Raw genomic sequence first — 55,991 nt, forward strand, 5'->3', positions numbered from 1 at the left:
CGTGGACACAAGCATCCAGGTCCGGCTACCGGGCATCAAGGTGACTTGGGCGGACGCATACCGCCATACCACGTCGGGACTGCAAGATCGGCCAGATGACGCTGGAGGAGTGCGCCAAGGTCAGCCAAGTGGTGTGGGCCCGATTTGGAAACTTTTCCTAGGCAGCCCAGCCAAGTCACTCGGACATCAATCGCGCCGCGACTCCCCTGCCGTGTGCCGCCTCAAGTGCCGGCCGACGCCGACAGCCTGCGCCACCGAGAATGGAACTAGATACCGAACAACCGCTCGGTCTTCAGTCCCAGTTCGAAGGCGAGTCGCACAGCGGCTTTTGTGTTGATGTCCGCACGAGTCGCCGCCACATAGCCGTTTGCCACCTTCAGCGCGCGGTGGACCGACGACACCGCCTCAGCAATCTCCTGGGCATCTCGTCGAAGGGCAATCGTCATCCGCAGGACCTGCAGGCCCCGATCTGCTTCACGCAAGTGCACCTGCAGCTGCCTCTGCCATGGCTTGGAGCCCGGTACGGACTTGAGTACCGCCCGCACCAGATCGTCCAGGTCGCTGATCGCCTTCATCGCATCCGCCGTTGGCACAAGCGGCTTGTCAGCCAAGGCTTTCATCGCATCCATGATGGGGCGGCATTATCGCTACCGCGCCGTTTCCGACCTTGAACGGCGGTCACGGTCGGACAATGTGGCTGCTGCGCTCAACGACACGGCAACCTCATGCCGACTACAAGCTCGTTGCGAAGCTCGCTACGAACTAGCCCCGACCTGTTGAACGAGTGTGCGGAATACGCCCGTACCCGGGTCAGCCTCGTTCGCCGGCATGGCGGCATCCACTACCGACTCTTCATGCCACCGGACCCATTCAGTCGGATCGCAGCGGTGGTCGCGACGCCCAGTCCGCTTTTAGCCGGCTTGGTTGGCCGGCAACCAGGCGCACCGCACAGGACGGCACGATGTGTCGTGCTTGAGGAAGCCAGCCGGCTTTGCAACCGCGCGTAGGAACGCCGCACGGGTCTTGAGTTCCAGCTTGCGCATGCGCACGTCCTCAGCCATGCGTTGACGCAACGGTGAGATGGCCTCCTGGTCCTGCTCCTGTTGAAATGCGAGGCGAGTTGCCTCGCTGCTCAACTGTGGTAGGAGCGCTGGATCAATCGACTCTCACTGCCGCCGGAGCTGCTACCGCGCGAGCGGCTTAGTCCGCAGGCTGGTTGTCGCCATTGGCGTCGCATCCGGCTGCGGACAGCTTTGTGCCCAAAGCCGAAATTCACCGAGCTACAGCAACAGGCTGAGCTAATCATTCGCCGTATGTGTCCTACTCACACCCCTACTATGGCTGCAAGCTGCTAAGAACAATTCGGCTGGAGCGCTGCACGCCACGGTGTGCCCCGGTCGAGTCCAACGCTTCATAGCCTAATAGCTTCCATCCCTCTGTCTCCGTAATGTTCGCATTAAGACAGCCCATGAGAGCACCCAGGGCCTCCGCTTCTCGCAAGGTAATGTGCATCGTTGCAACTCGCTCCGCGGCGTCGTAAGTGAAGCGATGCAGCGTTGCAGAATCCCTGACGCATAGCTCAGCTTCATGCAAACGATCATCCAGTACGGCGGTGGCATTGCGTACCGCGGCCGAGGCCGAAGATGTAGCGAGCTGTGGTCCTACCGCTGGCTCGTTCGCTGCTAAGTCTTGGCTACGCCGGTAGGCCTCGACCTGCGGGATCAGCCACTTCGCGAACAGCCAGGCCGCAACGGCCAACACAATCAGCAGTGCCGCGAGCAATGCGCGCGACGGCCTCCTTGGCCGAAGTTCAAACCGAAGTTCAGCCGGCAACGGCATGGTCGCCCTCCTGAATCGGGATCGCTGAGAATCCGACCGTCCCTGTGGCTACCGATGCATTGAGATCCAGTCGGTACGCTTGCAGCTGCTCGGACACCCGCATGCGCTGTAGGGCCTGCGCCTGCCGTCCCTCGTCCACCAGCAATGTTGAGCACTTGACCACTTGCGCCCGCTTGTCGGTGTGCCAGGACGAAATCGACTCGTCATCAAAGCAAGCCACGCCATTCATTGAGCCAGCAGGCACGGAGGACCACCACGGACGAATGCTCACCAGGTCGATCCGATGCTTGTCTGCCACGGACATGAGACTCTCGGCAAAGCCCACCGGACTGCAGCACGCTATCCACGGCCGATGCGGAGACCACAGCGCCAAGCGAGCTTCCAACGATTGCCCGTTCTCGCTCGCCAATCGCGCAACGACGGCCTCCGCTTCCTCGATGGTTCGGACGCCAGGTACAGGTTCAACCCTGAGGAGACGGCACAAACTTCCGCCGAGCCAAATGCGCCAGGAAGTGCGTGCAGCGGTGCCCGCCCATTCATCCAAGAGGTCGCCCCATGCGCGATTAGCGAGTGACTGCACCACTGTTTCGGCACTACGACGGCGAATGGCAGCCACGCCCCCAGACAAATAGACGTCTATTCGGTCAGATCTGGCCAACCACACGAAAGATTTCCTCCAAAGTGGTTTGGCCGCGCCCAACATGGCTTACGGCCTGCGTTAAAAGGGGACGCGTGATCCCGGTCGAATCGACAGCGTCAAAAGCCATGCGCTTGAGTTCGCTCACCTCCGCGCCGGCAAGGATGCGGTCTCGCAACAGGTCGCCGATCTGATGAACCTCCGCCACCACAAAGCGCCCTCGATAACCCGTCCCATGGCAAGTCTCGCAGCCTTTCCCGCACGGCACTTCAGTCGGCAGGGATCCGAACTCCTGCTCATGTCGCTGCCACCAGCGCTCCTCCGCGACCGTTGGCCGCCGTCGGCTGCCGCAGTTGGCGCAGAGCCGGCGCATCAGGCGCTGCACAACCACGCCGTTCAGCGAGGACACGAAGCCGAACATGTCCAGCCTGAAGTGCCGGAAGCGACCGATGACGTCGAAGAGCGAGTTGGCATGCACGGTCGTGAAGACCAGATGCCCCGTCAGCGCCGATTGCACTGCGATCTCCGCGGTCTCGGCATCTCGAATCTCTCCAACCAAGATGCGGTCCGGGTCATGGCGCAGGATGCTGCGCAAGCCGCGGGCGAACGTCAGGCCCTTTTTTTCGTTGACCGGAATCTGCAACACGCCAGGCAATTCGTATTCCACCGGATCTTCGATGGTGATGATCTTTTCCTTGCCGGTGTTGATTTCGGACAGCGCCGCGTACACCGACGTTGTCTTTCCACTTCCTGTTGGCCCGGTCACCAACACCATGCCGTGCGGCAAGCTGGACAAGTGCCGAAGCCTGTCTCTGCTGTCGGGTTCGAAACCAAGCGCATCCAACGTGACCTCACGCCCGCTGGAACGCAGCGTCGATTTGTCCAGTAAGCGCAAAACAGCGTCTTCGCCGAAAACGCTGGGCATGATGGAAACACGCAAGTCCACTTCGTGGCCGTCAAATCCGAATCGGAACCTACCGTCTTGGGGAAGTCGGCGCTCCGTAATATCGAGTTGTGCAAGCACCTTGAGTCGCGAGATCACCTCTTCTGCTCGCGCCGCGCCGTCAAGCCGCTCGAACGCCGCCATGACGCCATCGAGGCGGTGCTTCACCCAGAGGCCTTGTCGGTCGCATTCAAAGTGGACATCACTCGCCCCAAGCTTCCAGGCTCCGACCAGTGCGCGGTCGACCAGTTGGACCACCGCAGGCACCACCTTGTCGGCCGAGGCTGCGCCCGTCGGTGCCTTTGAAGGCGGCGGATCCGGGCGACGCTGTCCCGCAGCAGCAACGCGCCACTCCGAAAGTTCTGCTCCGGTGGCAGCCACCGGCTCCAACTGCTGTCCTATCAAGCGCCCCACAGAATCGAAGAGCTCCGTGTCCCACGGATCAGCCATCGCCAGGAGCGGCACATCGCCCTGCAATAGCGCTGCGCCCACCGGGATCTCCGTCTCAACAACCAGCAGCGTTACCGGCCCCACGTCGGCCAGACAGCGCACGCCCGCATCGCGGGCGAGCAAGGAGCGCCAGGGCCAGTCCGGACGTCGCGAAAACAAGGCGTCGAGCACGGTGCCGGCAACATCCGAGCTCCTTACCGCGGCCAGTTCAGCCAGCACTTGAGACGGCGACACAGCAGTTGATAGCGTCTCGCGGTTCATCGGATGGATGCCGCGATATCAAAAACGGGCATGTATAGCAGGACCACCATGCCGCCCACCATCAGCGCCACACCCGTGAGAAGCACCGGTTCGACGAGGCGGGTGGCACGCTCCACAAAGGTCTCGAAAGTTTGCCGATGGCGCTCGGCAATGGCACGAAGTACGCGATCAAAATCACCGCCGCGCTCGCCAGCGCGCATCAACCGCTCGGCAACTGGATCCGCGAGCCCAGCAGACATGAAAGCTGTCGAGGCCAGCGACCCGTGCTCGATCCTTTGACGCGCCACATGAAGCCGCTCTTCGGTCAATGGGCTCTGAGCGATGCCAACACAAACATTCAGCGCTTCATGCAAGCTGTAGCCCCCTTGCACCAACAAGGCCAACGCCTCGAAAAGACGTGCCTTCTCAAAGTTGCCAACTTGACGACCGAGCCATGGCCACGCCTGCAGGAGCCATGTGCCGAACAGTCTCGGCCGGGGACCGGTTGAAACCCATGCAACGATCAGCGCCAAGGACACTGCGGCGCCAAGCACCTTTTCGGAGTGCGCGGTCAAGAGCCCGCTGAAGGAGATCAAGAGCCGCGTCGCAGTGCTAACGCCGGCACTTGCCTCCGCGTACAACGACGCCAAGCGCGGCACGACGACAAACAGCAGGAAGACGCCGATCAAGAGCCCCAGCCCGATGACCAACGCCGGATAGATAGCAGCACTGACCACCTTCCTGCGCAACGTCCCGACCAACTCGTCGAACCGCAGGAAAGCGTCAAGTGCGTGGGCCAGGTCGCTGGTTCTCTCGCTGGCTCGCACGGAGGCAATCAGAAGCGCCGGGAACCGACCAGAGTCGGCTAGCGCCGAGGAAAACGCCTTTCCTTCGCGGAGCCGGGCCAAGAGCTCTTCATAAACAGAGCTGGCCCCTGTTGCTGCCCCCAGCGCTTCCAGCGCTTCAACTACCGACAAGCCCGCCTGCAACAACGCCCGCAGTTCCCGGCACCAAAGCGCGACGTCCAAGCGCTGGCCGCCTCCAATGCGCTTGCGCCAGCCCCGCGCCGGGCGCAATGCCAGCACCGTCAGCCCTTCGCTCGCCAAATGCGTCCGCGCCTCGGCGTCGTCTTTGGCGCGAACGTGCGCTTCCCTGATCCCAGTTACTGCCGGGTCAAAGATGCGTGCAACGAAATCCATTGATGCCGTTTCAGTTAGTGATGTCGGCATCGTCGCCCGAGCCGCCCGACGTCTTGTCACGTCCCAGGCTCACGATGTCGAAATCCCGTCCACCACCGCCCGGCATCCGGTACTGGTATGGCGAACCCCAAGGATCGAGCGGGACGGCCCCTTTGAGGTAAGGCCCCCGCCAGCGCTCGGGCGTCGTTGAGGGCGAGACGAGCGCACGCAATCCTTGTTCTTTGCTCGGGTATTGCCCCATGTCCAATCGATAAGCCTCGACGGCCTTGTCCAGCGCAGCGATCTGCGCCCGGGCAGTGGTCACTTCCGAACGGCCAATCTGCCCCATCAGCCGCGGGCCGATGATGCCCGTCAGCAGGCCAATGATGAGAATGACGACCAACAACTCCAGTAGGGTGAAGCCGGAGCTGGGACGAGCGGGGTTAATGGGGCGGCTCATGGCAGCATCCTTGGCGTGAACATCCACTGCGACACATGGGTCGCCGCAGGTAAATCTACAAAATTCAAACGTTGCGGCACTCGGCGCCACGTCGGCCTCTCCGACCTGCTGTGCACGCCGACGATGCCGCCCTGGGCGTCCCGTATCACCTGCCAATCCGCCTGGCCCGTCATGGGGTCGGGGTACAGTTGCCGCAGGTGGTGCCGCGGGTTTCCAAACCTCGGGTCCAGCACCAGATCTTCCAACCTTGCCGGAAAACGCTTGTCCAGGCTGGGCGTGCTTGCTCGGTAGTCGGCCAGGGCCTTGGCCATCGCATCGCCAACACGCAGCAGCTGCTGTTCCTTCGCGCGTCCGACCTGCTCGGCCCACCGCTGGGCGACGACAGCGCCTGCACCTGCCAGCACAGTCAACATCATCAGCACGTACAGCAGCGCGAAGCCGGCGGTACTGGCAGGCATTGGCCGCGGCTGGCGTAGGTGCATATCACCAGTTCGCATAGAGCGTTCCGTCACTGGCCTGCCCCGCCGCCCCACTGTGGACGTCGTAGACACTGCCTCGCTCAGGCGCCCGCGGTGCCTGCACCTGCCAGGTGTCGCGCCGGTTCGTCACCGGATCGATCGGCACCTCGCGGAGATAGCGTTCACGAGCGAGTTCGTCCAGCTCGGCGGGATAACGTCCGCGGTCACCGTAGAACTTGTCGATGGCGTCTCTCAACGCAGTCAGGTTTTGCCGGAGCACGGTCTCACGGGAACGGTCCACATGTTGGGCATATCGAGGAGCAATGATGCCGAGCAGCAGCGCGACGACCGCCAAAACGACGATCAGCTCGATCACGGTGAAGCCACGCGCAGAAATCCGAAGAGTGCTCACCAGCCCATCACCATTTCTTGAGAAGCTCGCCATTCAGCCCCCTGCCGTCTGAACTGGACTGCACGTCGTAGACGTCTGCACCTGGCCGAGGTGCATCGGCGGGGCTCTCGTAGCTGCGCAAGCGCCAACTGGCCTCAGCCGCCACCTCGGCCGGCGCGAAAGGATCACGCGGTAGCCGCCGCAGAAAGTACTGCCGGGGCCCGCCGATCCCCGGCACACCGTCGACCAATGCCAGTAGGTTGGGTGGGTAACCCGACGCTCCAGGTGGGCGCGGAATGGCGCCCATGTCCACCGCTCGCTTGTAAGCGTCGATGGCCGCGCGGATCTGCCATAGGGCATCCCGCAATGCATCCTCGCGGCGGCGTTGCACTGTCACTTCCGCCATCGGCGCTACGCCCAGCGCCAATACAGAGAGGATGGCTAACACCACCATCAGCTCCACCAACGTGTAGCCGCGCCCGACGCCCTTGTGGCAGCTATCGCCATTACGGCGCTGCATCGCGATCATGGCAACACCTCGATGGCCACCGGCTCAGGCGGGAGCACCGTCGGCTGGTTGGTGTCGGCGCCAATCACGTTGAGCCGCGGCGCGCTCAAGTCAAGCCGCCCAGCTTTGGTGGCCACCAACGTCAGCTCCACGAGACCGCCGCGCCCTGTCATCAGCTTGCCCTCTGATCTCAGCAACCCGATGTCGATCTGGCCCGATCTCTCGTCCACGGCCGAACTGATGTTGACCGGTGCACCCTGCGCCTGCCAGAACCCGCCCGCCTTGGGCTGCATCAACCTCAGACGGCCGGGCCCTGAAATCAAACCGAAGTTCAGACCCTTGAGCGCTGCGGACACCTCGCCCATCAGCACTAGGTTGAACGGCTGGCCCACCCTCACCTGTTCCGGCGCCTGCCAGCGCAGCGAGACTTGGTTGGGTGGCAACTCGTCGGCCGCCGACCCCGTCGGCCCTTGGGCAGGCAAGTCAGCAGGCGGGGCCCCAGATGCCGTTTGCATGGCCGCGCCCGCCGCAGAAGCCGTCTTTCCAGGCCGAGGGTCCGGCACGCTTTCCGGTGCTACCCGTCCCCCCACCTGGCGCAGCCGCGTGTAAGCCTCAGTGCCCACCCACAACTCCGTCTCGCTCGGGTCCATCTGACGCAGGTTGCGCACGATGCGCGGCGTGATTGACAGCACTAATTCCGTCCGGCTGCCGTCATCCAACTGGCTGCCGAACAGCCGGCCCAGCAGCGGTATGTCACCCAAGCCAGGGAAGCGCGTGCCACTGCTCCGCTCTTCCTTGCTCAGCAGGCCAGCCAGTAGTTGAGTCTCGCCGTCTTTCAGCCGCAGGGCTGTGCTGGCATTGCGGGTGCTGATCTGGTAAGCCGTCGTGCCCGAGGCTGTTTTCAACTGGCTGGCCAGTGAGCTGACTTCCAAAGCCAGGCGGATCATGACCTCGTCGTTGGCATAGATCGTTGGTTCCAGGTCCAGCTTCAGACCGACATCGATGTAGCTCACGCTGTCACCGACGAAGCCCAACTGCCCCGTCGTCGTCGTCACGATGGGCACCTTGTCCCCGATCAGCACCTTGGCCTTTTCGCGGTTCTTCGCCCTCACCCGCGGGTTGGCCAGCACTTGTGAGTCATTCACCTCGCGACGCAGGTTCAACGTTGCACCGCCCAGCGAGACGCCCACGCGATTGCTGCCCACATCGCGCAGTTGGTCCAACGTCAACGACGCCCCCGAACCTGCGGGGAGGAGCGTCAGGCCGACGCTGGTCGGCAGCTTCAGCCCCAGTTCCGTCAGCCGGCTGGAGCGCACTTCGAGCACTTCCAGCTCCAGGAGCACCTCGGGTTCCTGCGTGTCGTAGAGCCCGATCAGGCGTTCAGCGAGAGCCATGGTTTCAGGTGACTCGCGCAAGGACAGCATGTTGCTGCGGTCGTCCACGAACGGGTCTTTCACCTTCAGCATCGACTTCAAGAAGGCTGCCGCCCCTTTGGCTTCGGCATTTGCAAGGTAGTACACCCGAATCACCTGCTCCTGGTATTCGTGCTGCTTCTCCGGCGTGTTCGGATAGATCAACACGGTGCGCTCGTCCAGCACCTTGCGCGCAAGTTGATGCGTGCTCACCAGCAGGTCCAGCGCGTCTTCCACCCGCACGTTCTTCAGGTAGACCGTTACGCGCAGGTCAGAACGGATATCCTTGTCCAACACGAAGTTCAGACCACTGTAGCGGCTCACCACGTCCAGCACCTGGCGAAGACCCGCGTCGCGGAAGTCAAGCGACACCGGCCGCTGCTCAGCCAGGCCCAGTTGGGCGGCCTTGAGCTGTACGTCGCGCTGTGCCATCAAGATCTGTCGGCGCAGCGCCAGGAGTCCATCGTGGCGCGGGTTGGTCTTGAGCGCCTCTTCCACTGTGCTCAAGGCCGCCGCCGTCTGGCTGCGCGCCAGCAGCGCCTCAGCGTCACCTTGGACCGCACGCAAACGGCGCTCGTTGCGCACGGCCAGCAACTGCTCAGCCACCCGTCCCGAACTGGGCTCCACCGCCAGCGCACGGTCCAGCAGGCGTTGCGCCTCGTCCAGTTGTCCTTGTACCCGCAGGCGCAAGGCCTCGGACAGCCACGAGTTCAGCGTGTCCGTGCGCAAGCGCAGGTAGTGGCTGCGTAACTGGGCATTCTCCGGCTCGCGCCGGAGACCTTGCTCTAGCGCGATGAGCGCCTCTTCGGACCGGCCCGCGGCCTGTAGGCGCTCGGCCTCCATCTGCACAGGGTGGGCGCAGCCAACCATCGCGAGAATCAGCGCCATCGCCAGCAAACACAACACAACAGCGCGTCCCGAAGCCCCGCTCCGCGCCTGGGCGACGGCATGCATCCCGCTCACATCAACCTTTCGTCTTGGTTCAGGCCAGATCGCGCATGCCTGCCGTCTAGGGCAGTGTGCCCGCCGCTGCGGCAGTTGGCATCGGCAACACCACGGGTTCAGAAGCCGCCGGGTGGCGCAAACGCAGCTCGCGCGGACCTATGGCCTCCACTTCGTAGCCGCTGCTCAGCACCAGCCCGGGCTTGGCTGCCAGCAACTGTCCCCCGTCGCTGAGGAACACACTCTTTTCATCTTCCGGGCTCGTGAAGCTGCCGGCGATGCGGGGTGATGCTGGGGGCAGCAATGCGGCAGCCATTGCCGCTGTAGCATTGGCCATCGCCGGGCCGTTGGGCAGCCTAATGCTCGGCTCACCGGCCGAGGCGGCGCGGGGGAAAAATGGATCGGCAAGGGCCGCCTCGCGCAACGTGGACGATTTGCCGGCGCGAACGCCCAAGGCTGGCACGCGAGGCACGGGCGGCGCAACCAGGGTTTCAGAAGCAGGTGATACCTCCACTGGTTCGGGCCACCACAGCGCCCAAGCGGTGGCAAACACGCTGGCGAACAAGGCCCAACCCAGCGGCGAGCGGAATCGGGGCGTGGAGGCCTGCGACCTGCTCACTTGGGATTGGCTCCAGGCGTGAATAAGAACTCGACACGCGCCAACACGCCTTGCACTGCGGGCGCATCACTCTCGATGCGAGTCAGGTCTAGAGACTTGAAGGCTAGGGCCTGCGGCCAAGTGGTCAGCATGCCCGCCATCCAGGCCTTCACTCCTGGGTAAGGGCCTTGGAGCTCGAATGACACGACGGTCGTGAAGCCGGCGCCGTCCGCCGCCTGGTGACTCGGAGCCATCATCAGCCGGCGTGTATTGACGCCCAGGCGAAGTTCGGCTTCCAGGGCGGTTTGGGCTAGGCGGTCGAATGGTCGCACGGCCGCCTCGCGCGCCTCTGGCGCCGTGATAAGGGCGGTACGTACATCAGGCTGCACCACTGAAGAGGAGCGAAAAGCTGAAGACGCAAGGCTGTCTGCTTTTCCGTCTTGAACCCGATTGACACGCCCCTGCGCGATGCCAATCTCAAGCCAGAAACATACCATACCTACAGCAAGAACAAGCGCGACCCCGATCAATGGTCTATCTATTCGGCAGAGTTGCCACCAAAACATTTGCGCCCCATTTCTGTCAATAGAAGCTCAAGCCTGAATTGCGCAATTCAGTTCATCATCCCCAGCCCTTCAATCGAGAAGGGCGCTGATTGTGACGAAAAATTCGCAAACAACAAGGCCCTAACCACATCCTCCGCCATATGGCCCATCAAGCCGATGAATTAAATATCTAAACACGATTAATAAGATTATCCAGATTGGTAGCCCCCTGTCAACAGCAAGTTGGCGCCGAATGCTGGTGCTTGAAGGTGGAAAATGTGACGCACGCGGTGGCGTTGGCAGCAATAGCAACTGCGTGAAAGCGACTGCAACGCCGTACAACCATTCAATGAAAAGCCAAATTGTTATGCCTGTTAGCCGCAACTCACGCTTCAAGCGGCGAAATTGCGAGCGGCATCTATCGTACCGTGTTTATGCAAAAAGTCCCGTCAACCGAAGCGACCACCAATGCGATAATAAAAAACGCCCTCATTCACAAACCGCACGAATACCAGAACGGAACTTTGTAGAATCCCCGCCAACTTTGAACACGGAGCATCGTTTTGCCTCGGGCATTATCCGATGGGCCAGTCGCGCATTGCCGCCACCGTATGAGCAAATCATCCATGCCTCGGCTTTTCCGATTGATTTTGGGAAATTCCAGTAATATTCATTTGCGCCTTTTGAAATTGGCGCCAGTATGACATTATCACTCCTTTCCTTATGAATCTTGCCTTCAATAATCTCAAGTCCCTTCAAAAACAGCACTGTTGAGTCATTGATAAGAGTCCATCCATCTACCATATCGGCAGCCTCATCAACTTGGCGGAACTGCGGACACTCCTGGCATAGCGCCATCTTTGGTAAGAATGCGATGCCAAGCATGGAAATGACAAAGGGAAGCCGACCGAGGCTGCGAGCCAGAGATAATTTGGTCATTTCTTCTTCTCCTCTTGTTTAGGAAACAGAATTACCCTGAAGTCTTTCGCATTGTTACTTTGCGTTGGATTTGTGAGGCTCACCTCACGAACGGTACGCTCTTGAACCTTCTCGCCTCGGTCCTTCATTGATTTCCACTGATCCACCATTTTTATACTTCCATTGGCTCGCGTAGGAACACTTAGCAGGCCAGCGTGCTGGCCGGTATCTTTGGACTCAAACTTCCCTTGCTCATTAAAATTCCCGATCGCAGTGCCCGGGGGGGTGTCTTTATCAACCTTCGACCCCGCCCTCCACTCACTGGTAGGAACATTTCCAACCGTCTTCTGTACTAGCACCACACATTGGGCTTCGCCAGCCCTGTTAAGAAAAAGATCATGGCCGACCAAGGAAGCAGGATTCTGAAATGCACGCGACTCATATACCTTTCCGTCAATCGTCTTCTCCTCCTCACCATCGGGATCGGTTCTGTTTAACGGATCATCGCTAACGTAGGTATACAAATTCATATCTACTTTGTACCCTACCGGATCCACTTGCAGAAACCGTCCAATTGTTGGACTATATATCCGCGCCTTGTAGTAGTACACCCCGAGTTCAGCTAAGTAGGTCTGCCCTGTGTACGCAAAGCGCCCCTGATTAACTGCGCTGGGCACACCGTAGGCGTCATAGGCGTTGACATAGAGCGTAGCGCCTGCGCTGTTCGTCGCGGAAATCACCGACCCCTGACGATCCCCATGCAGAAACTGTCGATTGCCGACACCTACGGCACTGCCGGCGTAACTGACCAGGGGCTGGTCAACCCCGTTGCCGGCGACGTACCGCTTGGCGATCGCCCCGTTCTGGTACTCTGCGATAAGCGTGCTGCCGCTGTAGACGAACTGCGTGGATTGACTGCCCGAAGTAAGCTTGTAAAGTCGACCCAGTGGATCATAGGCCAACGTGGCGTTATGGCCGCCGACGGCAGAAACCAAGCGGTTCTCGGCGTCATAACCGTAGGTGGTGTTGGCATCAGCAGTGAGGTTGCCGTTGGCGTCGTAGCTGAAGGCCCTGCCGCTGACAGAGGTATACTGGTTGAGGCCATTGGCGACATAGTTTCCCGTCGCGCTGCCTTTCTCGCGATACTGAAAATTGTCGTTGCTGTATGCCATCTGCTTGATTTGGCCAGCCGGGTTATACGATGCAGTTTCGTTGAAGGCATAATTGGCATCCGTCGGCGCAAGCCCGTTGAAGTAATTACGCGACCAGCTGTCATACTGAAACGTCGTCGTCGCAGATGCTGTGCCGCCCGTGTAAAGCGCGCTGACTCGGTCCTGGCTGTCAAATCCGATCTGAATCAACACCGGGCTGTCGGCAGTGGAGCCCTCCTTGATGAAATTCAGTTGGTCCAACCCATCATATTCATATCTGAATGGCGTCCCGTCTGCATGCGTGATGAGGACGCGATTGCCATTGAGGTCGTATTTGTGGGAAGCGGTATAGGTCGTTCCCCCGACGCTGGTGGCTTCACTGGCCAGTTGGCCAAAACCGTCGTAAACCGTTGCAATGCCAGAGCCGCTCGGGCCGCCAAAGTTGGTGTAGCGGGGATGGTCCTGCAGGTCATAGCCCATATAGACGTCGGTATCAACGGCGCTGTCCGGGACGTCCTTCAGTGTATTGCGATTGAGGGCGTCATAGGCGTAGTTGATGACCCGCATGTCTCGCTTGGTCAGCTTAGTTCGGTTACTGTTGTTGTCGTAGCTATATTGCTCGACATCGGTAGTACTAAACTGGCCCGGCGTGGTTTTGCTCGGGAAGTACATCTTGCTCACCCGACGCAAGCCGTCATAGTCCAGATGGGTGACGTTGCCGTTCGCGTCTTTCTGGTCTGTAAGCAACGAGAAGGTATTGGTGGCCGTGGCAGTGCCGCCATAAGTATTGGTGACGTAGTCCATTTGAAGACCCGGGACGTTATAAGCCCGAGTCTCGACGGTCATCTGGAAATACGTGTTATACGAAAAACGAGTGATCCGATCCGGCCCATCGCTGCCTTCGGCGCCTAAGGTGCAGGCGTCGGCCGGGAGGCCGCCGTAGATCGCAGGATTCATGCGCACCGTTTTGCAGATAACTTGATTCCAATCGTCGTAGCTGTACTGCACCAGCCCCACGGTTTGCCCGTCGGTTCCGACTTGGGATTCAGTGGCTTTGCGCCCAAGACTGTCGTAAGCGTAGACGGTTTTGCGGTTCGGCGTGAAGTTCGAACCCCAGTTCACGGGCGCAACGGTATCGTTTTGCCAAGTCGTCAGCACGCCTTCTTCGACCGACAACAGCACGCCGCGCGTGGGGTCGTAGGTATTACGAACGGCCGGCCAGGGGGCCAAGCCATTTGCTGAAGGCTTGATCACACCGATGACTTGCCGGTTGCTGTTATAGCGCGTGGCAGTCAAATAAGCCTGATATGTCTGGGCGGCCTGTGCCACTTCGTGCAGCAGAAGCGCCGGCAGTGCCAAACAAACAGCAGCAACGAGTTTGGAGAGGATCATGGACGATTTCATTGTGTAATCTCAATGCCTCAGTAGCAGCTGGCCAAGCCTGCCTTGGGTTTGATTTCACCGATTCGGTTGCCAAAGCTGTCGTATTGATAGCAGGTACGACGAACCTGGAGGGCACCTTCGGCATAGGCCGAGACCGTCACGCCGCGAAGCTCCAGGTTATTGGCCGCGTTGGCTGGACCGTAGTCGTAGTCGGTAATGATTTCGTCTGCTGCCCCCCCCGTGCAACCGCTGCCATCGGCAATGGTTGCGGTGGCCAAGCAGGTGCGCTCGCGCGTCAACAGATAGACCGGCGCGCTAGCTTGCGCATACCCTGTCGCACTGGTTTTGAAATAAGCATAAAGCGGCGTGTAGGTGTAGCGAATCTCAGGCCTCACACTGACGCCACCGGAAATCACGGCAGGCTTGCGCACGCGTGAAACTTGACCAGAATTTGGTTCGTATTCGAAATCAGTTTGATTGCCGTTCCCGTCCCTAATCCAAATCGCTTGATTGCAGGTTTTGCGGTTAGTGCAAGTCGCGGGATAAGAAGCCGTCTGAACGGTGACGCCGTTTTTCGTGATGGAATTGATGTTGAGGCGGGCGTCGTAGCCATAAACGGTCGACACACCAGTCAATGTGTCAGTAATACTTTGCAGCAGGTTGCGTCGGTCTTTTGAGAGCCTAATGACCTGATCCCAGCTCTGTATCAGCCAAGCTCCAAATTCAACATGCGAGTCGACCGAGGTGACGCACCTTCCGCCGCAACCGGAACGCGACTCGCCCGGATATTGCCCAGCAACTGCGGGATAATATGTCATCTGTGCAGAACCCGCTGTCGACGTTTTCAAGGTCGCGGTTCCCTTGGAGGTATACCAAGCATACAAATCTGTGTTTCCTGCTACGACCAGTTCCGTATCGTAGGCATACGTTACTTCGGGTACGTTTGCGCGAGTGCTCTTGATGCCGATTAAGCGCGTCGCACGGAAGTTTGGATCACCCATCGACGCCGGCTTTTTAAAGGGCGCATGCTTATACTCAGTGGTGCCACCTTCTGAATCCGTGACAATCAAGCTTCCCGGCGCCAAAAACATGGAGCGAGGCATGCCCGACGGCCACGTATAGGTTGCACGCGGCCAATTCACCGTCAAGCCAGGGCACGCCGAATTGACGTCAGGATACGGATTCAGGCCGGTCGGAATGCAATAGTCGATCGCGTTGTTTATTGCCACAACATATCGCGGCGCTTGCTCGCCCCAACCCACCCCAGGAATTGAATTGTTCGACGGATCATCGTTCGGCACGGCGGTATTTTGTGTCGAATAAATATATTTGAGCTGATATCCGGTATTGGTAGTGACGCTCTGTGCAATTTCACCGCCATAATAGTAAATGGTAAATCCGTTGGCAGCTTGAATATTTTTGATCGTGAGAGGGATTCCCAAGTTCGAAAGATTTCGAGCGTCGAAGCCTGCGAACGACGCAAAAGTCGACGTTGACCCATCAGGCTTCGTCCAAACCATGGTCGGCTCCGTTGTACCATTCGCGGGAACGACCTCCAGTATGTTGCGTGGGTCGCCGTTATACGACGTAAAAGTGCCATCAGCGTTGATGGAAAAATCGAAGGATCCTCCCGTATCGTAGGCGCGCATCACATAAACCCACGCAGCCGGATTATTTGCTTGCCCGGGCGGTATATGGCGGAGTGTCAGCCTTAATACACCGGTAAACTTGTCCTTTGGACCCTGCAAGCCAGAGACGTATTCATCGCCTGCCCACCCCGTGTTTACCATATTGCCAGCGTAGGTTGAAATCGAATGCTCAAGCCCCAAGGCTTTGCTGCCTATGGTCACATCGACCAATGTCGGGGACGGCCGACCACTCATCGCGCTGACACCGTGTCTATTGATCATGTCGTAAGGTGGCGGGTCCAGACGGCCCGCGCAGGCGGCTCCGCATCCCAATGCTAATAACCATGTAGCTGTAACAATGCCAAAAGGTTTGGAGGAAATGCAGTTCGCAATCATGGTTTCAGACTCTTTGCTGATGAACGATGCTTTTGAGGTATTGACTGGCATAAAGACTAAAGACTAAAGACTATTCCGTAACAGCTGATCGATTACCAGCTTTGTCGTATCTGTAGTCAGTCTTCACATTGCCGTTGGTCTTGACGGTATTCAGTCTACCTAATGCGTCATACACGTAGTTTTCCGTCACGGCGACGCCTGTGGAAATAGCACCTGCGGTCACTGGGGTAGCAGCGAGGGCGGCAGAGCAGCTGCCAGCATTGCATGCCTTGACAGAATAGGTATAGCTTGTCCCGCTCACCGCTGCGAGGTCCGAATAGCCGGTAGAAGACAGCGTCGTTAAAAGCGCGCCATTCCGAGAAAGTTGATAGCTTGTAGCCCCGCCCGTCACAGCCCAGTTCACGACAATGATGGTTTGATTGATCCCAGCCTTGATAAACGAAGGTGCCGTGGGTGCCGACAGTACTACGCTGATGTTCACGCTTCCCGAAGTCGAGCAAATCGGCGGGGATGACGTTGGAGGCTGGAAGCAGTCCTTTACGTAATAGCTGTATGACCCCTGAGCCTTGCCAGAAAAAGGGAAAGATCCGCTGGCTGAATTGGACTTAGACGCAACGGCCTGATTGGTCGCGTTATCGTACAAAGTCACCGTTGACTGCGAAGACTGCGCCGAGGAATAGTTCACCGCGTAACTGCCGTCGTAGCTGGTTGCCGGCGTCACCGTCAAGGAAATCGCGCTTGCGAGTCCTGCCACGGCGAATAACAGGACGCCGAGCAGACCTCGCCGGATAGTCGAAGCAGTCATCATTTGGATTTCACCCACGGAAGCCATAAACGGTTTGCGATAGAAGTATTGATCGCCCACAAGAGCGAGTTGATAAAACTGAAGTAGGTTTTTTAAGTCCAGCCCTACATGAGCAGGGTAACGCATCCAGTTCTCACGCTCCGCTGCGTGCCTCAGAGAGGAGCAGAGGATTTGATGAACGCAGTGAAATGACCCGGGGGTCGACTGAACAACATGCGCCTTCGAACACAAGCAATGTCAAGCCTTTCCCTGTCGTTGACTGATGCAAATAACCCTGCATCTCTATCAATTTTTTTACTCGCCTGTGATAACCAGTGATCGCGCTACCAGTGGGCCTCAATATAGGCGAATTGGTAGACGAGTCCCACAGGGTAAAAACGGTGAAAAATCCCATACACATAGGGCTTATGGTGGTCTCCAACTTGGTGCGGCAGGTCACTCATCAAGCGCCCTGGCGCAGCGGCCTCCATGTGAGTTGGATGCCGCTGTCCCTGACAACGGAGACCACGACACGGTAAAGGTTGCCGGCCTTAGGCTGATCAGGCGCTGGCGCCAGCCGGCGCGGATGGCGGGGAGCACGTGTTCGAACAGCGCTTAGCAGACGGCGCCATGGCGCTGAGCAGAGAGGTAGGTCACCCCGTCATAGCCGGCCTCTGTGGCGAGGGCCGGCATCGGCCGAGGCGCGTCGAAACTGCAGTGTGGGTAGTCGGCCGCATAGGGCGTCAGGTCGCCGACCATGCCGCACAGCGCAGCAGCGCCATTCAGCGGCAGCAACGTCTGTTCGCGGCGTCCGAAGGCCCCGTAGCCGGCTGTCTCAGGGCAGTCGGGGAAGTGCGCCACCCGCCGACATGCGACCAGCAAACCAGGCGACCGCTATGGGCACGAAGTTGCTGTAGGCACGTCGACATCGAATGACCGGAACCGGCTGGAAACCAGCCGGTCCGGTCTCCCGGGAGCCCCGTTGCGAGCGGCCGACCCGGCCCGCTGGGCGGCGACGACCGCTGCCTCGCTCAGATTTCCGTCTGTTCGGAGATCTCGAGTGCGTCATCAACCTCAATGCCGAGGTACCGCACCGTTGACTCCAATTTTGTGTGCCCAAGCAGCAGCTGCACGGCGCGCAAATTCCTGGTCCGCCGATAGATCAGCGTCGCCTTTGTCCTTCGCACCGAATGCGTCCCGTAGTCGGCAGGGTCAAGGCCGAGTTCCTCCACCCAGCCTTCCAGGATTCGGGCGTACTGTCGCGTTCCTAGATGCGGCGAGCAGTGCATGCGACTTGGGAACAGGAAACCGTCGGATCTCAGTCCAGCTTGCTTGATCCAACGCTGAACGGCTTCGCGGGTTACCGCCGTGATCTCGAACTGGACGGGGCGCTGAGTCTTTTGCTGCATCACCACCGCGCGGCTGGCCACAGCGTCGCCGTGGCAGACATCTCGTACCTTGAGCGAGACGAGGTCGCAACCTCGAAGCTTGCTGTCGATGCCCAAGTTGAACAGCGCGAGCTCACGAACGCGGTTCTCCATTTGGAGCCGGACACGGAGTGCCCAGATGTCCTTGACCTTGAACGGCGCCTTCTGGCCGACGATCTTGCCCTTGTTCCACGGCTCGCGCGACAGGGGGTTGGCGGTGTTGGCTGCTGATCCCATGATGGTCTCCCATCGAGTTGAGGGCCAGCAAGCATGCGCCGGGGGCCGCCCGCGTCGATAGGGGTGGCGCGTCGCCAGCTTCGATGCGGATTGTCTGCGTAGCACGTTTGCTATACATTTAAGCGATGCGCTCCGCCACGTTTCCCCCCATCCGCGTCGAGCCCGAGGTTCGGGCCGAAGTCGAAGCCGTCTTGCGGGACGGCGAGTCGCTGACCCAGTTCATCGAGCAGGCGGTCGTTGCGGCCGCAGCTTGGCGTCGCGTGCAGGCCGAGTTCGTCAACCGTGGCGAGGCGGCGATTGAGCGTTGGAAGCAAGAAGGCGGAGGCCGTACGGTCGACGAGGTCATGGCCGGTTTGCAGGGTCGCCTTGACGAGGCGAAACGTCGAGCAGCTGAACGCACTGGCCGGTGAAGCCCGTTTACAGCGTCACGCTTCTGGAAGAGGCAGTTGCGGACCTTCAGCGCCTGGAGGACTTCGCCATCGAACGTGAGCTCGCAAGTGAAACGCCGGATTGGACGACGCCTCAACGTGCGCTCGACGCGATCAGCGAGGGGATGCGCCTACTGTCCTGGTCGCCTTTCACGTGCCGGAAGGCGGAACTGGGGAATGGCCGCTCGAGGGAATTGGTCGTGCCGTTTGGCAGCGCGGGCTATGTTGTGCTGTTCGAAATCGTCGGCAACGACGTGGTCGTAGGTGCTGTTCGCCACCAGCGCGAAGAGGACTACCGCCACTGAAGTCGGGCACTAGGCCAGCCGGCCGACGTAGCAAGGCGACGGCTCGTGTCGAGCCATGCTTATCGCCTCCTTGCAGTCGCCCTGGCAGCTTCGTGCCCATAGCAGACCTCGGTCGAAGTAAGGGTCCAGGCTGGTCTGCGACATTCGCAGGCCGATGCCTGACCGGCAGCTTCACCCACGGGACCGGTCGCTCGACCACGGCGCAAGCATCGTGGCGGCACGAGCGACCGCTCTCGCCCGCCGCGACAGTCGCATCCCGACCCATTGCTGTCTGCTGCAAGCGGGGACGCGCCCGAAAGCGGTCACGCAGCTCAGTAGGGCCGGGTGTCAACGCAGCTAGCGGCCCGGACCCGGCAGGACGATGGCCGCGACCAAGAATGCAATGGCCCAATACTTGGTCTGGGTAGCGAAGCGGGCATAGGCGCCTTCGTTGTTTCGGCGGTCGTAGTGATCGGCTACGTAGCTCGCCAGGTGCGCGACCCAGAAGAAGACTGCCGCACACATGACGTAGGCGTTAATGCCGCGTAAGGTTGCGCCGTTGCCTCTCTTGTTCGGCAGGTAGAAGGTACCCGTGTACAGGCTATAGCCCATGTACGCAAGCCCGATCAGGCACACGATGACGTACCAGACGCGCTGCGCTGCAGGCACTTCGTTCGGAGTCCAGACCTTCGGAGATCTGAACACGGGGCTCCAGGTGCTGTCTTCACCGAAGGATGCATTGCAGCGAGGGCAGACCACGGCGTCTGGTTGCAAGGTTGCGTCGCACTGGGGGCAGTGGAACATTGGATCTGTCTGGTGATGCTTTGCAGCCAGCCTACTGGAAAACGGTCACTGGCGACCGGCGGCTTGTGGCCGGGACCACCCGCTCGTGGTTACGCCGGCAGCCGCCACACAGGCTACCCGACGGCCTGCACGAACTGCTGGATTGCCCTTGCAGCCTCGGTTGGCGCCGCTTGAAGAAGGCAATGTGGGCCAGAGATCTGCACCACGCGCGCCGCAGGCTGAATGGCACGAATGATGTCCCCCGCTGAGGCCGGGACCACGCGGTCCTCGCTCGCACGCAGGTACAGGATGGGAGCGTTGACCCGACCCAAGTCCGAAGCGACATCGACCGAGAGAACGGCCTTCAAACGTGATCGCAGCGCTGTGGTTGAAACACCCGCCAGCGCTGAGCCGAGAGCAGTTCGGAGCTTTGGCGTTTCAAACCGTCCCAAGAGCAAGGCCGCTGCAAGGCGCGTGGGCACCACCTTGACAGGGGCCAGCCCGGTCAGATTCTTGAGCAGCGATAGACCGGGGTACGGGTTGCGTACAAAGGTGCAGCAAAGGATGAGGCCCATGACCCTCCCGGGGTGATTCGCCGCCAGTGAGATGGCAATCGGGCCGGAGAAGGATTCACCCAACAAGATCAGCGGGCCCTCGGCCGGCAGACTTGCTTCTGCCAAGCGCTCAAGTACGGAATACCCGGCCGGTGGCGCCGATGGGTACCGCACCACCTCGACTTGAACTTTGCCAGCTAGCGCCTCTACGAGGGGATCGAACAGCGAGCCTGTGCCATCCATGCCAGGCAACAAAACCAGGGTGGTCATGAAAGGAGTATCGAGCGTAGCCGTGACCTCCACCTCAGCTTGCAGAGCCAATTGCAGCCCTTTCGTGCGGACGCCGGAAGCCCATGGCCGGCGGCGTCGGCCGTCTCTGCCCTCAGATCTCGGTCTGCTCGGAGATCTCGAGGGCGTCATCGACCTCGATTCCCAGGTACCTCACCGTGGACTCCAGTTTGGAGTGCCCCAGTAGCAGTTGCACCGCCCGCAGGTTCTTGGTGCGCCGATAGATCAGCGTGGCCTTGGTCCTTCGCATCGAGTGGGTCCCGTAGTCGGCTGGGTCGAGCCCGAGTTCCGTCACCCAGCCTTCAAGAATTCGTGCGTACTGGCGGGTTCCCAGGTGCGGCGAGCCGTGCATGCGGCTAGGGAACAGGAAGTCCTCGGACCTCAGTCCGGCCTGCTTGATCCACCGCTGCAACGCGTCCCGGGTCGCCGCTGTGATCTCGAACTGCACTGGGCGCTGGGTCTTGTGTTGCATCACGACGGCGCGGCTAGCCACAGCATCCCCATGGCAAACATCTCGCACCTTGAGCGAAACGAGGTCGCAGCCTCGCAGCTTGCTGTCGATGCCTAGGTTGAAGAGCGCGAGTTCGCGGACCCGGCTTTCCATCTGAAGACGAACTCGTAGTGCCCAGATGTCCTTGACCTTGAACGGTGCCTTCTGGCCGACGATCTTGCCCTTGTTCCACGGCTCACGCGGCAGAGTGCCGTTTGCTGATCCCATGATGGTCTCCCATCTAGTTGAGGGCCACCAAGCATGCGCTCAAGCTGTGTCTGCGGCTCCTTTTGGCAGAGTCACGGGATGGCAACCGCAACCGCAACCGCAACCGCAACGGCAGCGGCGCGGCGCGGCATTGGCCTCACACTGCCGGCCACCTGCGGTCGTTCGCAGGTGTCCCGTTTCGGGTACCCTGGTTGCGACGACAAACGGCCCCCGCCTAACCGAGTCAATCATGCCTGACCTTGTGACGTTGAATCTCTTCATTCTCTGGGCGGCGCTCTGTCCACTGATCGCTTCGCGGCTCACTCGTCGGCCGCTAGTCGCAGCTGGTGTGACGACTCTGAGCGGTGGCTTCGCTTTGGTCCTGCTTCACATGCTGGGTTACGGCGCATTGGAGGCAGCCGGATGGTCGCCGTACGTAGGCATGGTGATTTGCGTCGCGCTGATCACGGCTTTGGCAGTCCACCGTCGTAGGGCAAACGCTGGTTGAACTAGCGCTGTTTTTGACGCCCGCTTATGGGTGGTCTGACGGCGATGGACCAACTACCGCTTTGGGTCGTAATGCGACTGTTGCGGGGGCGAGAGCGGACCTCGGGCCTGCACGATGCTTGTCGGCATAGCTGGGCAGCAATCGCCACCTACACTCGGTCGGCCCGGCCGGCTGGGCTGAGACAACTCCGCGCTGATGACTGCAACTGACTTTTCTAAGCTTTCCTATCCCGAACTCCTGAAGCTCAGCGATGAGCTAAATAAGCAGATCGAGGCGCAACGCGCCGAAGAGCTGAAGGTCCTCGCTGACGGCTACGTCAAGAAGGCGCAGGCCGCTGGCTTCACCCTCCAAGAGGCCATCGAAGCGCTGCGTCCGTATACCTCAGACGCGAGATCCAGAAAGCGCGTCAACGGTCCGGCGAAAGCGCTGTATCAAGATCCCGCGAACCCTGCCAATACTTGGAGTGGACGCGGCATGCCAGCCAAATGGCTGGCTGCCTACGAAAGCCAGGGCCGATCACGGGACGAGTTCAGGGTGAACTGATCTGGGGCGGTTCGAAGCTGCCGGCGTCTGCTACGCGCGGCCGCCGCCGTGACCTGCACCCTTCCCGCCATGCCAAGTTGAAGTAGCAGGAGTCCGCTCATCAGGAGAATGACGGACATGAGGAAGAGCAAGTTCACCGAGGAACAGATCATTGGGTTCCTGAAGCAGGCCGAGGCAGGGCTGGCCGTGGCGGAGATCTGCCGCAAGGGCGGGTTCTCAGACGCGACGTTCTACAAGTGGCGAGCCAAGTTCGGCGGCATGGAGGCGAGCGACGCCCGGCGGCTGCGAGAGCTCGAAGCAGAGAACGCCAAGCTCAAGAGTCTGCTGGCCGACGCCCACCTGGACATCCATGCGCTCAAGAGCGTGCTCGGCGTAAAAAGATAGCCCCACAGGCCAAGCGGGAAGCCGTCGGGCGGCTGATCAACGAGCATCAGCTGTCCGAGCGGCGGGCCTGCCGACTTGTGGGGCTAAGCCGAGACAGCTACCGGCATCCACCGGTGGCGAGCGCGCAGACCGCGGCTCTCAAGGCCAAGATCGTCGAGATTGCACATGCGCGCCGACGGTTTGGATACCGACGCGTGCACGACCTGCTGCGACTGGACTTCCCCGGCGTCAATCACAAGCGCGTGTATCGGCTGTACAGCGCCGCGAACCTGGCAGTGCGCAAACGCAAGAAGGTGCGGCGCCCGCCTGCCGAGCGCACGCCGTTGAACATCGCCACCCAGGTCAATGAGGTGTGGAGCATGGACTTCGTCAGCGACAGCCTGGCCAACGGACGGCGCCTGAAGTGCCTCACCGTTGCCGACGACTTCAGCCACGAGGCCGTGGACATCGCGGTGGACTACGGCATCAGTGGCCAGTATGTGGTCCGGCTGCTGGATCAGGCTGCGCGGTTCCGCGGCTACCCAGCCGCGGTGAGAACAGACAACGGGCCGGAGTTCACCAGCAGGGCCTTCATCGCATGGGCGCAAAGCCACGGCATCCGACACATCCTGATCGAGCCGGGTCGACCCATGCAGAACGGCTACATCGAGAGCTTCAACGGCCGGTTCCGGGACGAATGTCTGAACGAGCATTGGTTCGAGACATTGAAGCAGGCCCGAACTGAGATCGCCGCTTGGCGGCGTGACTACAACGAGGTCCGTCCGCACAGCAGCATCGGACGAATACCGCCGGCGCAATTTGCTGAGCAGCACCGCAGAAACGCGACCGATCCCGCCCAGCACGCCGGACCCATCAACACAGAGATCCAGTAACCTTCAACCAGGACTCCGACCTATTCATTGGCACGGCGGTTGGGGGCAGGTCAGCCGAACCAAGATTTGTTCCGGAACTCGACTGCCAGCCGGTAGTCACCGATACGGACGGCGCATTCCTCGACGTGTGTGCGCCATTCTGGCGCGCTGGTCATGCGTGCGTCGGAAATGTGCCCATAGCCGAAGTTCCAGACCCAGAGTGATGGACAGCACTGCAGCGAAGCGGACGATCCGGCACCCTTGTCCTTGTTGCCGTGAAGCAGCAAACGCAGGTTCAGTGGTGCGTTGCGGTTGACTCACTTGCGACCGAAGAAGCCAACTACGGGCGCAGCAGCCCAAACAATCGCGGCAAATGCAAGCGCCCAGGCGAGTACAAACAAGGTCTTACCGGCAGACATGCTTCCGAAGAAGCCTCCAATCATCGCAAGCACCATAAAGCCGAGCCAAACAGCTCCGCCAACGAAAAGTCTGAGGATGGTGCGGGCAACGGCGTTCGCTAGGGTTTCCGGCTGTTCAATGTCCACAAACTCTGAACCGCTGCAGCGAAAACATGCTGCAGCCTCGGGCGCTAGTTCGATCCGACAAGTTGCGCAGTACTTGGGCACTTACACGTCCTGACGCGGCAAAGCCTGATCGTAGTCTCGACCAACGGTACTTGGCTCGCGCCCGATTCGGGGCGACCGTTGGACGCCGATGTCTGCTTCCCGCCTACTGCGGCTACACGATCAACTTCGGCTATGGGCACGTTGCTGACGCCCCGAGGCGCGGGCCTGCGACCGTACCGGGTCGTGATACGCCTATGGAGCGGGCGAGAGCAGCGGTTCGTGCCTGCATGGTGCTTGAGCCGCGGTCGAGTGACCGGTTTCGGGGAGTGGAACAGCCGGTCAGAGCCAGGAGCCTTCAATGACCGGTCTGCGTGGGCGCTGTCGTTGAGGCACTGGCCCCGCGAATGACTCAGATTTCCCTTGAGCCAGAATCACGTCGGCGAGATTCTCCGGGCGCCTACCGCTTACCTTCCATGGACTCGACGGCAGCGATGAGTGACTGACGCAACATCTGCGCGGCCGGCCCGAGTCGCTGATCGACACGATGCGCCAGGAACGCCTGCAACTGCGCCTGGCCGCCCGGGCCGAATGCCTGCACCGGGATACGGACCAAGCGGCCACCCTGTATGTCTGCTTCCACTTGCCAAGCGGGCAAACGTCCCCAACCCACGCCGGCCGCTATCAACGCGTGCTTCACACTCTGTGAATGCACCCGCCAGGTCCTGGGCGACAGCACACCTATGTCGCGACCCTTGGTGAGTGGAGATGGATCGGCCAGCACGATCTGAAGATCGTCGGCGAGTTCGTGCGGCCCCGGCTGCCAGCCCTCGCGTATCCGCTGTGCCAACGGACTGGCGGCAGCCACGACAGGCACTACTGTCACCGGCGCGAGCGCATGCAAAACGATACGCCGGTCACGAAACTCCTCACCGACGGTGATGGCCAGCACACAACGGCCTTGCTGCAGGGCTGAAATCGGCTCGCCCAACGGGGCAACAGTGACGTCCGCTTGCACCGAGGGGAACGCCTCGTTCATCGCGCGCAGTGCCTGGCATGCGAGCGGCAGCGGGAACAGGGTATCTACCACGACCGGCAACTGCAGCTCGAGACCGGCGCCCAAGCCATGCGCCCGCGCCCGCATCCCGTCAACCTTGAGCAGCACCGCGCGCGCGTCCTCCAGCAGCGCCCGCCCGTGGAGCGTCAGCTCAGGGCGGCGCTTGCTACGGTCGAATAACTGCACGCCGAGTTCTTCCTCAAGGGAGGACACCGCATGGCTGACTGCCGACTGCGCGCGCCGCAGGCGGGCGGCGCCTGCACGGAACCCTCCAGCGTCGGCGATGGCAACGAAGGTCCGGATCTGTCCGAGCGTGAGAGCGTCCAGCATTGATCTACCGTTTCGATCTGTTCGAGCGAAATTATGTGACTTCACATGATCGGAAGGCCCGAGCAAAGTCGCTGCCATGAACCAACTGACTCACCCCACCGATGCTCCCCGTGCTTTCCAAGCCGCTTGGAATGCGCATGACATGAACGCACTCGCGGCGCTCTTCCACCCCGACGCGAGATTCGTCAACCGGTTCGGCCGCTACGTGCGCGGCGTGGACGCCATCGTTGCCATGCACGCCCCGATCCATACCACCGTGTACAGCGACTCGGTCATGGACAACGAGCTGATCGACGTATTGCCGTTGGGCGAGGGGGTGAGCGTGGTGCACTTCTGGAGCCGTCTCGCCCTAGGCAAGGCCCATCCGGCGGGCGCGCATACGGTGGACACAGTCATCCTGGCGGTCCTGACTTGCGAAGAAGGCGCATGGAGATTCCATGCCTTCGAAAACGTCACCTTGCTAGACCCACGCACAGGACGGACGATGCTGAGGGCGCAGGCATCGCCGGTAGCGGGTTGAATTCCGAACCGGTGAGCTGCGCAATGGACCGAAAGACTTTGACAGGCTGGCCTGCAGCGCTGCTACTCATTGGAGCCGGCATCGTGTCTGCAGTGCAGGTGGGCAAGGCGCCAGCCGCCATGGAGGAGATGCGCCGGACGCTGGGGCTGTCGCTCCACGCAGCTTCGTGGCTGCTGTCGGCCATCGGCATCGTCGGTGCGCTGATTGGCGTCGGTGTCGGCGGCGCGGCGGATCGCCTGGGCGCCAAGAGGGTGGCGATCGCCGGCCTGATGCTGCAGGGCACCGCGGCCGCGGGCGCCGCCCTCTTCCCTTACCTGCCGGTGGTGTTCGCCGCGCGCGTCTTCGAGGGCTTGGGCTTCCAGGCCACCACGGTGGCAGTACCCGCGCTCATTGCGACCGCAATGCCCAGAGATACGAGAGCCCCGGCACTTGCGGCCTGGAGCACTTTCATGCCGGTAGGATTGTGCGTTGCCCTGGCGGGCGCACCGCTATTGCTGACGCACGGGTGGCAAGCGCTGTGGTGGGCGAGCGCCCTCCTCGCGTTTGCATGGGCCGTGCTATTGCTGATCTGGGCACCGCGCGAGCCGCAGCGTGAACGGCACCGATTTCCTGCCGCGGCGTTGCTCGAGGTGGTTCACGCAAGCGGGCCGCGCCTGCTCGGAGTCCTCTTCTTCCTGTTCAGCGCCACTTATTTTTCGCTGGCCGGCTTTCTGCCCGTGTTGCTAATGCAGGCAGGTGTACAAGACCCCTCGCACGCCAGCCGCTTGGCGGGCTGGGCTGTCTTGGCAGGCGCAGCAGGCAACCTGCTTGGAGCTTGGCTGCTCGCACGTGGGGTGTGCGCCCAGCGCTTGGTCCGTGCTGCCTTCTTGTTGACCGCAATCTGCACCACGGGCGTGCTGATGATCAATTCCGGTGTGGTGCTTCGGTACGCGCTGTGCCTGGTCTTCTGCGTGCTGTCGGCGCTGATTCCCCCAGCGCTGTTTGCCCAGGTGCCTCTGCGAGCCCCGCGGCCTGAGCTTGCGGGTGCAACAACCGGAATCATGATGCAGGGCAACAGTCTAGGCTTGGTGCTTGGTCCGGCATTGGCCGGAGCGGCGCAAGCGCGCTGGAGTTGGCCGGCAGTGGCCCTTCTCGTCGCTTCGTTTTGCGCAACAGCGATGGCTGCAGCCGTCGGCGGAAAACGCTAGCGCTGGGCTCGGCGGTCTTGACATTCGCCACGATGGTCGAGATGGCGTGAGCTGTTTTCAAGAGAACACTCGCCAGTCGATGTGCTGCGAGCCGGGGAGGTCGACGACTGAAGCGGCAAGACTGATCGTTGTCAGATGCCAGCGCGGTCAGGGAAGGTCTGCACAACGCGACGCGACGTGCCGGTCGCTGACCGCGCAACTTGGCCATTAATCAGCGCGTCCTTAGTGAGGCAGCTACTTGGCGCTCGGCCGAGCGCACGGTCCCGGCCATTTGACGACACTGGCGAACGGCTGCTCTGCAACCGCGCGATCCAGTCATTCAGTAGAGCTCGCCGTCCTTGTGCGTGAAGAGCCATCTGCCGTCTTCACCAAGGCGCGCAGCGATGTCGTCGTCCGGGTAGTTGGCTTGATCCCCTGCAGTTCTGTCACCGACCACAAGATAGAGACACTCGTGATCGCTGCGGTTGACCAGCATGTGGGCATCCCCGCTGCCCGCGCGGAACCCCGCACACATCCCGGGCGCGAGCACGGTTTCTCCCGCGTCTGTGACAAGCGTCGGAGCCCCGGCCAGGACGAAGACAAACTCGTCCTGCCGCAGGTGCGCATGCCGCAGCGCCGACACGGCGCCTGGAGCCAGCGCAACCCAGTTGACGCCGAAATTCGACAGGCCGAAAACATCGCCCAGCGGTCGTACCAGCCGGCCCGACATTCGCGAAGCAAAGGGCTCGGGGTAGTTGCTTGGCTTGCTTCGTGCCGCAGCCTGGTGAGCGTGGATGGCGATGGGCTGCTTGTCTTGGTTCATGGGCTGTCCTATTGCTGCCGGTTCTGATCGACTGGATGGGTCAGAGCGTGCCCTGCTCCATGTTGTGCAAATAGTTGAACTCCGGCGCATCGACGCCCGCCAGACGACGGATCTCCACCAAGCGGTCGGCCTCAAAGAAGGCTTTGGCCTGCGCGAGCGAGGTCCACCTGGAAAAGTGAGCGACACGACTGCGATCGAACTCGTCGTGCAGCAAGTGATAGCTCTGCTCTCCGGCCTCCTTGCGGATGCCCGCGGCCTCGTCGAGGACCTGCTTCCAGATGGGAAAGTCCTTGACGGCATGAACGATGAGTACGTGGTCCATGGGTGCCCGATGTTTCTCAGTGGGGCGAGGGTCAGGCAACACAGATCTTCGTGCCGTCGGGCTCGCGGCCGGGCCGCTGCCCGTTTGCAGCCATAGGCCAAGAAACTTGCTTCTTTGCTCAGCGCTCATGAGGTTCAGGAACACAGCGGAAGGAGCTGCAACCACGCTGCGACGTGCTCGGGCGCCAGCCATTCGCGAAAAATCAGGGCGCCGGCCGCCAACAGCAACAGCGCCGGCAACGCGCATCGCCAGAACCCGACGGTGAGGCGCTTCATGCCGGCATCCTGCTCAGAGCCGGTCGCGCGATCTCGTGGTCGTCGATGGGCCAGTGGAGCGCCGCAGCAAGCACGCCCAGCGCCATCGCGCACATCCATATCAAGTCGTAGGACTGGGTCTGCTCGAACAGATAGCTGCCCATCCAGACGCCAAGAAACGATCCCAACTGGTGGCCGAAGAAGACGAAACCGAACAGCGTGGTGATGTAGCGCAGGCCGAAGACCTGCGAGACCAGGCCGTTGGTCAGCGGCGCCGTGCCCAGCCAGAGGAAGCCCATCACTCCGGCAAACAGATACAGACTGATGGGGCTCAGCGGCAGGAGCACGAACAGCGCCATCGCCGCCGCGCGCAGCAGGTAAATGCCGGCCAACAGGTGCTTTCTGCGATGGCGCGCACCAAGGAGCCCGAAGCAGTAGGTGCCTAGCACGTTCGCCAGCGCAATGATCGCCAAGGCAGTGACGGCATGGGCAGGCGCCATGCCTTTGTCCAGCAGATAGGCGGGCAGATGCGTGGCGATGAAAGCGAGCTGGAATCCGCAGGCCAGGAAACCCAAGTTGAGCATCCAGAAGCCCGAATGGCTGAATGCCTCCTTCAGCGCGGCGGGCAATAGCTGCTCAGCCTCGGTGGTCATCGATACCGCGCTCTCACTGCGCAAGGGGAAGGCGAGCGGCATCACGAGCAGCATGGCAAGGGCCAAGGCGGACAAGGCGCCGGGCCAGCTCCATGCGCTCAGGAGTTGCTGCGCGGCCGGCACCAGGGCGAACTGCACGAGGCCGCCGATGGCCCCTGACAGGCCGAGGGCCCAGCTGCGCCGCTCGGGCGCCACCAGCCGGCTGATGGCGCCGTACACCGCGCCGAAGGTCGTGCCGGACAAGCCGATGCCAATGCATACGCCAGCAGCCCAGACAAAGCCCGCCGGCGTGTCCGCATGCAACATGAGGAACAGACCCACGGCGTAGAACAGCAGCCCTCCGGCGATGACCTTGGCGGAGCCGAAGCGGTCGGCGACCATGCCGGTGAAGGGCTGCGCGATGCCCCAGCTCAGGTTCTGAATCGCCATGGCGAACCCGAAGGTCTCGCGCGACCAGCCCCGGTCCAGGGTTACGGGTAACAGGAACAGGCCCTGCACATGGCGCACACCCAGCGCCAGGCCCATGACAATGCCGCCGGCCAGGACCAGAACCCAGGCTTGCTGCCACCAGGGGGCAGGCAGACTTGTTGATTGCGAGGGCGAGGAATCGGTTTGCATGGGATCTCCCTTTTGCGGCCATTACAGGATTTGCGGGCCTGTGCTTCAATCGATCTTCTCGCCGCACCACATGCGCCGCAGGAATGTCACTCCCGCTCGTTCGCCTGTCGTTTCTGGACCTGATTCGCGGTTTTGTCGCGGTCGGGCGGCGCATGAGCATCACGCTCGCGTCGCAGGACCTGTGCCTCACGCAATCGGCGGTCAGCCGCCAGATCAACGCCCTGGAGGAGCAGTTGGGCGTCAAGCTGCTGGTCCGCAGCTACCGCTCCATCGCCTTCACGCCCGAGGGTGAGCGCTTGTTCCGAAGTGCCGATGGCGCCGTGCAGCAGCTGCAGGATGTGGTCGGCGAGATCCACAAGACCGGCGTGCTCAAGCCGGTCATGTTGAGCGCGACCATTGGCGTCACCGGCTTGTGGCTGCTGCCGCGGCTGAGCCGCTTTCAGAAGCGCCATCCGGGCGTGGACCTGCGTGTCTCGGCGAACAACCGGGTCGCCGATCTGCGCGCCGAAGGCGTAGACCTGGCCATTCGCTACACCACGGCGGCCTTGGCGCCCGAGGGGGCCGTCCGCCTGTTCGGCGAATCCGTCGCACCGGTGGCGCATCCCTCCCTGGGCCTCAAGTCCTTGCGCTCGGCGCAAGCCCTGGCCAAGCTGTCGCTGCTCGAATTCGACAACCCGCTGCATCCCTGGCTGCAATGGGGGGACTGGCTCAGCGCGCGCGGCTGGGCTGATGTGAAGCACCGGGGTGTGCTTCACTTCAATCAGTATGATCAGGTGATCCAGGCAGCCCTCGATGCGCAGGGCGTGGCATTGGGGCGGCTGGAGCTGATCCAGCCCCTGCTGGATGCGGGCAGGCTGGTGTTGCTGGCCCCGCCCAGGCACGGCGCCGAGATGACGCATGCCTATTGGCTCATCGCCGCCAGCGAGCACCCGCGGGCCGATGTACGCCGGGTGGCGGAGTGGATCGTGAGCGAAGCACAGAGCTCCCGCGAGCTCGCCGAGTCCGGCGCCGCGTAGCCTTTCAGCTTTCAGCCACTCAGGCCTGCGTGCAGCGAGCCAGCGCATCATCAAGGCGGTCGTTGCCCCAGAACATCTCGTCGCCGACGAAGAATGTGGGCGCGCCGAACACACCCCGGTTCGCTGCGGCCTCGGTTTGCTGGCGCAGCCGCAGCTTGTTCGCATCGGACACTGCCTCATCAAGGATTGCGTGGGCCGGCAGGCCGAGCTGCGTGAGCACCTCCGCCAGCACATCACGGGAATCGATTTCGCTGTCCTGCGCGAAGTTGAGTGACATTACCCGCCGGCAATAGGCGCCCATCCAGTCCTGTTGGGCGCCCACCAGAGCGACGCGCAGAGACAGCACAGAGGCGCGAGGGAAGGTCGAGGGCCGAGTCCAAGGCAGGCGGTACTTCTCGCACTCCCGCGCCATGTCCTGCCAGACATAGTCGCCCTTGGCCTTTTGCAGCACGAAGGGCGAGTTGCTCCAGCCCAGGCTGCGAAAGATGGGGCCCAGCAGAAAGGGCCGCCAGTGGATTTTCACGCCCAGCCGGTCAGCTGCCGCCTCGATACGCATCACGCTCAGATAGCTGTAGTTGCTCGCGAACTCGAACCAGAACTCGATGACTGGGGGTTGGCGTGCTCATTCATTGCTCTTCGCTCTCATGGACGACCAGGCAGCGCAACTCGATGCTCTCGCGAAGCGGGGCGTCGGGCGGAATCTCGGGCAGGTCGAAGGCCGAGTGCAAGGTGAAACGGGCCACACCGCTGAGCCGGGAGTCGTACTGCTTGAACACCAGCGCCTCGTGACGATCCATCTCCGGAAAGTAGGACCAGCGATGCCGCTGTGAATGCTTCGCGAGATAGATTTCCCCGGTGCGGCGGGGGTATCGAACCTCGCTCTCGACGAGGTCCGCGGCGCTGACCGTGCGGGCATCGCAGACCGCGAGTGGCGTGTCCAGCACCGGCCCCTTGATGGAGCGCCAGATGTTGACGATGCCGTAGCGCCCGACACGGGCAGCCGCGTGCGCATCGCCAATGACCAGGGCCAATCGCCTGCGACCCGAGGCCTCGGTGTAATCGTTGTGGATGCGGCCGTTGGCGGCGGCCATGCCGGCACTTGAGCTGCGGCCAAAGCTCAAGGCGCTGCGGCCCGCTTCGCGTCGACGAATCAGGTGATCGAAGACATGAGCGTGGCGTGCCCCGGTGGCGGCGAGCGCCAGCTCGATGGCCTCCTGATAGTAGACCGCCTGGACCGCAGCCTCATCGAGGAAGTCGACAACCGTGGTGGGCGCATCCCACAGCGCGAAGCCTTCACGTTCAAGGCAAGGTCTCTCGCTGGCCTTGCGGGCATCCGCGATAAGCGTCTCGTGCAGGTCGTACCCGCAGTTCTCCCAGGGCGTGCCTGCCGGTGGTTCGCAGACATAGCTGTAGGGACGTTCAGCGGTGGGTTTCAGGTAGTTCAGGCCCGCCCGGATATCCGGCCTGGCAAGTTGCGACGTCATAGGGGTTCCGGCTTTTGAACACGGAACCATTGAACCCAGTCGAGGCACCGACCTCAATCGACTTTCCGGTTCCTCCGCATGCGCAACAGGAATGTCGTGCGGCAGGGAATTCGTTTGATGACGGGCGCGGTGAACGCTTGAATGAGCCCACCCTTTCGATGAGGCGGTGCAGGCATGATGTGGATGAGAAAGCCCTGGAGCCCCACGGTCGTGCATGTCGATTTTGCGAAGTCCTACTGCATCACCGCTTCAAGAGACGTGTGGGTCATGTGCCTGGCAGGCACGGCGTGGTTGACGCGGGATGGCTGCCTCTCCGATCAGATTCTTTCGCCGGGCGATGTGACGCGCGTCTCCAAGGCCGATGCTGCCCTCGTCACCGGCATGCCGCGCTGCAGGCTTGGGATTACCGAGAAGCGCGAACACCTCGCTGACTTGCAGGGCATGACGACGGCCGTGACGTCAGCAGCGGTTAGTCCCGTCGAGACCGCTGGTGAGATCAAGTAGAGGTCACCGGCCAGCGACTGCTTGTCGCAGCAATTCCAAGTTGGGTGGCTGGGCACTTCCGTGCGAGAGCACCAGTTCGCCCCTTCGAGCTGTAGACATTCACGCCGGGTTGACGGACGGACCGGTGGCCCGGGAAGGCTGCTTTGCCGTCGACGGCGGTCATGGCTGCCACCGCGTCTTCAGTTGAGCCGATGGCGGCTTCGCGTCCCGGAGGATGAGCCTGGCAACTTGCCGCGGAGGACGGCAGCCGCTGCAAAGCCGTCGCCTGGCTCGGCAGCCGGGCGGGGTCAACAGCGCAGGGGTTTGGCGGCGAATCGAAACTTTGACGTCAAGCGTTGGCCTTCCGCTCCCCCCGCGGTCTGACACATTGCCATCAAGTCCGAAGCATTGCTATCTAGCTCCATACCGTCAACCAGGCGATCCCGTTCGACGCCTGCGTCGCGCTTGATTCCCCTGCGATTTCATCGAGGTCGACGCAGCACCTTACGCGTAGATTGGGACCATCAGGCCCAGGAGCGTCTCATGCAAGCAGCAGACCAAACCGCCAATCCCGAGTTGCCGCTTCCGGCGTTCCTGCGCCTGCCCGTCGTTTTGCGCAGAACAGGGCTGGGCCGTTCGACGATCTACCGGATGATCGCCAACAAGGAATTCCCTGGGCAAGTTCGGATTGGGGCCAGGGCGGTGGCCTGGCGTCAGAACGACATCGACGAATGGATCGACGCCAGGCCATCGACGCATTGATTTCCATCCATCAGATGGGCCGCTCCCCGCTCAGGCGCGCACGCGCCAACGTCGCCTTTGGTGATCGACGCAGAGCCGCTGCGGTGAGTTCCACCCCCCATGCCACGCAGCGAAGCGGACTCCTCAAGGATGCGGCGCAGCGGGGTGGCAATGATGATCCGATCTGCGGAACGGGATCGGCAGGCCGCCATCTGTTCGCTGAGCGTGGCCTTCGCCCGTTCGAAGTGGCGGGCTACCGACGCAGCCGAACAGAGCCCGTGAGTGACAGCGAGGCAGGCTACCAATGCCCGTCCACGCGCCGCGAGTGCGCTTGAACCAGCCCGAAGTTCAAGCGGTCCTGAAGGGTGAATCCTTGCTGCCACCCACGCCTCCAGGAGCACAAGAGCCCCGCCGATGTCGTAGCTGCCACCGGCAGCGATCAATGCCGCCGCAGCGCCCTCTACGGCCTTCGCCATTGTCGGCTGAGGGCCCACGCCGCCGGTGGCCAGCTCGAGCCCCCGGACAAGCTCCCAGGCACGCCAATCCTCGTCAGACGGGCGCTTCGCTATCCACTGCCTCAAGGCGGCGCGCGCCGCGGGCACCGGTTGTCCGAAGTGACTCAGCATCGGTCGAGTATCAAACCCCTTCGACGGCGTCAACCCGAGCGCCACCCTCAAACCACCGTTAGGGTGGTGCGTCGGCGTCGCGCACAACTTTTGCAGCACCGGTCGCCATGCGAGCATGCGCAGCTCGTGGCGCAGCGCTTCAACGGATTCGATGGGCAGCGCCCGGAACGGGCCGGCAAGCACCGGACTGCGAACCGGCTGCGCTTCGCGAACCCAACGCGACAGGACGTTCCCGAAAGCGCGTGCCACCCCGCCCACCGCGTCGTCCGAGCGGATCTGTGCGATCGCGTGTATCTCGGTGGGCATGAGCAGGAAGTCGATGAGCACCCTGCCCGAGCGCTGATGCGCACCGATGAGCCGGTTTCGGATTCGGCCAGCGAGTGACGGTTGCACGAGGAAGTCCCGTCCGACCGCGGCCTGCCAGCACAAGCTCCAGGTCCTGGCCTTGGGATCCGGCCCTTTTCCGGTGGTGGTCGCACTGCACATGAAGCAATGACGATTGCGCCCTGGATTCCCTCATCCCCAATTCATCAATATCCGCTCGAACGTTCGGTTCGGGAAAACAACCCCAGAGAGCCTCCGCCGGCCACGCAGCCGAACAAGTAGACCTTCGTTGTCCCAGGCCGTCCCAGGCCGGTCCGCCTGGCCACGCGCAGGTGAAACCCATCCGAAGGTCGACCGAACGCCGAAAGGGATCGCCTCCATCCCATCGACCGACCGGGCGCCGCGGACTACCTTGAGGCCGCCCGAAGTCCAGAAGGCCAAGGGCATTCGCAACCTCAACTGAAGGAGTCCATCATGGACAAGACTTTCCAACCCGAACTGGACCTGCAAGTCGTCGAACTGGGCGACGCCAAGGAGCTGACCATGGGCATCCCCAACCAGGTCAACTCGGAAGACAACCCGCAGGTCCCGCACAAGCTGCAGGACTGAGCGAGCTCCGCGCGCGCCACCCACTCCGGCGCGCGCTTTGATGCTTCCCCGCAAGGACGTACGGCGCACCGCAGCTCAACGAACGCGCCCACACCGCACCGCAATCGCCCTGCGTCCACGTCCTTGCATTCGATTCCGGGCGCGTCCGGCACTGATCAGTCGACCTGTATCGGGACGCGCCAAAAGCGCTGGCGAGTACTTGCCCGCAACAAGCCAGAACGCTGAGGAGTCTTGATGCAACCTGCCCCCTCGAGTCCGACTCTGAGATTGGCCTGCCATGTCCGGGCCTGCAACGCCGACGGCCAGACCATCCTGCTGGACTTGCGGCGCAACCGGTATCTCGGCATCGGAAGGCAGGCTTCGACGGCGTTGGCCGCCCTCGTGCAGGGCTGGCCGACCAGCCTGCCGCCCAACGATGCATCGCCGGCCCCAGTCGGCGAGTTCACCCGGCAGCTCATCTCTCAAGGGCTGCTCACCGACAAAGCATTCGGTCTGCCGCCCGCTCCCGCTGCGGAGGAAGCGACGGCGTCGCTCGACCTCGTGGACGCAAATCCAAATGCCGATATTGGCGCGAGGCACGTCGCCCATTTCCTCAAGAGCGCGGCTCTCACGGCCTGGTGGCTCCGCAGCCGCACCCTGTACGACATCGCCCTGAAGGTCGCCGCACGCCGGGAGCGGCTCACGGCGCCGACGCCGCCGTCGCTCGAAGCCATCAGGGTGGCCACCGCCGTCTACGAGACGCTGCGGCCACTGGTCTTCACGGCACGCGAGAGATGCCTGCACGACTCGCTGACCCTCGTCTGCTTCCTCGCCACGCAAGACCTGCCCTCGCGATGGGTGGTCGGGGTCAAGACCTGCCCTTTCGGCGCGCACGCATGGGTCCAAAGCGGCCGCACGGTCCTGAACGATCAACACGAGTACGTTCGCGGCTTCCGCCCCATCCTCGTCGTGTAGCCGATCGCCATGTTCCGCTACATCGCCATTTCATGGGACGAGTCGCAGCCGGTCTGCACCGCGGCGGCGCGCCAGCTCAGCATGAGCTGGCAGTCACGCCCAGCTTGGGACGGCGCCCTCGTTCGCCCGGGGCTGCACGTTTTCACGACCGGCTCCAGAACCGGCATCAACGAGGCGCACCCGCTGCCCGGGGGCGCGGGTGTCGTGCTGGGCAAGCTGTTTCGCCGCCGCGAGCTTGACGCGCCTCCCGCGCGTCACGTGCGCCTCAACGACCGGGAGGCTGCCGGCATCGTCGACAGCGGTGCCAGCAGCCTCGTCACCGATTTCTGGGGACGCTATGTCGCCTTCGTGCAGGCGACGTCCGGCGCCTTCGTGCTTCGCGATCCCAGTGGCACGCTGCCCTGCTTCCGAACTCGACATGAAGGGGTCGAAATCGTCTTCTCCTGGCTCGAGGACGCTCTGGAGATGCTGGGCGACGCGAAACCCTTCGCTGTGAACTGGGACGCGTTGACCGCCCAGTTGCGCCTCGGCGTCCTCAGCGGGCGGGAAACCGCACTGGACGGCGTGTCCCAGGTGCTCCCGGGCGAGCTGGTCGAATTGCACGCCGGTCGCGCAGCCGTCTTGTGGAGCGCAATCGATGTCGCACGCTCACCGGAGCCGTGCCATGCCGAGGAAGCCACTTGTCGGCTCCGGGCAACCGTGCAGGCCTGCACCCGCGCCTGGGCGGCCTGCTACGACACCTTGCTGCTGCGGCTGTCCGGCGGCGTCGACTCCTCCATCGTCCTGAGCTGCCTCGGCCCAGGCAGCACGCTCGCCGACGTGATCGGCGTCAACTACCACTCCCCCGGTGCCGACAGCGACGAGCGGACGTATGCACGACTGGCCGCCGCACGTGCCGGTCGGGACCTGCTGGAGCGCGAGCGCGACGCGGGCTTCCGTATCGAGCAAGTCCTTCAGGCGGCGCGCATGCCGGCACCGATCCCCTACGTCGGCTGGATGAATGCCGCCACGGACGCCAGACTGGCCAGCGCGTACGCGGCGCCGGCGATGTTCACCGGCGCCGGCGGTGATCCGCTTTTCTATGAATACCCGCGCTGGTGGCCGGCTGCCGACTACCTGCATGACAGGGGCATCGATGCCGGTTTCCCGGCGGCGGCAATGGACGCCGCCCGTCTCGGCAGACTGTCGGTCTGGCGCACCGCTGCGCTGGCGCTCAGGGAGCGCGTCCGGCCGGACCTTGCCGCCAGGACCCCGGGGAGCTTTGAAGGCCTGCTCGCACCAGCCCTCCAGCGGCAAAGGATCGAAGCGCGCCGCTTCACCCATCCCGCACTTTGCGAAGCGGACGCCCTGCCGCTGGGCAAGTACATGCAGGCCATCGCGCTGATGTACCCCCTCGGGTACTACGACCCGTTCGAGCAGTCCTGCGCGCCGGAACTGGTCAATCCGCTCTTCTCGCAGCCGCTGGTGGAGCTGTGCCTTCGCCTGCCAACCTATGTGCTGACGCAGGGCGGCCGCGGTCGCGCCCTGGCAAGGCGGGCGTTCGCGGCCGATCTCCCGCCCCAGATCACCAACCGGCGCTCCAAAGGCGGGATGGAGGAGCACATCAAGGCGGTGCTGGACGCCAACATCGAGCGGGTGCGCTGCCTGCTGCTCGACGGCGAGCTCAGTCGCCGCGCCATGATCGAGCGCGCCCGGCTCGAGGAGCTGCTGTCCGGCAGGCCCACGGCGCTTGCAGGCGCCGTCAGCCAGATCCATGCTTTGGCGGCGGTGGAGGCATGGTTGACGCGCTGGACCCGATAGCAGGCCGCACCCTGTAGACGGCATGTCGACGTTTCGCGAGCTGGTGGCCGCCCTCCATGTGCTGACCGACGGTGCCGGCCGAACCGTCGCCTGGCGCGTGTGCGCGGCGAACCTGCTGGCGATTTCGACCGGCGCGCTGGCGGGCTTGGCGCCTCTGGCGCTGAAGGAGATGGTCGACGCCGCAGCGAGGGCCGCGACGAAGCCGCGCCCGGTCGCGTCGCTGGCCATGTTCGGCGTTGTGTACATCGGCTGCCTCGGCCTGGGCCGGCTTCTGACGGAGATTCGGCCCTGGCTGATGAGCGGCGCCGAGCAGCACCTCTACGCCGGGCTGCGCCAGCGCTACTTCAAGCACCTGCTGGATCTGCCGCTGGCATTCCACCTGAACAAACGCACTGGTGCGGTGATCCACGCATTGCAGCAAGGCATCTCCGGCTACCAGATCATCATGTTCCACGCCGTCAACAGCATCGTCCCGGTGCTGGTCGAAGCGGCCACCGTGATCGTCGTGCTGATGTCGCTCGGACAGCCTGCGCTGACGGCGACATTCGCAGCGACCGCCCTCGCCTATTTCGCGGTCATGGCCTGGGGCACCTCGGGCATGGCTGCAACGGCGCAGGCCGTCGCGGACGCGGGCAGCGATGTCCACGCGAGGCTCACCGACGGTCTCATCAACTTCGAGCCGATCAAGTGCTTCGGCGCGGAGCGACGAACGCTCCATGGTTTCGAGCTGTCGTGCTTCGCACTTGTGCGCTGCTGGTCGGAGTTGCAGCGTCGGCGCCTCCGACTCGGGCTTTCGATCGCCGCCGTGTTTGTGCTGTCGATGGCCGCGTCACTTGCGCTGGCGACACAGGGTGCGGCGAACGGCACGCTGACCGTTGGCGGCTTCGTGCTGGCCAACGTCTACATGCTTCAGGTCATTCGTCCCCTTGAGGCTTTGAGCAGCGCCGTGCGCGACGTGTTCCAGGGCCTGGCGTTCGTCCGTCCTCTGCTGGGCGTGTTCGACACGGCCCCGGAGACATCACGCGAGGGCGAGCGCGCGACCCTGATCGGCTCTGGCGCCGCGCCGCCGCCCGGCGACCCCGTGCTGCGCCTGGGGCGCCGGCCACCGCCTCATGTCAGCATCCGCGGCGTGCGCCTGGCCTTCGACGCGGGCACTCCCGTACTGAGCAATTTCAGCCTGGAAGTGCCGCCGGGTCGCTCGACGGCCATCGTGGGCGCCAGCGGCTGCGGCAAGTCATCACTGGTGAGGCTGCTGCTGCGGCTGCGCGAGCCGGATGCCGGCAGCATCCTGCTGGACGGTGTCGCCATCGACACCTTGCCGATCGACGCCCTCCGCTCCTTGATCGCGGTCGTGCCGCAGGACGTCGTTCTCTTCAACACGACGCTCGCCGCGAACATCGGGCTCGGCAAGGACGACGCGACGCCAGGGGAAATCGAGCGCGCCGCACGCCTTGCAGGGCTGCACGACTTCGTTGCAACCCTTCCCCACGGCTACGGCACGCCGATCGGCGAACGCGGTCTGAAGCTATCGGGCGGCGAACGCCAGCGCATCGCCATTGCGCGGGCGATCCTGAGGGATCCGGATATCTTCGTGTTCGACGAGGCAACCTCGATGCTGGACGGCCCGACCGAGCGGGCGATCCTGCGCAACCTGCGAGAGATATCTGTGGGTCGCACCACCATCACCATCGCCCACCGACTGTCCGCCATCCAGGATGCCGACCTCATCGCGGTGGTCGGCAGTGGCATGGTCATCGAGCAAGGTGACCACGAGACGCTGCTGGCCAGGGACGGCGTCTACGCCGCCATGTGGCGGGCGCAGAAGGCGGGCATTCGGCCCGGCGAGCGCGGATGACCATGTCGCGGACCTACCGGAATTCAGCGGCGCGGGCACATGCCGGCCGGGCGTCATCCGCCTGCTTCAGCACCACCATCTGGTCCCACCGCTCGTACTGCTGCCTCAGGCTCGCCTCGGTCTCCGTCGGGATGAGGACCTCCGTCCTCTTCTCGCCCTTGAGCCAGAAGCGATACCAATCCACATTCCCTTGCAGCGAGATCATGCGCTCGCTGGGTCGGGACAGCGCATGCGCGCCTTCGGGGATCATGACCATCTCGACCGGTTTGTACTGCCGGCGCAGCAGCGCATACACATCCCAGTTGTTGTGCACCTCGTTGCCGTAGGTCTCGATCCGCATCGCCGCCCGGATGCAGTCGGTGTGAAGCGACGGATCGTTGGCCACCCAGCGCATGCGAGATGCGCCGTACGGGCCACCCTCATTCGCACGCTCCTTGTGCACCAGGGTCCCATCGACGACCGAGTAGGTGATCGCAAGGGAGAACAGCGTATTCGCGTCACCGTCGAGCAGCGTGGCGGCACGGATGGGCACGTCGGAGAAAGTCACCAGGTTCAGTACCGACTCACCGGTGGCGCTCCAGCCCATGATGCCCACCTTTTCCCGGTCGACCAGGCCGTCCGCGACCAGCGCCTCGATGGCTGCGCGCACGCCGTCGGCAAAAGCGATCCGACGGCCCCGCTCATCGGTCGGACCGCCAGCCGATGGACCCAAGGGAAGGGCCAGCACGAGGATGCTCTCGCGCAGGAAGGCTCGTCCCGCAAAGCCGCTCGTGAAGCCGTCATAGACGTTCGAGCCGTCGCGGTAGAAGCGCGTGGGCGAGAAGCCGTAGGCCTGGATCACCAGAGGACGCCGAACTCGCGGATTGAAATTCGTCGGAACCATCAAGCCGCCCTTCCACGGCCTGCCCTTGGCATCCGTCCACCCGTACTCACGCATGCTGCCCCACTGTTCGATCGAGTACTGCGGGTTGAGCGTCGTGAGGCGAACCACCGCCCCCGCCGGGCCCGCGGCGACGATGTCCGGCGGCTGGTTCAGCGCCTGCTCGACCCGCAGGCGCCATGCGCCAGCGGACGCGGCCTGGCCCGCCTCTGCCTTGCCTTCCTCGACGATCTCAAGCCAGGCGCCATCCGCGCTGCGCACGAAGGTCCGGCGCCGCTCCCCGTCCTTCACGACAAAGGCGCCAGACTTGCCAGCGATGCGATTGACCGCCTTCAGGCGCGTCTCAAGCACGGCGAGATCCTTCCACCGGCCGGATTCAGGCCAGTACTCGATGATGTGCGAGGCCGAATCAGCGCCTGCGTCACCTTCCCGCACCGGCAGGAACGTGCCGGCGATGACGACAGACCGCCCGCCGTCCTGCCACAGGCGGTCGGAGCGCCGCTGGTTATCCTGCATGGAGTCATCGGGCGCGTCGACCACCGCCCGCTCTCGACCGTCAACCAGGTCATAGGCCACCAGCCGTCGTGTCACGTAGCTCGAAGGTCGCGAGAAGTACCCGAGCGGATCCATGCGCAGCGACGGCCCGTATTTCGCCATCATGTCGGCGACGTAGGGGTACTGCTTCGCCCAGGCGAGCTGCCGCTGCGGCTCGTACCGTGGCAGCAGCAGCCACCGGCCGTCCGGAGAAATGCTGGCGCTGGGCAAGCCCAGGCTGGACTCGGCGAACGGCTCGCCGAGCGCTCGCGCCCCAGTCCCCGAGGCGGTCTCCGCCACGAAGTACTGGTAGCGCCGCTGCTGCTTGCGCAGGTCGTTCTGGCCGAAGTGGACGCTCCAGAACGAGTTCGTCCCGACCACGACGCTGCGCGCACCGGGCGGCATGGCGGGATTGGGCACCGGCGCGACATAGACGACGCGCCGCAGGTCATCCGTGAGGTCGAAGGCGGCCACCCCGAAAGCCGCGAACGTCAGTTGCGTGACCTGGCGGGTCGGCAGGTCGAGCCGGTAGGCCTGATAGGGCTCATCGTTCATCCGTGCGCGGAACACGAGAACCCGGTCGCCATGCCAACGAACGTCCTGCACTGCCGGGTAGGCGTCGTTTTCGTCCTTTTGCGCCTTGACGGCCAGCAGCCGCACAGGCGCCGCGGGCCGCGACGCGGCGAGGTTGCCGGGACTCACGTCGAGCAGCAGGATCTCGAACCAGTTGGTGTCGGTCGCCACGTCGGCCCGGCGCGTGACGATGAACGCACGTTCGCCATCCGGCGAGACCTGGGTCCGCAGCGTTTCGTCATCGTGTCCGACCGGCTGGATGATCCGGGTGAACTCGATGACGTCCCTGACGGTCGGTCCGACGGGGGCGTCCGCGAGCACGCTGGACCCCCAAGCCAGCAGAAGAAGGGTCAAAGCCAGTTGCCGCAGGACGGGCACGAGGCCGGTCCGGGCGAGAAATGTGGATGGTTCAGGCAGCATGGTGCAGTCCCGGGAGCGAGGCCCGAGCCCGAAGATCAGTCTGGGAAAGCGCGCCGTAGGAGACGGCCGCGGCAAGCGTTGGTGGCTGCGAGGAAGCGCTACCAGCTCATGGACAGGCGCATGTTCACGTAGCGGCCACGCCAGTCGCCCTGCGTGACGTCGTAGTAGGGTGAGGTCCCGACGAACTCGGGCAGTCGATCACCCGCATTGGCGACGGCCAACGCCAGGCGGGCCTCCTTCATCCCCGGCAGGCGCAGCCCCAGGCGCTTGAGGTCCAGCGTGGCCGCGACGTCGTAGACCCAGAAGTCGCCGAGCGGCCGCTCGCTTGGCGACATGTCCCGGTAGCCCCCCAGGTAGCGGCCGGTCAGGCCCGCGGTCCAGCTGCCGTGGTCCACACCGGCGAAGAGCCGGCCCTTCCACTTGGGCGACCAATAGTCGATGGCACGGCGAGCCAGCCGGTGCTCCACCGCAGCGCCGGGCGAGACGGCGACGTCGTACCGGGTCGTGCGGGTCGCGCTGGCGGCCAGCGTCCACTTGGCGCCTGCGGCCTTCCAGGCATGCGCGATCTCCATGTCGACGCCTGCGGTGTTGACCCCACCAAAGTTCACCTCCGAGTACAGCACCCGGGTGACCTCGCCGGGGGCGCCGCCCGAGGCCGGCGAGCGCGTGATGAAACCAGGAAACAGCGCTTCGTTGTCCAGCACCACCTGGGGCCACAACAGCGAAATGAGGCCATCGATGTTCACGCGCCAGGCGGTCATGGCCAGCCGGGTGCCCGCCGCAGACTCGGGCTCCCACACCGCGCCCAATGAATACGCCCGTCCCTTCTCCGGCCGAAGGTCTGCATTGGCAGCACGCCGCACCTCACCGCCGGCGATGGGCGCGTTCGCCCGGGCCGGGTCGACCAGTCCGAAGTCGTCGGTCGTGTAGCTCTCCTCGTTGACCTGGGTCTGCAGCAGCGTGGGCGGCTTGAACGACGTCGCCGCCGAGGCGCGCAGCAGCGTCGTCCGGGTAGGCCGCAGCTCAAGGCCGGCCTGGTAGGTGTTCGCGCTGCCGAAGTCGCTGTAGCGATCGCGCCGCCCCGCCACTGTGACCGCAGCCGTCTCCCAGCTCGGGCCGTTCGCTGCACGGGCCCGCCAAAGCGGGACGCGGATCTCGCCGTACACCGCGCCATTGGAGCGGCTGCCGCCAATGTCAAAGCTGCCCGGCGTCACCGTCAGGAAGCGGTCACGCGCGGCCTCGGCGCCAGCGATCAGATCGACGCTGCCGGCAGGCAGGATCAACGCAGAGCCCCGCACGAACAATCCGACCTGGTCCTTGCGACCATGGTTCTCGCGAATCGTGTCCGACCAGATCGACCTCAACACCTCTTCACTGGCCGCACGGCCCGTCGTGAACGGATTGAGCGCCGCAGCCGTGCCCGTGGCGGCCAGTGCCGCGGTGCGCGCGGCGACGTTCGCGGTCGTGTTCGCCACACGGCGCTCGCCGTCGTCACGCGTGGTCGATATGGACGCCTCGATGTCCCACCCGGCAGCCAGCTCACCACGCGCGCCCACAAGAGCCCGCACGAAGTTGGTATCGCGGGAGAAGGTCTCTGCGCCGTTCTCCAGCCCCAGCCGCGCCGTCACGCGGACCGGCACGCCGAATGGGTTGTGCGGGTTGGTGGATGGGACAAGCACGTTGTTCAGCACGATGCCACCCTGCTCGGCCCGCAGACGGTCCCTTGCATACGTCATTTCACCGAACAGCGACCAAGCCTCGCCCAAGCGCCGTTCGCCGGCCAAATGCAGCGCCAGATTCTGGCTGCCATGGACCAGCGCCATGCCATGGCCGTTGACCATCGGGTTGCACAGGTTGGCCTGGCCGGCGTTCCCGGCGAAGCTGGCCACCGTCAGCGGTTCTCCCGTTGCGACCACGGGGATGGCCGCAAAGCGCGAGGTCAGACCTGGCAGGTTCGCGTTGGACACGTTGGTGACCGTCCCCGGCGTGCACGAGCGCGTGCGGGCGTCCACGCCGCCGAAGCGCCGATAGTCGGCGTCCTGGAAGAAGCCCCGCTCGGCCATCGTCAGCGGCGTCGCCCTGCTGTACGAACCCAGCAGCACGTAGGAACCGGCTTCATCGCGACCGCCCGTGCCGAGCGAGATGCCGCCATCGCCGGTGTCCTTGCCCGAGGCCACGCGTGCATCCAAGGCAAGCCCGTCGATGGACTTTTTCAGGATGACGTTGACCACACCGGCCAGGGCGTCGCCGCCGTAGACGGCGGACGATCCGACCGGCACGATCTCGATGCGCTCGACCGCAGCCATCGGGATCAGATTCAGGTTGAAGAAGTTGCCCGAGGAGGAACCGACGGCCTGCACGCGGCGGCCGTTAATCAGGACCAGCGTCGATCCGAGCGGCAGGCCGCGCAACTGCACCGAGCCCTGCCCGGTGGTGGGTCCCGAACCGCCCTCCCCCGGACTCACCGACGCTTCGTTGAGGCTGCTGATGAACCGCTCAAGGGTCGGCTGCCCGCTGCGGTCGATGTCAGCGCGCGAGTAGACATTGACCGGCGCCGGGCCGTCCGCATCGATGCGCTTCAGGCGCGAACCCGTGACCTCGACCCGCGTGAGCGATGTCGGGGTCTGCGCATCCTCGGAAGAAGCAGCGGCACCATTCGACGCCGAAGACGGGGGCTCCGGAGCAACCGACGTGGCGTTGGAGGATGCCGCCGCCAGCGAGAAGGATCCCGGCGATACGCCAGCGGCCGGCCCGGATGCCGGCGTGGCTGTCGACGCCGCCCTGACCCTGACCACAATGGAACCGTCGGGCATCAGGACCGGTTCAAGTCCTGAATCGTCGAGCGCCCGCGAGATCGCCTCGGCGGCTGTCAGCTGCCCCGCGACGGCCCTGGACCGGCGCCCGGCAACCGCGACCGGATCGAACAGCACCGACACACCGGTCTGTCTTGCGATCGACCGCAGCGAGTCGGCCAGCGCCTGCGACGGCTGGTCGATGCGGTACCTTGCCATGCTGGTCGGTTCCGCCGCGCCGGCCAGTCCGCAACTCAAGAAGAGCGCGACGAACGCGCCTCCCGTTAAACGGCTCGCGCCCATACCCCTGTCACTGAAGACTTTGCGTTTCATCTCGTCTCTCGCGTCGCCGAAGTGGTGATGACAAGATGACGAGGCCGCTCGAAAGATTTCCGCCAGGGCTTGCCCTACTGTGGAGGAAGCAGCTCCAAACGTCCGTCGCGCTCCAGCGCCCGCAGACCATGGAGCGCGGCGACGGCGCGAGCGAAACCGTTGCTGTCGCCCGTTCGGTACAAGCCACTGACGCGCAACCTCGACCCGTACCCATCCCCTGACAGCACGATGGGAACCCGGCTGTAGCGGTTCATCTCGGCGACGGCTTCTACGAGCGGCGCATCGTCGAAGACCACCTCGCTGCGCTTCCAGGCCAACATCTGGTCGATGCGCGGCCGGTCCATCTTCTGGGTGGCCGGTCCGCCAGACCTGCTGGCCTTGATCAGGCGCATCCGCTCGCCGACTTGCATCAGGACTTCCTTGGCCGGCGCGATGCCTTGGCGCCGGTCCGCCGCCGCAGGACGGACAGCCACCCGCCCCTCGATCAGCGTGACGGCCAGTCCATCGTCGACAGGCCCGCCGCCAGCGAGCCTCACGTTGAACACCGTGCCCAAGGCCACAACCTCGCTGTCTGCCGCGCGCACGACAAACGGTCGGCTCGGATCCTTCGCGACCTCGAAGAGCGCTTCTCCGGACTGGATCCGGACCAGGCGCTGTGCCCGATCCGCCTGCACGCGCACCCGCGTGTCCGTGTTCAGGGACATGCGCGTTCCATCGTCAAGCACCACCAACCGCTGTTCCCCCACCCCTGTGGCGTACGTGTCGGTCTCGCGTCCGAGCTGAAATGCCAGACCCGCTCCGACGGCGAACACCGCGGCAAGTGCTGCGAGCACCCAGCCCCCCCCCCAGCGACGCCCGCCACGCTTGCCGTCGGCCTGCGCCGTCCCGGACGACACGCTCGCATAGGCATCGGCAAGCTTCAACTGAGGTACTGCCTGCCAGACCTCCGTGCAGCGCTCGAACGCCAGGCGGTGCACCGCGGAACGGGACTGCCAGTCAAGGCACTCGCGCTCCATGCGCGGCGACCGGTCGGGCCCGTGCAGGCGGGCAATCCAGACGGCCGCCTCGGCGGCAATCTCTGGCGTCACGTCGATCGGCGGATCGTCGCGCGAAGACCCGGCGCCGGAGGTGTTCATGGCCACCAGCCTTCCATCGCACGCGTGACCAGCAACGCTGCCTTCGCGATGTGCTTCTCCACGGCGCTCACACTCAATCGCTGCTCCTGCGCGATCTCGCCATAGCTCAGGCCCTCCACCCGGTGCGCCAGGAAGATCCTGCGCGTCTTCGGGTCGAGCTCCGCCAGGCTTTCGCTCAACCGCGCGATCCTCTCCCGCGCCAGCAGGATCGTCTCCGCGGTCGGCATCGCGTCGGCGATCTCGATCTCGTCGAGCATCACCTGTTCACCGCGATTGCGGCTGTTGCGGTAGTCATCGATCGACAGGTTCAATGCGGCGCGCATGAGAAAGGCCTCTGGCTCGTCAACCGATTGCCGGCGCTCATAGCAGGCAAGCCTGAGCCATGCTTCCTGCACCAGATCATCAGCATCATGCCGGGTGCGGCCGCGGCGCATGAGCGCAGCCCTGACACGCGAGATGACGGCCTCCCAATTCCTGACCATCGCATTGCACCATCACAAACCGAAAGTCGAGACCAACAGCCGTCATCTTAGGCAGTTAGGACTTTTTTGACGAGAGACCGCGCCTCGACGACCCGGCCATCTTCGCGCCTGCAGACCGAACGAAAACAGCGCTACCTGTCAGTCGCCCGCGAAGCGCGAGCGGCCCCCGGCCCAACACCTCCGGCCCTTGCGTTCCGGGCCCGCCCGCATCTTCCTCGCCGGTCGCCGCCGGCCGCCGGCAAAACCCGCGGCGCGACCCCGCCACCAGCCCGAACAGTGCCATCCCCACCGAACGCTGATCCCGTCACTGACGGAACGGTGTTGAGCCTGCGCGCAAAGCTAACCACCATTTCGCACGGCGGGACCGACTGACCCCAGCCGTTCGCCAGCGAGCAACCAGAACCGAGGAGCATGCCGCGATGAGCCGAATCACCGATGCCGCAATCGCCCCACCGCCAGACGAGCGCACCGGCGTCCCGGCTCGCCGCACCGCCTGGCGCATCAAGCTGGTGAGGGTGCCATCGGGTGTCGCAGCCGGCTCGAGCCTGCGCCTGCATGGCAACGCGAGGACGGAGTGCTGGAGCCTCTTCAGCACCCGCGAAGAGTTCCACGCCTGCTCGACGAGCGACCCCATGCGGTTCAGCGACCCGCTCCTTTTTGCCCAGATGAAAAGGGAGTTCGATCATGTCTTTGACCGACCCGATCCGCCCGACGTCCACGGCGGAGCGCACCAGCCGCTCCAACGACAACGACCAGGCCCTTGACGCCATCGTCCAGGTCGCCCTGGCAGCCGACCCGCCGGATCTGCTCGACCGGCTGATGAACGCGACAATTGCCATCGGCGCGACGGCCAGTGTCTACACCGTCGTGATCCCAGAAGACGGCAGCGAGCCGTCCTGCTTCAGCCTGTTTGCATGCCATCCGCGTTTCGCGCAGGCCCAGGACAACCGCCGTCCCCTGCTCAACCACCCCTGGTTCCGGTTCGCCCGCAGCCGATCAACACCGGGCACTGACCACGAGGTCCATACCACGCAGGCGGAGGATGCGGAAGCCATCCGCCTGGCCAGCGAGTACGGCTTCAAGTCCGCCCTGATCATTCCCACGCCCGCCGGCGTCGACCTGAGTCGCGTTGAGATGCTGTGCCTGGGCAGCGACAACGCGGACGACTTCGAAGGCGAGCACGCCCGCGTCATACGGACCCTCGCAAGAGCACTGGCCGCGGAACTGCACGACTGGATGACCGGCTACCTGCGCAACTACCTGCGCCAGAGCGCGCGCCTGCAGCCGACGGATCTCGACCTGTTGTCCATGGAGCGCCGGGGCCTGGGCACCAAGGAGATCGCGCAGCGCACCGGCATGAGCCTGGCCTCGGTCGATTCCCGCTTCCAGCGCATCAACTCGCGCCTGAACTGCCCCAACCGCAAGGCGTCGGCGAAACGGGCCGCCGAGTACGGCTTGCTCAACTGCTGACGCCGTCGGTGATCGCGACGTCCAGCTCCCCTGCCCGGCATGCCGAGCGTCCAGCGCCGCCGGACACGAGCTCCCCGTACCGGCAGGCCATCAGTCGCCTATGCGGCGGCCTCCAATCTCGGCCCTTTCCTCCTGGACCACACGCTCCATCATGCGGCCTGGCGCCACGGTGCGCTTGTACTCGCCGAAGCTCATGAAATCATGGATGAGGCCGGCCGCCGCAGCACTGGGCCTGTTGTCCCGCCACCCCCAGTAGTCGCTATGGCCGGCGCCATCCACGGGCCGCACTTCGACGCGGCCCGGCGAAGCAGGCACATCCCCGTGGCGCCCGATCGCCGATGGAAGGAACCCGTCCCCTGCGACGGTCTGCCCGATTGGAAACGCCCCGGCCAACACGAGATCCGCCTTGGAATGCAGCACTTGAACCTGCGCCGGCGCTTGAAATGCCGCAGCCAGCCTGCCGCCCGGAAGAACCGCGAACGTCGGTACCGCCGCTGCCAGAAGCGACACCTTGCGGATCGGCGTCTTGAAGTCCGCCGTGTCCACCAGCAAGCGGATCGTCTCCAGGATCACGCGGCAGCCCATCGAGTGACCGATGAAAGACAGGTTCAAGACGTCTCGAAGGCCAAGGATGTAGGCGCTCAGAACCGCCGCTGCCTGCTGTGCCGTTTCGATGGTTGCGGGATAGATCAGGAAGTCGACGATGTCCAGAGGCCCCGCGAAGCTTGCGTCCCCTGGCCAGAACGCATCTCCGAGCACCGACTCCAGCCGTTCGCCCGCTCCAGGGTCCAACAACCCTTTCTGGCGGCTGCGGAAGCCCGCATACGCCTGCTGTGCCTCGAAACGGTTGTTGTTGAATCCATGGACCAGCACCAACAGGTCTCGCTGGGTTTGGCCGATGCCGTTGCTCCAGACCACCCCGCAGGGGCGACGAACGTCGCCGCCCTCCGGCTGCTGGCGCATGTCCAGCATCAGGTTGGCGGTGTACCCCTGGAAGTCGCCAACGTATCGAGCCACCGCATGTCTACCTGGTGAACTTGATCGACGAGATGCTGTTCAGCAGGTCCTTGGCGAGGGGCGCCAAGGCACCGCCAAGCGCCGCCTTCAGCACGACACCCATGAACAGTGACGGATCCCCCGCCAACGCGGCGAAGCCGTCGATCAGAGACACCACGGGATCGAACGCCTTGCTGTCGAAGTCTGGCTGGGACGCCATGACGAGCGCGACAAAGAGGACGACCGCCCCGAGCACCATGGCCCACATCTGGTTCAGATCTTCCCAGCGGCAGCAGGTCACGGTCTGGAACGCATCGAGCTGCCTCTTCATGAGCATGCGCACCCGCGCATAGCGCTCGGAGTCCGCCTTGGTGGGCGGCGGCGGCGCCTCTTCCGAGATGAAAGCCTTCCAGGCGGCTGCATCCGTCCCGTTGGAGCCCCGAGTGAAGAAGGCATACAGGTGCGGATACAGCCCCGGGTTGTTCAGAACGACGTCTGCGCCATCCTGTACCTGGGACATCATCCGGGAGGTCTCAAGCTCGAAGACCGCCCTGTCGACGCCACGCCAGCGAAGTACCGCGGTGGAAGGGTGCGGTTCGGCCGGCTGAGCTTGACCGGACGTGAGATGGAAGAACTCCGCGTAAGCCGCTTCGGCGTCGTAGGGAACTGCGCCAGCCGGCGTGTCGGCCGTCGTCGCGTCGCGGCCAACCGGCACGTCGTAGTGATCGCTCCCTCCGAGCACTGCAGCCGACAGCAGGCCGGGCTTCGCGACCTGCAGCGCATCCGGGATGGCCGACTTGTGCTGCGACAGCCAACGAATCACCGCCGTGCGGTGGAACTTGCCCCGGATGGAGAACAGCTTCTTGTAGGACTCGAGCAGCGCGACAACAAGCCCCCCGGTGCCGGCCAGCACCGCCAGATAGGTTCCAAGTGTCGAGGTCAGGTTGGTCAGCGCCTTTGCAGATTCGTCCGCCGCCATCGCTGTGTTGGCCGCAAGCGCCAGCGCAAGCACCGCGGCCATCTTCATCGCTCCCATCGTTGCTCTCCCTGTCATTTGACCGCGACCATCCGGCCGTAGAAGTCGAGGATCTTCGTCATGGCCGGCACGCGAAACCGGTCGGCCTCGATCAGGAGCTCATGACGCGCACCGTCGATCCGTTGCGGGCCGCCGCCGTCGCAGGCGCGCTCCTTGGTACTCGCGTATGAGGCGCAGAACTCGGCCTGAGCTTCAGGCATCACCGCCGTGTCGTCGCCGGCCTGAAGGACCAAGACCGGCGTGACGATCTTGGCCGCATCCGCCAGCTGCTTGTCCGAGGCAGCGCACGCTTCGGAAACCCAGCCTCGGGTTGGGCCGCCAAGCCGGACCTCAGGATGATCGGCTTCATCCTTCAGGACCCGCGCCCAGCGTGCGGGCGAACGCGTGTACTCATTGCTTGCCTCGTCGTAGGCGACGTGGGAGTACGGGCGTGCACGACCTCCCGCCCATGACTGGCTCATGAACCAACCCGTCCACCTGAACCAGGCGCAGCTGCTGTCCGCCGAGATGAGTATCTTCGCGTTCGGCTGATGCATCGGCGACGACAACGCCGCCGCCTGGAAAGCTCCCGGGAACCGTTGCAGATGCCTCGTCGCAACGCCTCCACCCATTGAGTGCGCCAGAAGCAGCAGCTTCTTGTGTCCGTTGCGGTTCACAACCTGCTGCAGGAAGCGATCAAGGTCGTCGACGTAGTCGTCGAAGTCACCGACATGCCCCTTCTGCGGCTCATCGGCCAGGATCCGCTCCGAGAAGCCCTGCCCCCGGTGGTCGTACACATACACGGAGTACCGTTGCCGGACAAGGTCAGCCACGACCTCCTGGTACTTGAGCAGATTCTCGGTTCGCCCGGTGACGATGACGACCGCGGCCTTTTCGTTCGGGACCACCACCGAGGCGTATGCCAGCTTCAGGCCGCCAACCCCGACGAAGGTAGCGCGCTTCACGCGCTGCGCCCACAACACCTCGACTTCGTCGGTGAACCGGTTCGCGAACGACGACTCCGTGATCAGTCCATAGCGATCCGGGTCATCAGCCGCCGCGGCTGTACCCAGTACACCGATCCAGGCAACCGCCGCGAGCACCGCTGCTGCCACCCCATCACGTCCCCGTCCGATAGTCCACATGGCAGCGCCTCCAGACCCGAAAGCATGTTCGGACGGGCCCCCTGCCCGGTTCCCATCTCTAGCCTCACGGAATCGGGTCCGCTCCTCGAGGCGCGCCGATTCTGGGCTTGACGCAAAGGCGGCAAATCCTCACTGTTGATGACACCAGCGTCGGGACTCGGTCACCCGGATACCCGTATGCATCGTCGCGCGCTACCAGTGCCACGGCCCAGGCCTGCTGACCAGGGGCCCGCGTTGCCCGCTTTTGCGACGGCGCGTCGCCTCAGCGCCAGGGCTGGACGTCACGGCTGCTGATTTGTCGAGCCTCCAGCCGGAGATCGGAACGCCGAGCGATGCACGACCTACGGTTCAGCGAGCTCCACCCGATCCGGCCTTTCGCGGATGATCAAGCCGTGCAGCTTGGCGACGGCACGGGCAAAACGAGCGTTGTCGCCCGTCTGGAACGCGCCGCTGATCCTCTTTCCGCTCAGCGCGACAGGCAGGGCGATCGACAACACGCTGTACCGATTCATCTCTGCCACCGCCTCGGCCAGGGACACGTCATCAAAGACGGCCTCCCCGCGCCTCCAGGCTAGCACCTGGTCCATCCGGGGCCGATCCACAAGCGCCGCGCTTGCGCCGGCCGCCGATCCAGCTCGGCGGACGCGAAGTCGTTCCCCGGGTTTCAACGCGAGCGGGTCGCCAAGACCGGTTCCTGCGCCATCGCCGGCGGTCTCACGAACGATCACCTGCCCCTCAAGCAGCGTCACGGCAAGCCCGCCATCGGCCTTCTCAGCCGATGCGACGCCCACCACAAAACTGGTCCCCGTCGCAACGACATCCACGCCGGCGGCTTGAACCACGAACGGTCGCGCGGCGTCCTCGGCGACCTCGAACAGCGCCTCGCCAGCGTCCAGCGCGACGACCCGCCGAGCCTGGCCGAGCGCCGCGCGCACCCGGCTCGCCGTGTTCAGCGACATGCGCGTGCCGTCCGGCAGGACCACCGTCCGCTGCTCGCCAACGCCAGTGGCATAGGTCTCTCCGCCCGGCCACATCACCAGTACCGCCAAACCAGCAAGCCCGCATGCAGCAACAACCGCTCCGACCGCGACTTGGACCCACTGCCCCGCCCTGCGACGCCGCCGACCGGCGCTGGAGGCTCCGGCATAAGCGGTCAACGTGACCCCGGACACGTCCTGCCAGGTGTCGGTGCAGCGCTCGAATGCCCGGCGGTGTGCCGCCGAACGCGACTGCCACTCCCGCCACTCGCGCTCCATGCGAGGGGATCGGTGCGGACCATGCAGCCGCGCGACCCAAACTGCGGCCTCGGCAGCCAACTCGCGCGTCACCGTCGGCTGTGCACCCCGGCTCTTTCCCTGCCCGACAGGGTCACCCTCCGGGAGCACGGCTACCAGCCTTCCATCCAGGTGGTCAGCTGCAGCGTGGCCTTGGCGATGTGCTTCTCCACCGTGCTGGTGCTCAACCCATGCCGCCTGGCAATCGCCTGGTAGGTGAGGCCCTCCACCCGGTGGGACAGGAAGATTTCGCGCGTCTTCTCGTTCAAACGGCTCAGGCACACGCTCAGGCGCGCCATGCGCTCCCGCGCAAGCAGCACGTCCTCGGCCGCGGGCGTGGCGTCAATGAGAACCACATCCTCGACGAGCAGCTCCTCGCCGCGACTCACGCGCGATCGATGCGCATCGATCGACAGATTGAGCGCCGCCCTCATCAGGAAAGCTTCTGGCTGCTCGACCGGCTGCTCCCGCTCGTAGCAGGCCAGCCGCACCCAAGCCTCCTGCACGAAGTCCTCGGCATCCTGCTCGGACCGGCCACGCCTCATCAGCGCCGCCCGCACGCGGGAGAAAACCGGCAGCCAGTCCTTGATCACCGCCCCGCCTTCGAACCAGGCACTGACACGCCTCCCGGGGCAAGAACCGCAAACCCGCCAGCAAAACGGCGACGACCCGGAGCACCCCCTAGCGCCCGCGCCGGCGCCGGCGCCTTCTCCAGCAGACGCTCCGCCCGCTGCAGCACTTCGACGACGAAGTCCAACGCTGTCTCAGGGTCGACAAACTGACCGTGTCGGTCGATCGCTTGAACGAGCTTGGCGTGTACCGATCCAACTATGCGTTCGCCAGATACCAGCGCCCGATGAAGCGGCGTCGGGAGCCTAAGATCCAATGCGTTCTGCCCAGACAAGCGTGCATGCACGCTTCTAACCAACAGCGATGCGGCGCCGACCGGCGTTGCACACAACCCGGTCTCATCTCCGAGCAACTCCGCGCCAACTGTGAGCCGCAAGGCCTCGACGCCACGGTGGACGAGATCCGCACCGACACTTGCGGAGAGGGACCCGTCCGTGGCCCTCCGCATCCAGGCACCTAGTAGCTCAAACTCGCCGCCACCCGCGCTGCCAAGCGCCCAGTAGACCGGGGTCCCCGAGTTCGACCCGTCACGCACTGGCAGGACGGCCTTGCAGAAGTGCCCCACGACATACCGCTTGCATAACGGACGACTTCGCCAACTCGTTCTTTGCACACCGGCGTCAGTAACTCCCATCGGCATACCCTCGCTCAAGAGCACGGGACGAGTTCGCGGTTCCGTCCATCCCACTGCAGGCCAAAGACACAAATGCTACTTTACGTCTGTATACCCAAAGTCATCAACAGGGGCGACGAATGCCAAGCGATGCGTGAAGGGAAGCGGGAGCCGGTAGACCTCACAAAACGAGCCGTGTCGCTGCGCCTTGACAAGCAAACTCCACAGGAGTGATCAGCGGACTGGCCGAGAGCAAATGCGTCGGTCGTCGGCAGGCTCGAATTGCTACTTTAAGTCTGTAGACCCATAGTCATCCAAATTGGAAGCTCTGATGCATGTCAGGGCGTCGCACAACCGGATCGGCAAGGGAGCGTTTAGCGCATCACCTCCGTTCGCTCCGGGCTGCGCATGGCATGTCGCAGGAAGCCCTCGCCGACTTGGCAGACCTGCACCGGACCTACGTCGGTTCTATCGAGCGTTGCGAGAGGAACGTATCTCTCGACAACGTCGAACGCCTGGCTGCAGCGTTGGGCGTCGACATCTGCCAGCTTTTGGCCCCGAGATGACATCGGATTAACAGCGCCGATGGCGTGGAGTTGGCTCGGCCGGCGCGGAGCGCCGATAGCGGTCCTCTCGGCGCGACAGGGCCGCTGAATCTTCCCCAGAAGTCATCGCCACCAATGGCGGGTACGGAACCTAGATTTTCGACAGGCGGCGCAGCTTTTCGCCCCTCCCTCGAAGCATCGGTTCCTCAACCTGGATCCCGCCATGGAAGCACACACGACAAAGGGCATGCCCCGGCCGACGCCAGGCTGGATAAGCCTGACACACCTTGCTGCATCATCTGCGATGGCTCTGGGGCTCGCCGTCCTGAGCCCCACCGTCCGCGCGGTCGATGGCTGCACTGTGCTCCTGTGTTTGGCGGCCCCGAGCTGGCGTGCGATACCGCAGTGCGTGCCGCCCATCAGGGAGCTTCTCCACGACCTGGCCCGCGGCAGGGCGTTCCCATCGTGCGCCATGGCCGGCGGCGGCAACAGCGCCGTGCATGCCTGGGCCAGCGCACCGGACTTCTGTCCGCCCCACTACACCCGCGTCCAAGACGGTCCGAACGGTCCGATTTACGCCTGCGATTTCCAAGGCGCCATCGCCGTGACGGTCGACGGCATGCCGTTCGCAAGAACCTGGTGGTCGATAGGGGGCGACGCGGTGACCGAGTTCAGCGCGGCGGCCAAGACCCGGCTCGGCAGCTGGGACAGCCGCTTCGACGACGACTTCGCCGCCTGGCTGGCCACGCGCCCTTTCCCCACGGACTCGAGCAACTGAGCAGCACATGGACGCGTCAGCATTCCTCGCGCTTGCCGTCACGTGCGCTCCGGCCATCCACATCGACACCAGCCGCGCGCTGGTGAGTGTCGAAAGCGGCTTCAACCCCTGGGCCATCGGCGTGGTCGGTGGCGCCCTGGTCCGCCAGCCCCGCCATCGTGCCGAAGCGCTGGCCACCGCTCGGGCGCTAGAACACAACGGCTGGGAGTTCAGCGTCGGGCTCGGTCAGATCAATCGGCGCAACTTCTCGCGACTGGGCCTGACGCTCGAGTCGGCCTTCGACCCCTGCGCGAACCTGGCTGCCATGCAGGCCGTGCTCGCCGACTGCTTCG

General features: G+C 63.7%; 56 protein-coding genes (1 of these 56 running past the window's edge). 17 read left to right on the forward strand and 39 right to left on the reverse strand.

Annotated features, from left to right (window positions below; genetic code table 11):
- Window positions 1–266: 266 nt before the first annotated feature.
- From ASD35_RS02860 to ASD35_RS02920, 18 genes are all read right to left on the reverse strand, one after another.
- Complete coding sequence (locus ASD35_RS02860) at window positions 267–629, reverse strand: hypothetical protein (RefSeq protein ID WP_056873418.1); 363 nt, start codon at window positions 627–629, stop codon at window positions 267–269.
- A gap of 706 nt (window positions 630–1,335) precedes the next feature.
- The gene (locus tag ASD35_RS26935; RefSeq protein WP_157275329.1) at window positions 1,336–1,839 is read right to left on the reverse strand and encodes a hypothetical protein; all 504 of its coding nucleotides are present in this window, start codon (window positions 1,837–1,839) and stop codon (window positions 1,336–1,338) included.
- Window positions 1,823–2,143, reverse strand: coding sequence for a hypothetical protein (locus tag ASD35_RS02865; protein WP_157275330.1), 321 nt, complete (start codon window positions 2,141–2,143; stop codon window positions 1,823–1,825). The genes ASD35_RS26935 and ASD35_RS02865 overlap by 17 nt, the downstream gene beginning before the upstream one ends.
- Window positions 2,144–2,483: 340 nt before the next feature.
- Window positions 2,484–4,130, reverse strand: coding sequence for a GspE/PulE family protein (locus tag ASD35_RS02870; RefSeq protein WP_082579855.1), 1,647 nt, complete (start codon window positions 4,128–4,130; stop codon window positions 2,484–2,486).
- Window positions 4,127–5,308, reverse strand: a complete 1,182-nt coding sequence (locus ASD35_RS02875) for a type II secretion system F family protein (RefSeq protein ID WP_056873421.1) — start codon at window positions 5,306–5,308, stop codon at window positions 4,127–4,129. The genes ASD35_RS02870 and ASD35_RS02875 overlap by 4 nt, the downstream gene beginning before the upstream one ends.
- 10 nt (window positions 5,309–5,318) lie before the next feature.
- Complete coding sequence (gene gspG / locus ASD35_RS02880; protein WP_056873422.1) at window positions 5,319–5,747, reverse strand: type II secretion system major pseudopilin GspG; 429 nt, start codon at window positions 5,745–5,747, stop codon at window positions 5,319–5,321.
- On the reverse strand, window positions 5,744–6,205 hold the full coding sequence (locus tag ASD35_RS02885; RefSeq protein WP_157275331.1) for a type II secretion system protein: 462 nt from the start codon (window positions 6,203–6,205) through the stop codon (window positions 5,744–5,746). Before ASD35_RS02885 ends, gspG begins: the two co-directional genes overlap by 4 nt.
- Window positions 6,206–6,230: 25 nt before the next feature.
- Window positions 6,231–6,650 carry a prepilin-type N-terminal cleavage/methylation domain-containing protein gene (locus ASD35_RS02890; RefSeq protein ID WP_056873424.1) on the reverse strand — a complete coding sequence of 140 codons (420 nt, stop codon included), beginning with the start codon at window positions 6,648–6,650 and terminating at the stop codon, window positions 6,231–6,233.
- A complete protein-coding gene (locus ASD35_RS02895) occupies window positions 6,625–7,125 on the reverse strand; it encodes a type II secretion system protein (RefSeq protein WP_235538216.1) in 501 nt (166 codons plus the stop codon). Before ASD35_RS02895 ends, ASD35_RS02890 begins: the two co-directional genes overlap by 26 nt.
- Window positions 7,122–9,470 (reverse strand): hypothetical protein, encoded by a 2,349-nt coding sequence (locus ASD35_RS02900; RefSeq protein WP_056873425.1) that lies wholly within the window; start codon window positions 9,468–9,470, stop codon window positions 7,122–7,124. The genes ASD35_RS02895 and ASD35_RS02900 overlap by 4 nt, the downstream gene beginning before the upstream one ends.
- Window positions 9,471–9,525: 55 nt before the next feature.
- Window positions 9,526–10,023 (reverse strand): hypothetical protein, encoded by a 498-nt coding sequence (locus ASD35_RS26940; protein WP_157275332.1) that lies wholly within the window; start codon window positions 10,021–10,023, stop codon window positions 9,526–9,528.
- 50 nt (window positions 10,024–10,073) lie between these two features.
- A complete protein-coding gene (locus ASD35_RS26945; protein ID WP_157275333.1) occupies window positions 10,074–10,586 on the reverse strand; it encodes a hypothetical protein in 513 nt (170 codons plus the stop codon).
- Window positions 10,587–11,090: 504 nt separating this feature from the next.
- Window positions 11,091–11,540, reverse strand: a complete 450-nt coding sequence (locus ASD35_RS26950) for an STY0301 family protein (protein WP_157275334.1) — start codon at window positions 11,538–11,540, stop codon at window positions 11,091–11,093.
- Window positions 11,537–14,062 carry a BPSL0067 family protein gene (locus ASD35_RS02910; protein ID WP_056873427.1) on the reverse strand — a complete coding sequence of 842 codons (2,526 nt, stop codon included), beginning with the start codon at window positions 14,060–14,062 and terminating at the stop codon, window positions 11,537–11,539. Before ASD35_RS02910 ends, ASD35_RS26950 begins: the two co-directional genes overlap by 4 nt.
- A gap of 29 nt (window positions 14,063–14,091) precedes the next feature.
- Window positions 14,092–16,077: a hypothetical protein gene (locus ASD35_RS26955; RefSeq protein ID WP_235538217.1), complete on the reverse strand. Its 1,986-nt coding sequence runs from the start codon at window positions 16,075–16,077 to the stop codon at window positions 14,092–14,094.
- Between the two features lie 70 nt (window positions 16,078–16,147).
- Window positions 16,148–17,008 carry an RHS repeat domain-containing protein gene (locus ASD35_RS26390; protein WP_082579858.1) on the reverse strand — a complete coding sequence of 287 codons (861 nt, stop codon included), beginning with the start codon at window positions 17,006–17,008 and terminating at the stop codon, window positions 16,148–16,150.
- A 468-nt stretch (window positions 17,009–17,476) separates the two neighbouring features.
- On the reverse strand, window positions 17,477–17,656 hold the full coding sequence (locus ASD35_RS02915) for a hypothetical protein (protein ID WP_056873428.1): 180 nt from the start codon (window positions 17,654–17,656) through the stop codon (window positions 17,477–17,479).
- A gap of 236 nt (window positions 17,657–17,892) precedes the next feature.
- A complete protein-coding gene (locus ASD35_RS02920) occupies window positions 17,893–18,525 on the reverse strand; it encodes a tyrosine-type recombinase/integrase (RefSeq protein WP_056873429.1) in 633 nt (210 codons plus the stop codon).
- Between the two features lie 125 nt (window positions 18,526–18,650).
- On the opposite strand from ASD35_RS02920, the gene ASD35_RS02925 reads away from it, so the two are divergent.
- A complete protein-coding gene (locus tag ASD35_RS02925; RefSeq protein ID WP_056873430.1) occupies window positions 18,651–18,935 on the forward strand; it encodes a YlcI/YnfO family protein in 285 nt (94 codons plus the stop codon).
- Window positions 18,932–19,258, forward strand: coding sequence for a type II toxin-antitoxin system RelE/ParE family toxin (locus ASD35_RS02930; RefSeq protein ID WP_056873431.1), 327 nt, complete (start codon window positions 18,932–18,934; stop codon window positions 19,256–19,258). Before ASD35_RS02925 ends, ASD35_RS02930 begins: the two co-directional genes overlap by 4 nt.
- A gap of 336 nt (window positions 19,259–19,594) precedes the next feature.
- Here the strand turns inward: ASD35_RS02930 and ASD35_RS02935 are convergent, their stop codons facing one another.
- From ASD35_RS02935 to ASD35_RS02945, 3 genes are all read right to left on the reverse strand, one after another.
- Window positions 19,595–20,041 carry a hypothetical protein gene (locus ASD35_RS02935; protein WP_056873432.1) on the reverse strand — a complete coding sequence of 149 codons (447 nt, stop codon included), beginning with the start codon at window positions 20,039–20,041 and terminating at the stop codon, window positions 19,595–19,597.
- 113 nt (window positions 20,042–20,154) lie between these two features.
- Window positions 20,155–20,844 carry an alpha/beta fold hydrolase gene (locus ASD35_RS02940; protein ID WP_056874562.1) on the reverse strand — a complete coding sequence of 230 codons (690 nt, stop codon included), beginning with the start codon at window positions 20,842–20,844 and terminating at the stop codon, window positions 20,155–20,157.
- Between the two features lie 112 nt (window positions 20,845–20,956).
- A complete protein-coding gene (locus ASD35_RS02945) occupies window positions 20,957–21,580 on the reverse strand; it encodes a tyrosine-type recombinase/integrase (RefSeq protein ID WP_056873433.1) in 624 nt (207 codons plus the stop codon).
- A gap of 682 nt (window positions 21,581–22,262) precedes the next feature.
- Between ASD35_RS02945 and ASD35_RS26395 the strand changes: the two genes are divergently transcribed.
- Together ASD35_RS26395 and ASD35_RS02955 are read left to right on the forward strand one after the other, a co-directional pair.
- Window positions 22,263–22,610, forward strand: coding sequence for an H-NS family nucleoid-associated regulatory protein (locus ASD35_RS26395; protein WP_082579859.1), 348 nt, complete (start codon window positions 22,263–22,265; stop codon window positions 22,608–22,610).
- A 117-nt stretch (window positions 22,611–22,727) separates the two neighbouring features.
- A protein-coding gene (locus ASD35_RS02955; RefSeq protein ID WP_369819188.1) for an IS3 family transposase occupies window positions 22,728–23,866 on the forward strand; the annotation gives its coding sequence in 2 pieces (ribosomal slippage) (window positions 22,728–22,989 and window positions 22,989–23,866; 1,140 coding nt in all).
- Window positions 23,867–24,162: 296 nt separating this feature from the next.
- On the opposite strand, the gene ASD35_RS26960 is transcribed toward ASD35_RS02955, so the two are convergent.
- Entirely contained in the window at window positions 24,163–24,471 is a 309-nt protein-coding gene (locus ASD35_RS26960) for a hypothetical protein (protein WP_157275337.1), read from the reverse strand.
- A gap of 397 nt (window positions 24,472–24,868) precedes the next feature.
- Window positions 24,869–25,795, reverse strand: coding sequence for a LysR family transcriptional regulator (locus ASD35_RS02960; protein ID WP_056873435.1), 927 nt, complete (start codon window positions 25,793–25,795; stop codon window positions 24,869–24,871).
- Between the two features lie 76 nt (window positions 25,796–25,871).
- Here ASD35_RS02960 and ASD35_RS02965 point away from each other — a divergent pair, with 76 nt between their 5' ends.
- Together ASD35_RS02965 and ASD35_RS02970 are read left to right on the forward strand one after the other, a co-directional pair.
- Window positions 25,872–26,315 (forward strand): SgcJ/EcaC family oxidoreductase, encoded by a 444-nt coding sequence (locus ASD35_RS02965; RefSeq protein ID WP_056873436.1) that lies wholly within the window; start codon window positions 25,872–25,874, stop codon window positions 26,313–26,315.
- 23 nt (window positions 26,316–26,338) lie between these two features.
- Window positions 26,339–27,502, forward strand: a complete 1,164-nt coding sequence (locus ASD35_RS02970) for a CynX/NimT family MFS transporter (protein ID WP_162254414.1) — start codon at window positions 26,339–26,341, stop codon at window positions 27,500–27,502.
- Window positions 27,503–27,821: 319 nt separating this feature from the next.
- Here the strand turns inward: ASD35_RS02970 and ASD35_RS02975 are convergent, their stop codons facing one another.
- The 4 genes from ASD35_RS02975 to ASD35_RS02985 all read right to left on the reverse strand — a co-directional run bounded on the left by ASD35_RS02975 (window position 27,822) and on the right by ASD35_RS02985 (window position 30,151).
- The gene (locus tag ASD35_RS02975) at window positions 27,822–28,304 is read right to left on the reverse strand and encodes a cupin domain-containing protein (RefSeq protein WP_056873438.1); all 483 of its coding nucleotides are present in this window, start codon (window positions 28,302–28,304) and stop codon (window positions 27,822–27,824) included.
- A gap of 40 nt (window positions 28,305–28,344) precedes the next feature.
- Window positions 28,345–28,626 (reverse strand): antibiotic biosynthesis monooxygenase, encoded by a 282-nt coding sequence (locus ASD35_RS02980; protein ID WP_056873439.1) that lies wholly within the window; start codon window positions 28,624–28,626, stop codon window positions 28,345–28,347.
- Window positions 28,627–28,760: 134 nt separating this feature from the next.
- The gene (locus tag ASD35_RS26965) at window positions 28,761–28,901 is read right to left on the reverse strand and encodes a hypothetical protein (RefSeq protein WP_157275338.1); all 141 of its coding nucleotides are present in this window, start codon (window positions 28,899–28,901) and stop codon (window positions 28,761–28,763) included.
- Window positions 28,898–30,151 carry an MFS transporter gene (locus ASD35_RS02985; RefSeq protein ID WP_056873440.1) on the reverse strand — a complete coding sequence of 418 codons (1,254 nt, stop codon included), beginning with the start codon at window positions 30,149–30,151 and terminating at the stop codon, window positions 28,898–28,900. Before ASD35_RS02985 ends, ASD35_RS26965 begins: the two co-directional genes overlap by 4 nt.
- Before the next feature lie 83 nt (window positions 30,152–30,234).
- Here ASD35_RS02985 and ASD35_RS02990 point away from each other — a divergent pair, with 83 nt between their 5' ends.
- Window positions 30,235–31,167, forward strand: a complete 933-nt coding sequence (locus ASD35_RS02990) for a LysR substrate-binding domain-containing protein (protein ID WP_056873441.1) — start codon at window positions 30,235–30,237, stop codon at window positions 31,165–31,167.
- A 19-nt stretch (window positions 31,168–31,186) separates the two neighbouring features.
- Here ASD35_RS02990 and ASD35_RS02995 read toward each other — a convergent pair whose 3' ends face one another.
- Window positions 31,187–31,771, reverse strand: coding sequence for a 2-hydroxychromene-2-carboxylate isomerase (locus ASD35_RS02995; protein ID WP_056873442.1), 585 nt, complete (start codon window positions 31,769–31,771; stop codon window positions 31,187–31,189).
- A gap of 22 nt (window positions 31,772–31,793) precedes the next feature.
- Complete coding sequence (locus ASD35_RS03000; protein WP_082579862.1) at window positions 31,794–32,651, reverse strand: CmcJ/NvfI family oxidoreductase; 858 nt, start codon at window positions 32,649–32,651, stop codon at window positions 31,794–31,796.
- A 183-nt stretch (window positions 32,652–32,834) separates the two neighbouring features.
- Between ASD35_RS03000 and ASD35_RS03005 the strand changes: the two genes are divergently transcribed.
- Complete coding sequence (locus tag ASD35_RS03005) at window positions 32,835–33,155, forward strand: DUF2917 domain-containing protein (RefSeq protein ID WP_162254415.1); 321 nt, start codon at window positions 32,835–32,837, stop codon at window positions 33,153–33,155.
- A gap of 522 nt (window positions 33,156–33,677) precedes the next feature.
- A complete protein-coding gene (locus ASD35_RS26400) occupies window positions 33,678–33,896 on the forward strand; it encodes an AlpA family transcriptional regulator (protein WP_082579863.1) in 219 nt (72 codons plus the stop codon).
- On the opposite strand, the gene ASD35_RS03010 is transcribed toward ASD35_RS26400, so the two are convergent.
- Window positions 33,848–34,894 carry a hypothetical protein gene (locus ASD35_RS03010; protein WP_200956002.1) on the reverse strand — a complete coding sequence of 349 codons (1,047 nt, stop codon included), beginning with the start codon at window positions 34,892–34,894 and terminating at the stop codon, window positions 33,848–33,850. The genes ASD35_RS26400 and ASD35_RS03010 overlap by 49 nt on opposite strands.
- Window positions 34,895–35,299: 405 nt before the next feature.
- On the opposite strand from ASD35_RS03010, the gene ASD35_RS27890 reads away from it, so the two are divergent.
- The 4 genes from ASD35_RS27890 (at window position 35,300) to ASD35_RS03025 (ending at window position 40,043) form a co-directional block, all read left to right on the forward strand.
- Window positions 35,300–35,434: a rubrivinodin family lasso peptide gene (locus ASD35_RS27890; protein ID WP_235538219.1), complete on the forward strand. Its 135-nt coding sequence runs from the start codon at window positions 35,300–35,302 to the stop codon at window positions 35,432–35,434.
- 234 nt (window positions 35,435–35,668) lie between these two features.
- Window positions 35,669–36,388 (forward strand): lasso peptide biosynthesis B2 protein, encoded by a 720-nt coding sequence (locus ASD35_RS03015; RefSeq protein ID WP_157275339.1) that lies wholly within the window; start codon window positions 35,669–35,671, stop codon window positions 36,386–36,388.
- 9 nt (window positions 36,389–36,397) lie between these two features.
- Complete coding sequence (locus ASD35_RS03020; protein ID WP_056873446.1) at window positions 36,398–38,188, forward strand: asparagine synthase-related protein; 1,791 nt, start codon at window positions 36,398–36,400, stop codon at window positions 38,186–38,188.
- Between the two features lie 22 nt (window positions 38,189–38,210).
- Complete coding sequence (locus ASD35_RS03025) at window positions 38,211–40,043, forward strand: ABC transporter ATP-binding protein (RefSeq protein WP_056873447.1); 1,833 nt, start codon at window positions 38,211–38,213, stop codon at window positions 40,041–40,043.
- Window positions 40,044–40,056: 13 nt separating this feature from the next.
- Here the strand turns inward: ASD35_RS03025 and ASD35_RS03030 are convergent, their stop codons facing one another.
- From ASD35_RS03030 to ASD35_RS03045, 4 genes are all read right to left on the reverse strand, one after another.
- Complete coding sequence (locus ASD35_RS03030) at window positions 40,057–42,450, reverse strand: S9 family peptidase (RefSeq protein WP_056873448.1); 2,394 nt, start codon at window positions 42,448–42,450, stop codon at window positions 40,057–40,059.
- Between the two features lie 98 nt (window positions 42,451–42,548).
- Window positions 42,549–45,575, reverse strand: coding sequence for a TonB-dependent receptor (locus tag ASD35_RS03035; protein WP_235538220.1), 3,027 nt, complete (start codon window positions 45,573–45,575; stop codon window positions 42,549–42,551).
- A gap of 74 nt (window positions 45,576–45,649) precedes the next feature.
- Window positions 45,650–46,711: a FecR domain-containing protein gene (locus ASD35_RS03040; RefSeq protein WP_056873450.1), complete on the reverse strand. Its 1,062-nt coding sequence runs from the start codon at window positions 46,709–46,711 to the stop codon at window positions 45,650–45,652.
- Entirely contained in the window at window positions 46,708–47,193 is a 486-nt protein-coding gene (locus tag ASD35_RS03045) for an RNA polymerase sigma factor (RefSeq protein WP_056873451.1), read from the reverse strand. The genes ASD35_RS03040 and ASD35_RS03045 overlap by 4 nt, the downstream gene beginning before the upstream one ends.
- Window positions 47,194–47,877: 684 nt before the next feature.
- On the opposite strand from ASD35_RS03045, the gene ASD35_RS03050 reads away from it, so the two are divergent.
- Complete coding sequence (locus ASD35_RS03050; RefSeq protein ID WP_157275340.1) at window positions 47,878–48,663, forward strand: hypothetical protein; 786 nt, start codon at window positions 47,878–47,880, stop codon at window positions 48,661–48,663.
- A 90-nt stretch (window positions 48,664–48,753) separates the two neighbouring features.
- Here ASD35_RS03050 and ASD35_RS03055 read toward each other — a convergent pair whose 3' ends face one another.
- The 5 genes from ASD35_RS03055 to ASD35_RS03075 form a co-directional block, all read right to left on the reverse strand.
- On the reverse strand, window positions 48,754–49,635 hold the full coding sequence (locus ASD35_RS03055) for an alpha/beta hydrolase (protein WP_157275341.1): 882 nt from the start codon (window positions 49,633–49,635) through the stop codon (window positions 48,754–48,756).
- A 52-nt stretch (window positions 49,636–49,687) separates the two neighbouring features.
- Window positions 49,688–50,695 carry a hypothetical protein gene (locus ASD35_RS03060; protein WP_157275342.1) on the reverse strand — a complete coding sequence of 336 codons (1,008 nt, stop codon included), beginning with the start codon at window positions 50,693–50,695 and terminating at the stop codon, window positions 49,688–49,690.
- Between the two features lie 14 nt (window positions 50,696–50,709).
- Window positions 50,710–51,819: an alpha/beta fold hydrolase gene (locus tag ASD35_RS03065; protein ID WP_082579866.1), complete on the reverse strand. Its 1,110-nt coding sequence runs from the start codon at window positions 51,817–51,819 to the stop codon at window positions 50,710–50,712.
- A 341-nt stretch (window positions 51,820–52,160) separates the two neighbouring features.
- A complete protein-coding gene (locus ASD35_RS03070; RefSeq protein WP_255354487.1) occupies window positions 52,161–53,204 on the reverse strand; it encodes a FecR domain-containing protein in 1,044 nt (347 codons plus the stop codon).
- A gap of 2 nt (window positions 53,205–53,206) precedes the next feature.
- A complete protein-coding gene (locus ASD35_RS03075; RefSeq protein ID WP_056873456.1) occupies window positions 53,207–53,686 on the reverse strand; it encodes an RNA polymerase sigma factor in 480 nt (159 codons plus the stop codon).
- Between the two features lie 985 nt (window positions 53,687–54,671).
- Between ASD35_RS03075 and ASD35_RS03080 the strand changes: the two genes are divergently transcribed.
- The 3 genes from ASD35_RS03080 to ASD35_RS03090 all read left to right on the forward strand — a co-directional run.
- Complete coding sequence (locus ASD35_RS03080) at window positions 54,672–54,902, forward strand: helix-turn-helix transcriptional regulator (protein ID WP_056873457.1); 231 nt, start codon at window positions 54,672–54,674, stop codon at window positions 54,900–54,902.
- Window positions 54,903–55,353: 451 nt separating this feature from the next.
- On the forward strand, window positions 55,354–55,659 hold the full coding sequence (locus ASD35_RS03085; RefSeq protein WP_200956003.1) for a hypothetical protein: 306 nt from the start codon (window positions 55,354–55,356) through the stop codon (window positions 55,657–55,659).
- Window positions 55,660–55,666: 7 nt separating this feature from the next.
- Window positions 55,667–55,991: the 5' portion of a lytic transglycosylase domain-containing protein gene (locus ASD35_RS03090; RefSeq protein WP_082579867.1), read on the forward strand. The gene runs 206 nt beyond the window's last position; the window shows 325 of its 531 coding nt (coding positions 1–325); it begins with the start codon at window positions 55,667–55,669; its stop codon lies off the right edge, out of view.

Source organism: Pelomonas sp. Root1444 (genome assembly GCF_001426885.1).
GTDB lineage: Bacteria > Pseudomonadota > Gammaproteobacteria > Burkholderiales > Burkholderiaceae_C > Pelomonas.

Coding starts and splice junctions, on each gene's coding strand:
- ASD35_RS02860 (WP_056873418.1), bottom strand. CDS start 629: ATGGATGCGATGAAAGCCTTGGCTGACAAGCCGCTTGTGCCAACGGCG.
- ASD35_RS26935 (WP_157275329.1), bottom strand. CDS start 1,839: ATGCCGTTGCCGGCTGAACTTCGGTTTGAACTTCGGCCAAGGAGGCCG.
- ASD35_RS02865 (WP_157275330.1), bottom strand. CDS start 2,143: ATGTCCGTGGCAGACAAGCATCGGATCGACCTGGTGAGCATTCGTCCG.
- ASD35_RS02870 (WP_082579855.1), bottom strand. CDS start 4,130: ATGAACCGCGAGACGCTATCAACTGCTGTGTCGCCGTCTCAAGTGCTG.
- ASD35_RS02875 (WP_056873421.1), bottom strand. CDS start 5,308: ATGGATTTCGTTGCACGCATCTTTGACCCGGCAGTAACTGGGATCAGG.
- gspG (WP_056873422.1), bottom strand. CDS start 5,747: ATGAGCCGCCCCATTAACCCCGCTCGTCCCAGCTCCGGCTTCACCCTA.
- ASD35_RS02885 (WP_157275331.1), bottom strand. CDS start 6,205: ATGCCTGCCAGTACCGCCGGCTTCGCGCTGCTGTACGTGCTGATGATG.
- ASD35_RS02890 (WP_056873424.1), bottom strand. CDS start 6,650: ATGGCGAGCTTCTCAAGAAATGGTGATGGGCTGGTGAGCACTCTTCGG.
- ASD35_RS02895 (WP_235538216.1), bottom strand. CDS start 7,125: ATGATCGCGATGCAGCGCCGTAATGGCGATAGCTGCCACAAGGGCGTC.
- ASD35_RS02900 (WP_056873425.1), bottom strand. CDS start 9,470: ATGCATGCCGTCGCCCAGGCGCGGAGCGGGGCTTCGGGACGCGCTGTT.
- ASD35_RS26950 (WP_157275334.1), bottom strand. CDS start 11,540: ATGACCAAATTATCTCTGGCTCGCAGCCTCGGTCGGCTTCCCTTTGTC.
- ASD35_RS02910 (WP_056873427.1), bottom strand. CDS start 14,062: ATGATCCTCTCCAAACTCGTTGCTGCTGTTTGTTTGGCACTGCCGGCG.
- ASD35_RS26955 (WP_235538217.1), bottom strand. CDS start 16,077: ATGATTGCGAACTGCATTTCCTCCAAACCTTTTGGCATTGTTACAGCT.
- ASD35_RS26390 (WP_082579858.1), bottom strand. CDS start 17,008: ATGCGTTACCCTGCTCATGTAGGGCTGGACTTAAAAAACCTACTTCAG.
- ASD35_RS02920 (WP_056873429.1), bottom strand. CDS start 18,525: ATGGGATCAGCAGCCAACACCGCCAACCCCCTGTCGCGCGAGCCGTGG.
- ASD35_RS02925 (WP_056873430.1), top strand. CDS start 18,651: ATGCGCTCCGCCACGTTTCCCCCCATCCGCGTCGAGCCCGAGGTTCGG.
- ASD35_RS02935 (WP_056873432.1), bottom strand. CDS start 20,041: ATGTTCCACTGCCCCCAGTGCGACGCAACCTTGCAACCAGACGCCGTG.
- ASD35_RS02940 (WP_056874562.1), bottom strand. CDS start 20,844: ATGACCACCCTGGTTTTGTTGCCTGGCATGGATGGCACAGGCTCGCTG.
- ASD35_RS02945 (WP_056873433.1), bottom strand. CDS start 21,580: ATGGGATCAGCAAACGGCACTCTGCCGCGTGAGCCGTGGAACAAGGGC.
- ASD35_RS26395 (WP_082579859.1), top strand. CDS start 22,263: ATGACTGCAACTGACTTTTCTAAGCTTTCCTATCCCGAACTCCTGAAG.
- ASD35_RS02960 (WP_056873435.1), bottom strand. CDS start 25,795: ATGCTGGACGCTCTCACGCTCGGACAGATCCGGACCTTCGTTGCCATC.
- ASD35_RS02965 (WP_056873436.1), top strand. CDS start 25,872: ATGAACCAACTGACTCACCCCACCGATGCTCCCCGTGCTTTCCAAGCC.
- ASD35_RS02970 (WP_162254414.1), top strand. CDS start 26,339: ATGGACCGAAAGACTTTGACAGGCTGGCCTGCAGCGCTGCTACTCATT.
- ASD35_RS02975 (WP_056873438.1), bottom strand. CDS start 28,304: ATGAACCAAGACAAGCAGCCCATCGCCATCCACGCTCACCAGGCTGCG.
- ASD35_RS02980 (WP_056873439.1), bottom strand. CDS start 28,626: ATGGACCACGTACTCATCGTTCATGCCGTCAAGGACTTTCCCATCTGG.
- ASD35_RS26965 (WP_157275338.1), bottom strand. CDS start 28,901: ATGAAGCGCCTCACCGTCGGGTTCTGGCGATGCGCGTTGCCGGCGCTG.
- ASD35_RS02985 (WP_056873440.1), bottom strand. CDS start 30,151: ATGCAAACCGATTCCTCGCCCTCGCAATCAACAAGTCTGCCTGCCCCC.
- ASD35_RS02990 (WP_056873441.1), top strand. CDS start 30,235: ATGTCACTCCCGCTCGTTCGCCTGTCGTTTCTGGACCTGATTCGCGGT.
- ASD35_RS03000 (WP_082579862.1), bottom strand. CDS start 32,651: ATGACGTCGCAACTTGCCAGGCCGGATATCCGGGCGGGCCTGAACTAC.
- ASD35_RS03005 (WP_162254415.1), top strand. CDS start 32,835: ATGAGAAAGCCCTGGAGCCCCACGGTCGTGCATGTCGATTTTGCGAAG.
- ASD35_RS26400 (WP_082579863.1), top strand. CDS start 33,678: ATGCAAGCAGCAGACCAAACCGCCAATCCCGAGTTGCCGCTTCCGGCG.
- ASD35_RS27890 (WP_235538219.1), top strand. CDS start 35,300: ATGGACAAGACTTTCCAACCCGAACTGGACCTGCAAGTCGTCGAACTG.
- ASD35_RS03015 (WP_157275339.1), top strand. CDS start 35,669: ATGCAACCTGCCCCCTCGAGTCCGACTCTGAGATTGGCCTGCCATGTC.
- ASD35_RS03020 (WP_056873446.1), top strand. CDS start 36,398: ATGTTCCGCTACATCGCCATTTCATGGGACGAGTCGCAGCCGGTCTGC.
- ASD35_RS03025 (WP_056873447.1), top strand. CDS start 38,211: ATGTCGACGTTTCGCGAGCTGGTGGCCGCCCTCCATGTGCTGACCGAC.
- ASD35_RS03030 (WP_056873448.1), bottom strand. CDS start 42,450: ATGCTGCCTGAACCATCCACATTTCTCGCCCGGACCGGCCTCGTGCCC.
- ASD35_RS03035 (WP_235538220.1), bottom strand. CDS start 45,575: ATGAAACGCAAAGTCTTCAGTGACAGGGGTATGGGCGCGAGCCGTTTA.
- ASD35_RS03040 (WP_056873450.1), bottom strand. CDS start 46,711: ATGAACACCTCCGGCGCCGGGTCTTCGCGCGACGATCCGCCGATCGAC.
- ASD35_RS03045 (WP_056873451.1), bottom strand. CDS start 47,193: ATGGTCAGGAATTGGGAGGCCGTCATCTCGCGTGTCAGGGCTGCGCTC.
- ASD35_RS03050 (WP_157275340.1), top strand. CDS start 47,878: ATGTCTTTGACCGACCCGATCCGCCCGACGTCCACGGCGGAGCGCACC.
- ASD35_RS03055 (WP_157275341.1), bottom strand. CDS start 49,635: ATGCTGGACATGCGCCAGCAGCCGGAGGGCGGCGACGTTCGTCGCCCC.
- ASD35_RS03060 (WP_157275342.1), bottom strand. CDS start 50,695: ATGGGAGCGATGAAGATGGCCGCGGTGCTTGCGCTGGCGCTTGCGGCC.
- ASD35_RS03065 (WP_082579866.1), bottom strand. CDS start 51,819: ATGTGGACTATCGGACGGGGACGTGATGGGGTGGCAGCAGCGGTGCTC.
- ASD35_RS03080 (WP_056873457.1), top strand. CDS start 54,672: ATGTCAGGGCGTCGCACAACCGGATCGGCAAGGGAGCGTTTAGCGCAT.
- ASD35_RS03085 (WP_200956003.1), top strand. CDS start 55,354: ATGGCCGGCGGCGGCAACAGCGCCGTGCATGCCTGGGCCAGCGCACCG.